Here is a 57,226-nt window from a genome sequence, read left to right on the forward strand (position 1 = left end):
TTGACATCCTCCCCCGCCTAAAGTCGGGGGATTCCTACGGCGCCCACCCCGGCATCGAGCCGGGGTGGGTCGCTTCGGCGGGTTCCTGCTGCTGGCGACCTTACTGCATCGCTCACTTCACAGGCGAACCGGGCGTGTCCCGCCCTTAAAACATTGATCGCGCCGACCAGATCAGCGTTTTCCTCGAAGCCACATTCGACGCACGCAAACCGCTCTTGCGTCTGCCGGTTGTCCGCCGATACATGGCCGCAGCACGGACAGGTGCGGCTCGTGTTCTGCGGCGGGACGGCGACAAGCCAGCCGCCGTTCCACGCCAGCTTGTAATCGAGCTGACGCCGGAACTCGAACCAGCCCTGATCGAGGATGGACTTGTTCAGACCAGACTTGGCCCGAACTTTTCTTCCCGGCGCATCGGCCGTACCTGCCGCCGACCTGGACATGTTGCCTACCTGCAAGTCCTCGATACACACCATCGCGTGGTTTTGGCTGATCGCGGTCGTGGTCTTGTGCAGGAAGTCGCGGCGGGCATTGCCGATGCGGGAATGGATGCGCTGGACGCGGGCTTTTGCCTTCTTCCAGTTGTTGCTGAACTTGGTTTTGCGGCTCATCGCCTGCTGCGCTTTGCGCAAGCGGGCTTCCTGCCGTTTGAAACTGTTGAGGGGTTCGAGGTAACTCCCGTCGCTCAGCGTGGCGAAGCGAGCGATGCCCATGTCGATGCCGACCGCGCCACCGTTGGGTATCGGCTGCGCGACCTCGCGCTCGGTCTGGATGCTGATGAACCACTTGCCACCGCCGGCGGACACCGTGATCTGCTTGATCTCGCCCAACACATCGCGGCTATTGCGGTAACGCAGCCAGCCGAGTTTCGGGAGGAAGATGCGGCTATTGGCCTGATCGAGCTTGATCTGCTTCGGATCGGGATAGCGGAAGCTGTCGCCTTGCCCCTTCTTCTTGAAGCGTGGGAAGTCGGCCCGCTTGGCGAAGAAGTTGGTGTAGGCCCGCTCCAGATCCTTGATCGCCTGTTGCAGCGGATGCGTCGGCGCATCCTTGAGCCACGGCGTCTCCGGGCCGTTGCGCCATTCGGTGAGCCGCTTGCACAGCCCGGCATAGCCGAGCTTCTTCTCCCTTTGCTCGTAGCGTTCCTTCTGCAACGCCAGTGCCTTGTTGAACACGAACCGGCACGACCCGGCGAAGCGGCGCATGTCGCGCTGCTGATCGCCAGTCGGCATCAGTTCGTATTTGAAGGCTTGGAGGCGTTGCATGCGGATAGTATAGTTTGGTCTATGAACAACGACAACGATATTCGGCACGGAAGGCATTGCGTCTTCCTGATGCATGTACATTTGGTCTTTGTGACCAAATACCGCCGCGAGGTATTCACCAAGGAAATCCTCGACGACCTCTTTGGCATCTTCGCCGGCGTCTGCCGGGACTTCGAGGCGGAACTGGTGGAGTTCGACGGGGAGGACGATCATGTTCACCTGCTGGTGAACTATCCGCCGAAAGTCGCCGTGTCGGCGCTGGTGAACAGCCTGAAAGGCGTCTCCAGCCGCATGATCCGCAAGAAGAACTACCCGAGCATCCGCAAGAAACTGTGGGGCGGTGCGCTGTGGTCGCCGTCCTACTTCGCTGGAAGCTGTGGCGGTGCGCCTATCGAGATCATCCGCCAGTACATTGAGCAGCAGCAGACGCCACACTGACCGCCGCAAAGGACGCCTACGGCGTCCGCGCTATCCTTCCCCGGCCTGAAGGCCGAGGCTTGCCGCGCACTCGGTCAAGCGATCTGATAGCGGCCCGGCTTGTGGTTGAGTGTCAACACCAGGTTACAGATGATGGCCGCCACCACGGAGAGCGCCAGGATCCAGGGCTGCACCACGAAGAAGGAGGCGATGACGATGGTGCAATCCAGCCCCATTTGCAGCTTGCCGGCACGGATGCCGAACCGATCCTGGATAAACAGCGCCAGGATGTTGAAGCCGCCCAGGCTCGATTTGTGGCGAAACATGATGAGCAGCCCCATGCCGATCAGGGTACCGCCGATGAGCGCCGCGTAGACCGGCTCAATCTTGCCGATTTGCAGCACGGCGTTGAGGTGATCCGTCATGAAGGAGACCGCCGCCACCGAGACGAAGGTGTTGAGGGTGAAGCGCGGCCCCATCCTGAGCCAGGCCAGGGCATAGAAGGGCAGGTTCATGCCGAAGAACAGCAGGCCGAAGCTCAGCCCGGTCACCTGCTGCAGCAGCAGCGCCAGCCCGGCGGTGCCGCCGGTGAGCAGGCCCACCTGATGAAACAGAAAGATGCCGAGGGAGACGAAGCCGGCTGCGGTCAGCAGGGCGATGATGTCTTCATAGAGGGGGTGCGCAGTGCGAACGGTGTGCGCCGAGACGGGGGTGTTGTCCATAACCGGTATCCAATAGCGAAGTAAAAGAGTGTCTGTTGCCCACCTGGCGGGCGCGAGCCCTGTCCACAGGGCTTCGTTATGGGGTTCAGTCTATTTTTTGCGACCATGATCACAATAGTTGCTGCCCATGCCCCGTTTTGGGGCCTGTCATTCTCCATTGACAGCCGCTGCACCAAGATGCAGCATGCCGCGCCTGAACCGCCCCCGCCGAGACGAAAAGGGCGGCTCGCCATGGCACAGACGCGCCGGCTCTGCTAAAAAGCGCGCAGCCCCCTTTTCGCATCACCATCAGGAACCCCATGATCTGCACAGGACCTCAGCCATGAAGTATCTGGTCACCGGCGCCGCCGGTTTTATCGGTTTTCACGTAGCCAGACGGCTGTGCGAGGCGGGTCATCAGGTGGTGGGGCTGGACAACCTCAACGACTACTACGAGGTGAGCCTCAAAGAGGCTCGTCTGGCGATGCTGACCCCCTTCCCCCATTTTCGCTTCGTAGAGGGCGAGCTGGCGGACCGGGCCGGCATGGCCGCCCTGTTTGCCGAGGGGCAGTTCGAGCGGGTGATCCACCTGGGGGCCCAGGCGGGGGTGCGCCATTCGCTGGAAAACCCGTTTGCCTACAGCGAGAGCAACCTCACCGGCATGCTGACGGTGCTGGAGGGGTGCCGCCAGCACGGCATCCGGCATCTGATCTATGCCTCCTCCAGCTCGGTCTACGGCATGGGCGAGCAGCTGCCGTTCAGTGCCGATCAGCAGGTGGACCACCCGGTCTCCCTCTATGCCGCCACCAAGAAGAGCGGCGAGCTGATGGCCCACGCCTACTCGGCGCTCTACGGCCTGCCCACCACAGGGCTGCGCTTCTTCACCGTCTACGGCCCCTGGGGCCGGCCCGACATGGCCATCGCCAAGTTCACCCGCGCCATCCTGGCGGGCGAGCCCATCGACGTCTACAACCAAGGCGATCTCAGCCGCGACTTCACCTTCATCGACGACATCGTCGAGGGGATCCTCGCCGTCGCCGAGCTGCCGCCCCGCCCCAATCCTCACTGGCACGCCGGCGAGCAGAGCCCTGCCGAGAGCGCCGCGCCTTACCGCATCCTCAACATCGGTCATGGCCAGCCGGTGCGACTGCTCGACTTCATCGAGGCGCTGGAACAGGCGCTGGACAAGCCGGCCATCAAGCGGATGCTGCCGATGCAGGCGGGCGACATGCACGCCACCTGGGCCGACAGCGAGCCCCTCTACACCCTCACCGGCCTGCGCCCCGCCACCTCCATCAAGGAAGGGGTCGCCGCGTTCGTGCGCTGGTATCTCGACTACTACCAACCCGCCCGCTGAGCGGGAGTGGCTATCCCAACCGGGCCCGGCCGGCTGAGAATTGCCTGATGAGTTAATGGGATGGCGCCGCTTCACATCCCCCCTTAGGATGGGGATGTGAAGCGGATGGCGGTTTGCCGGACACCGGCTGGGGTATACTGGCCGCACTTGGTGCCACACGGGCACGCATCCGCCCCCCACCATGATGAGAAGGAGTCACCTCATGATCCGTATTCTGCTGTTGCTGGGCGCCGCCCTGTCTGCCTACGGACTGCAACAGAGCCATACCCTGATGCCGCTGCTGAGCCTGCTCAGCCTGCTCTCGCTCTGGGTGGCGAGCGAAATTCGCCTGATGTATCGCCAGCTGCCCGCCACCGAGCCGGACGAGCAGCCCTATCACCTCGACGTCTGAGGGGCCAGGGACAACTGATTTAGCCACCTCTTTATCGCCACCGACCACCTGGATGCACCGCCAGCCCCTGATAGGACTGCATCGGTCATTGGTTCCATACCGTTTTGATATCTGGATACCTGAATCCATAACAACAGGATCCACTGGATTAATGGCAGAACGGGCCATGTTCCCCTATATCTTCTGTACCCCAACAGGAGAGAATCCATGTCGAGCCTCAGCGAAAACAGGCTGTTTTTGCTGCTTTTTTTATCGCTGTTGCTGGCCGGTAACGTGCAGGCAGCGGCGCAAAGCAGGGATTTCAGACAGGCGCCCAAGGCGCTCAGCGCACTGAAGCAAGGTCAACAGGCACAGAGTCAGGGCAACCTGACCCAGGCCATCCACTTCTACTGCGCCGCCGCCACCACGGGTAACCCGGAAGGGTATTTTCGCATCGGCCGCCTGCTCGCCACCGGCCCAGGCTCGGTTCGCAACCCCCGCATGGCCAACGCCTACCTGGCCATGGCGATCCGCCTTGGCAACCAGCAGGCCATCCGTTACTACAACAGCCGGGTCGGCAACGCCGTGATGGGGGATCAATGCGGCAGCGGCGTCGGCGGATCCGGCGGCTACTTCGCCGTCATTCCCACCACCCCTTTCAATCTGGAGGCCTATCTGGCACGCCAGTCACCCGCCAAGCAGAAGCTGGCCAACATGCTGCGCACCGCCGCCAAGCGCCACCGCATCGACGAACGGCTGGTACTGGCCATCGCCATCGCCGAATCCAACCTCGACAGCCGCGCCGTCTCCCCCAAGAATGCTCAGGGACTGATGCAGCTCATTCCCGAGACCCAGCAGCGCTTCGGGGTGACCCGCCCCTTCGACCCGGAGCAGAACATCAAGGGTGGGGTAGCCTACCTCAAGTGGCTGCACACCCACTTCGACGGCAACTGGACCCTGATGTCGGCGGCCTACAACGCCGGCGAGAAGTCGGTGGATCAGTATGGCGGCATCCCCCCCTATCAGGAGACCCAGCAATATGTGCGGCGGGTTCTCTACTTCGCCGGCCACAAGCAACCCTGAACCATTTTCCCGACCGCAGCGCTATTGATACGAATCACATCTGATTTGCGCAACCGTTTTCCTTTCGGTAGGATGCGGCGCTTTCTCGCAAGTCCTACAGGTATCCCATGAACATCATCACACGCTGCTCGCGCCTGCTCGTTCTGCTCGCGCTCTTCTCCTCCGCCGCCATGGAGCGCTTCCAGCCGCGCCTCGTCATCAACCAGGGCACGGCGGGCGGCCACGATCCGGCACTGCACCGGGGTGACATCGTCATCGGCACCAAGAGCTTCAACATGGGGGCCTATCGCAGTGATCTGACCCCCGCCGAGCAGGGGGTCGATCCGAGCAAATGGCACAACTTCGAGGTCACCATGCGCCTGCGCGACAACGGCAAGCTGGTAGAACACACCGCCTTTGCCGGCGATCCCGAGCTGGTCGGTCGCGCCCTCGGCATGGCAGACCGTTATCGGCACGGTCGGGTGATCCCCGGCATCATAGGCACCGCCGACGAGTGGAACCGCCAGGTCGCCCGCATCAACTGGCTGCACCAGACCTACCAGACCGCCGCGGAAGAGATGGAGACCTCGTCCGCCGCCCTGGTGGCCGAGGCCTACAAGGTACCCTTCGTGGGGATCCGGGTGCTCTCCAACACCGATCTGCACGGCGAGGAGTTCGATCCGCAAACCGCCATCCACTGCCAGCAGTTCGTCATCGACTACGCAAAGACGCTCATCAGCAGCTTCAACAAAGCCTGATAGCACCAAAGAGGCCGCCACTGTGGCGGCCTCTTTACCCTACGACACCCATGCTGCGGCATTACCCGCTTTTTTCTCTGCAGACCGACCTCAGCCAGCAGGCAACACCTTGCACCCATAGTGGCGGTAATAGCCCACCAGATTGCTGACCAGAAACAGCCCTTCCTGCAGTATCCAGCGCCCCCAAGGCCAACAACGGCTGACCCGGCTGCAAGGTCAAACGGGGCAGGTGGCCGGCAAGCGGCTCACCGATGGCGGGATCCAGCCCCATGGCGGCGAGGGTGGCTGCCAGAGGTGGGGCAGAGGGCTGGCTGGTCATGCAAACTCCGGGGCAAACTGGGCCTTCATCATGCCAAGTTTGGCGGCCCGTTGCAGCAGGGCGTGATGGCCCCGGCCAAGGGGATGGCCGACCGAGTGCCACCTTTGCCCCCCCTCGCCCATTGGTTTACAATCGACGGGTTTTTTGGAACCCGGTTGGCGACCCGCCGACCTGGCCCCACCACGACCTCAGTCTGTTAGTGCCAAGACATTAACCTGCTGAAAAGGAAGAGAATTAGCCAATGGCTCAATTTATTTACACCATGAACAGGGTCGGCAAGGTAGTGCCGCCCAAGCGTCATATTCTCAAGAACATCTCCCTCTCCTTCTTCCCGGGCGCCAAGATCGGCGTGCTGGGTCTGAACGGCGCCGGTAAATCGACCCTGCTGCGCATCATGGCAGGCATCGATACCGAGATCGAAGGGGAAGCGCGTCCGCAACCCGGCATCAAGATCGGCTACCTGCCGCAGGAGCCCAAGCTGGATCCGGAGCAGACCGTGCGCGAAGCGGTCGAAGAGGCGGTCGGCGAGGTAAAACGCGCCATGGCCCGGCTAGACGAGGTCTATGCGGCCTACGCCGACCCGGATGCGGATTTTGACAAGCTGGCCCGCGAACAGGGCGAGCTAGAAGCCATCATCCAGGCCCAGGGTGGCCACAACATGGAAAACCAGCTGGAGCGCGCGGCCGACGCCTTGCGCCTGCCGGCCTGGGATGCCAAGATCAAGCACCTCTCCGGTGGTGAGCGCCGCCGCGTGGCCCTGTGCCGTCTGCTGCTGGAAAAGCCGGACATGTTGCTCTTGGACGAACCGACCAACCACCTGGATGCGGAATCCGTGGCCTGGCTGGAGCGCTTCCTGCATGACTACGAGGGCACCGTCGTGGCCATCACCCACGACCGTTACTTCCTCGATAACGTGGCCGGCTGGATCCTGGAGCTGGACCGCGGCGAAGGCATCCCTTGGGAAGGCAACTACTCCTCCTGGCTGGAGCAGAAGGATGCCCGTCTGGCACAGGAAGCCAGCACGGAAGCGGCTCGTCGCAAGTCCATCGAGAAAGAGCTGGAGTGGGTTCGTCAGAACCCGAAAGGCCGTCAGGCCAAGTCAAAGGCTCGTATGGCTCGCTTCGAAGAGCTCAACACCAACGACTACCAGAAGCGCAACGAGACCAACGAGCTGTTCATTCCGCCCGGACCGCGCCTCGGCGACAAGGTGGTGGAAGTGGCCAACCTACGCAAATCCTACGGTGACCGGGTGCTGATCGACGATCTGTCGTTTGCCATTCCGAAGGGGGCCATCGTCGGTATCATAGGTCCGAACGGTGCCGGTAAATCGACCTTGTTCCGCATGATGTCGGGTCAGGAGCAGCCGGATTCCGGCGCCATCACCCTGGGTGAGACCGTGGTGCTGGCCTCTGTCGATCAGTTCCGCGACAGCATGGATGACAAGAAGACGGTATTCGAAGAGGTCGCCGACGGCCAGGACATCCTGCGCATCGGCAACTACGAGTTCCCGAGCCGCGCCTACATCGGCCGTTTCAACTTCAAGGGTTCCGACCAGCAGAAGCGGGTCGGCGAGCTCTCCGGCGGTGAACGCGGCCGTCTGCACCTGGCCAAGCTGCTGCAGACCGGCGGCAACGTGCTGCTGCTGGATGAACCGACCAACGACCTGGACATCGAAACCCTGCGCGCCCTCGAGAACGCCCTGCTGGAGTTCCCGGGTTGTGCCATGGTCATCTCCCACGACCGCTGGTTCCTCGACCGCATCGCCACCCACATCCTGGACTATCAGGACGAGGGCAAGATCGAATTCTTCGAAGGCAACTTCACCGAATACGAAGAGTGGAAGAAGAAGACCTACGGCGCCGAGGCGGTTCAGCCGCACAGAGCCAAGTACAAGCGCATCGCCAAGTAAACCGGCAAATGCGACAAGGGGAGCCCAGGCTCCCCTTTCTTGTGCCCGATGGCTTACAATCCAAGACGGATACCTTATGCATGGATGTAGCAAGATGACGACCCAGCCCACCACAGAGAAGAAACTGACCATCCAGATCCGGGTCGAGCCGGGCTGCCTCGGGCCGGACGGCAAGGTGCACATCGAGACCTTCTGTGCCGCCGCCGCCAGGATCTTTGCCGCCGTGGAGCCGGAGCTGGTGAACTGGACCCTGCTGCCCCGCTATGACAAGCAGCTGCCGGAGCAGGAGTTCTTCATCGACGGCCGCAAGCTGAGCGAGGAGCAGGCCAGCCTCTTCCTGCGCCGCATGGGGCGGGAACTGGGAGAAGTGCAGGACAAGCTCGACTCCGTGCTGGCCCAGCTGGTGGAGCGTTACTTCAAGACTCTCTGACCCGCCCCCTGCCCCTCAAAAGGTTCTCCAGCGAGAACCTTTTTTATTTTCGGTCTGGAAAACGTTTGAATTTTTGCTCTATTCATTGATCCGCCTCGCAGATCCGGGGTTTGTAAACGGCGCCGCCTGTGTAAAAATGTGCGCGCTGTCACGGTATCAGGACGAGTCTGGTTGTTTAACCACCAGAAACCGGGCGTTACTCCCCCCATGGAGGATGCCCCTCTCCTGCTGCTTATTTCACGTCACCTATTGGAATCCAACATGAATCAACCACACCAGGCCCCCGCACAGGCCGCCGGGCAAGGATTGCTTGAGCGTCTGTTTGCCCTGAAGGGCCATGGCACCAACGCCCGCACCGAAGTGATCGCCGGCATCACCACCTTCCTGACCATGGTCTACATCGTCTTCGTCAACCCGCAGATCCTCTCTGCGGCGGGCATGGACACCCAGGCCGTGTTCGTCACCACCTGCCTCATCGCCGGCATCGGCAGCATCCTGATGGGCCTGTTGGCCAACCTGCCCATCGCGCTGGCACCGGCCATGGGTCTCAATGCCTTCTTCGCCTTCGTGGTGGTGGCTGGCATGGGCTACTCCTGGCAAGTGGGCATGGGCACCATCTTCTGGGGCGCCATGGGCCTGCTGATCCTCACCCTGCTGCGGGTGCGCTACTGGCTCATCGCCAACATTCCGCTCACCCTGCGGGTCGGCATCACCGCCGGCATCGGCCTCTTGATCGCCCTGCTCGGCCTGCACAACGCCGGTATCGTGGTGGCCAGCCCCGCGACCATGGTGACGGTGGGCAACCTCACTTCCCTGCCCTGCCTGCTGGGGCTGCTCGGCTTCTTCCTGATCTGCATCTTCTCGGCCCGCGGCGTCCACTCCGCCGTGCTGATCGCCATTGTGGTGACCACCACCCTGGGCTGGCTGTTTGGCGATGTCACTTTCAAGGGCTTCGTCTCCATGCCCCCCAGCATTGAGCCGGTGTTCGGCCAGCTGGATCTGATGGGGTCGCTCGATATCAGCCTGGCCGGGATCATCTTCTCCTTTATGCTGGTCAATCTCTTTGATTCGTCAGGAACTCTGATCGGCGTCACCAACCGCGCCAAGCTGGCCGATGACAAGGGGCACTTCCCGCGCATGAAGCAGGCCCTGCTGGTGGATAGCGCCAGCTCCGTCGGCGGCGCCTTCATGGGCACCTCCTCGGTCACCGCCTTCATCGAGAGCAGCTCAGGCGTCGCCGTCGGCGGCCGTACCGGTCTGACCGCCATCGTGGTCGGCCTGCTGTTCCTGTTGGCCATCTTCTTCTCTCCGGTCGCCGCCATGGTACCGGCGTATGCCGCCGCCGGCGCCCTCATCTACGTGGGCGTGCTGATGTGCTCCGAGCTGACCCGGGTGAAGTGGGAAGACCTGACCGAAGCGGTGCCGGCCTTCATGACCGCCGTCATGATGCCGTTCAGCTTCTCCATCACCGAGGGGATCGCCGTGGGCTTCATCTCCTACTGCGTGATGAAGGCGGGCACCGGCCGCTGGCGCGAGATCAACCCCTGCGTGCTGGTGGTGGCCCTGCTGTTCGTGCTCAAGTTTGTCTGGGTCGACAGCCACTAAGCCACGACGCACAAATACTGCGCAAACAAAAATGCCCGTCAGCGACGGGCATTTTTTATGGCTGATGAAGGGGGGCTCAGCGAATGCCGCGCGCCTCGCGGATCCACTCCCAGGCCTGCTGGATCTCCTGGGTCTTCTCCTTGGCCATCTCCATCATTTCGGGCGGCAAGCCCTTGGCGGCCAGCTTGTCCGGGTGATGCTTGCTCATCTCCTTGCGGTAGGCGCGCTTGATCTCCTGATCGCTGTCGCTCTCGCTCACCCCCAGCAGCTGATAGGCATCCTTGAGCCTGTCACGGGAGGGGGCCTCCTGCCGATACTGCTGGCCACCCTGCCCGCCATTCTGATACTGACCACCGTGCGCCCGATTGAAGAAGTTCATCTGCGCCTCGGCCATCGCCAGGATACGAGCCAGCTCGATGCGGCTGAAGCCCAGCTCGTCAGCGATGGTGTGCAGGATGGCACGCTCGCTGGCCTCGACCTTGCCATCGGCGAAGGCGGCCTGCAGCTGTACCTCGAGGAAGAAGCGCAGGATATCGCGCTGGCCCTGGCTGGCCTGACGAAACTCGGTCAGGGTCTCCCGCAGCGGGAAGTCCGCCTCCTTGCCCTGGCGGAACGACTCCTGAGCGCGAGCCCGCTGCTCCCCTGCCAGCCGCATCCGGTCCATCAGGTTGGAGGCGACCCGGATCTCCTGCTCGGTCACCTGGCCGCTCGCCTTGGCGATGTGGCCCATGACGGCGAAGGTGGCGTGGAAGAAGACCGCCTGTTGCTGCTGGGTGGGGGCGCGGCGAAAATTCAAGCCCATGCCTCGATCGAAGCGGTGGCCGATCCAGAGGCCAAGCAGGGCACCGAAGATGTTGCCGAGCAGAAAACCGAAGAAGGCGCCAAGCACCTTACCCCAAATACGCATGGTTCAAGACCTCGTGAAATTAATGAGTGCGTCCTTGCAACTGATCGTCCAGCTCGTGCAGCCGCTGGACCGTCCCTATGTCGCGCCACTCGCCGGCCAGCAGGCTGCCGCCCACCCTGCCTTGCGCCATCCACTCCCGCAGCAGGGGCGCCAGCTTGCGTGTCCCCGCCACCAATCCGGCAAAGGCGGTGGGCTCATAGAGTCCGACGCCGCTGAAGGTCAGCGCCGGGGTATCGACCACCTTGCCCGCCTGCAGCGCAAAATCCCCCGCCGGATGCTGCGGTGGGTTGGGCACCAGCCAGAGGTGGGCCAGCTGGTCGCCAAGGGGCTGGCTCACCAGAGTGCGATAGTCCAGGTCGAGCCAGGTATCGCCGTTGATCACCAGAAAAGGATCTCTGCCCAGCAGCGGCAACGCCTGTACGATGCCGCCGGCGGTCTCCAGCGCGCTCTGCTCGGCCGACCAGTGGATGGAGACCCCGAACGCACGGCCATCACCGAGCGCTTCCACCAGCTTGTGGCCAAGCCAGGCGTGGTTGATGACCAAGTCGGTCACGCCGGCTGCCTTGAGTTTTTCGATATGGTGCACGATGAGCGGCTTGCCCCCCACCGCCAGCAGCGGCTTGGGCAGGCTGTCGGTGAGCGGGCGCATCCGCTCGCCGCGCCCGGCGGCCAGGATCATCGCCTTCATGACGTCACTCCGCTGCGGGCCAGCCCGGGCAGCACCACCTGCTCCAGCCACTGGCCGAAGCGGGCCAGCACCGGATAGGCGGCGCCATGGCTGCGGCAGACATCCACCACGTAGCCCAGGGTGCGGGGAATATCCTTGAGGTAGCCGGACTTGCCGTCGCGGTGGTAGAGCCGGGTGAAGATGCCCGCCGCCTTGAGGTGGCGCTGCATGCCGGTGAGGTCAGCGGCGCGACGAAACGCGGCGTAATCGAGCCCATCCAGCAGATTGGCCTGCTGCAGGGTGTCAAAACCGAGTCGCATGCCCTGCTCGATCACCGCGTCCGGCCAGCGCACGTAGCAGTCTTTCAGCAGCGAGACCAGGTCATAGCTGAGCGGCCCGATGACCATGTCCTGGAAGTCGATGACCGCCAGCTCGCTCTCATTCGGCGTCTCGCCGCCACACACCATCAGGTTGCGGCTGTGAAAATCCCGGTGCATCACCCCCTGCGGCTGGGTCAGGTTGTTCTCGGTGAGGCAGGCGAAGGTCTCGGCCAGCAGTTGCTGCTCTTCATCGCTCAGGGTCAGTTGCAGATGGTGACCCAGCAGCCACTCGGGGAAGATGCTGTTCTCCCGCGCCATGAAGGCAGCATCAAAAGGTTCAAGGTCCAGCTCAACCGCGCCGAGACGGGGCAGCAGCGCGATGGCCTTGCCGTACCATGCCAGCACGTTGTCTGCGTTCAGGCAGCCGATAAGCTGGGTGTCCCCCAGATCGGTCACCGCCAGCAGCCCCTGCTCGTAGTCCACCGCCCGCACCTCGGGGGCCAGCAGACCGCCGGCGTGCAGGGCCGAGGCATTGCGGACAAACTCATGATTCTTTTCGGTTTTAGGGTTGGAATCCACCCAGATCAGGCCACCGCCACGGTGGTAGCGGCGAAAACTGGCGTCACCGGAAATGAGGGTCAACTGCAGGCCGGCATCACCGGAAATCCGGCGCGCCCAGTGCAGCAAGAGGGAATCGCGATCGTGCATAAGTCGGGGACCAAATTGGAAAGCAGCACTTGGCTGTTAGCCCTGGCCGCAATAATGCTTTATCATTGCCGGCTAACATAAAGCAATGACATGCAATGTCAACTCGATGAATCCTGTCGTAAAATGCATGTCTTGAATCAGCCGTAGCTACCACGGATTGCGCGAGTCTTTCACATGACAAAACGGACACTGGGATACTCCTATCCCATCGCCCTGACCATCAGCCTTGTTCCTGCCCTGACCCCTGCCATCGTGCAGGCAGCGCCGCTGACGCCGCCTCCCGCCACCGGGATCCTGGACGGGCTCTGCTATGACTATGTCCCCAAGATTGAAAAACTGGCGCCCGGCACTGACGCCAATGCACAGCCCGTGGAGGTGGATGCCGATCGCCTCGAAGCCAAGCAGGGCGGCACCGCCGTCTATCAGGGCGACGTCAAGGTGCGCCAGGGCGTGCGCAAGTTCGATTCCGACTACGCCGAGCTCGATCAGAAGAGCCGGGACGTCATCGCCATCGGCAACATCTATTACAACGACGGCCAGATCACGGTCACCAGCGACAAGACCCTGAAATCCAACCTGGATACCAAGAACTCCGAGCTGGAAGAGGGCAAGTATCAGGTGCATGGCTCGCCTGTGCGCGGCTCCGCCGACCGGGTCACCATGACCAACAACAACCAGAACATCACCCTGGAAGGGGCCCAGTACACCACCTGCCCACCGGGTCAGGAAGTGTGGACCCTGAAGGCGGGCAGCATCGACATCGATCAGACCGAGGTGTTCGGGGAAGCCTGGAGCGCCAGCCTCTGGCTCTACGACTATCCGGTGTTCTACTTCCCGTACATCAACTTCCCCATCAAGGATGAGCGCAAGACGGGTCTGCTCTACCCGGGTTACACCCAGAGCTCCAAGAACGGCATGGACATCACCCAGCCGTTCTACTGGAACATAGCCCCCAACTACGATGCCACCATCACCTCCCGTTTCATGGACAGACGGGGCCTGATGGAGCAGGTGCAGTTCCGCTACATGCCGGATCCGGCCCATGTCGGCAGCCTCTATTTCGAGAACCTGGCCAACGACAAGCAGTACGACGAGACCCCGAGCCTAAACGATTACCTCTCCGATGGTCATCGCTACCTGTTGAATGCCCGTCATACCTCCATGTTCATGGACAACGCCATGCGGGTCTCGGTGGACTACACCAAGGTGCGGGATCAGGATTACAACTACTTCAACGACTTCTCTCCCAAGGTGGGTACCCAGGTCGACAACCAGTTGCAACAATCCCTGATGGCCGGTTACTTCCAGCCCAACTGGAACATCAACACCGAGGTGCGTACCTACCAGATCCTGCTGGCCAGCGCCCAGCAGCCCCACGAACTGATGCCGCGCATCAACCACAACTACTACCAGCAAGGCAGCTGGTACGATCTGGCCTGGAACACCGAGATCACCAAGTTCGGCTACAACAATGCCCAGGCCATCGAGCAGAACAAGGGCGGCGCCTACACCGGCACCCGGGTCTACACGGCCCCGACCCTGACCATGCCGCTCATTGACGAGGCGGGCTACTACCTCGACAGCCAGTACAAGCTGATGTACACCCGTTACGATCAGGAAGTACCGGACAACATGAGCCAGACCTTTGTCAGCCGCTTTACCCCTGAAGGCAGCAACGGAGTCACACTGGACGAAGGGATCATCACCCGCACCCTGCCCTCCTTCCGTCTCAAGGGTGGCATGACCTTCGAACGCAACCAGAACTGGTTCGGCGGCGATGCCAACCAGACCCTGGAGCCGGAGTTCCAGTACCTCTATGTGCCCTACAAAAACCAGGACAACATAGGTGTCTATGACTCCACCACCATGCGTCAGGACTACTACAGCCTGTTCAGCGACCGCCGCTACGCCGGTCTGGATCGCATCAGCGACTCCAACCGCCTGTCGGTCGGTGTCACCAGCCGGGTATATGATGAGGCCGGCGATGAACGAATTCGGCTGGCCGTTGCCCAAGCTTTCGATTTTGTTGCTCCCAGGGTCAAGCTCTATCCTCGAGACTCCCTGACCACCAACACCCGCTCGCCGCTCTCCTTCGAGGGGGATGCCAAGATCAACGAGCAGTGGTTTGCCCATGCCGGCGCGCAATATGATATGGACCAGAGCCGCTTCAGCTCCGCCAACAGCGCCGTCGAGTATCGCCATGAGAAGCTGATCAGTCAGCTGAACCACCGTTTCGTGCGCGATGCCAACCTTGTGCCAAACACCAATAACGAGGTCACCGATCTCAACCAGATCGGCCTGCTGTTGACCACCCCGCTCAACGATCAGTGGCACCTGTACGGGGGTTACTATCAGGAGCTGAATCAGAGCGTGAAGTCTGATCGCAAGGTGGGTCTGAAGTACGACTCCTGCTGCTGGAGCATCAACTTCAACCTGGAGTGGGTCAATACGCCCAACAACGTGAACAATACGTCCACAGCCGAGCGCAGTTTCGGTATTCAGTTTGAAATGAAAGGATTGGGTAGCGTGGGTACCGGCTCCAAGGGCACCTCCCTGGATACCGAAGCACTGCCTTACATTCGTCCGTTTAACCTGCGAGACCAATAAGCGGTCTGGCAAACGCCTTGAGAGATGGATATGAAGAAGACGTTGATTTCCCTGCTGACTGCAGGCCTGTTCGGAGCCATGAGCCAGGGAGCCTTCGCCGCCCCCGAGCTGATGGACAAGGTGCTTGCCGTGGTCAACAAGGACGTAGTGCTGGCCAGCCAGCAGGAGGCCCTGGTTCAGAAGGTCAAGATCTCCGCTCAGGAAAACGGCCAGTCCCTGCCCGATGACGCCACCCTGCGCAAACAGGCACTGGATCGCCTGATCCAGGAGAGCCTGCAGTTGCAACTGGCCGAGCGCCAGGGCCTCAAGATCAGCGATACCCAGCTGGAGCAAGCGATCCAGAGCATCGCCGCCGACAACAAGATGACCCTGGATCAGCTGCGTGCCCAGCTCGATCGCGAGGGGCTGACCTATGCCCAGTATCGGGAAGAGGTGCGCCGCGAGATCCTGATGAACGAGGTGCGCCGCAACCAGGTGCGCCGCCGCATCAACATCTCCGAGCAGGAGGTGAAGCAGGTGGTGGATATCCTGGCCAAGCAGGGTCAGCAACAACAGTACCATGTCGGCCACATCCAGGTTGCCCTGCCGGACAACCCGAGCGCCGAGCAGCTCAACGCCGCCAAGAGCAAGATTGAACGCATCCTGGCCGCCCTCAAGCAGGGCGCCGACTTCCGCAAGATGGCCATTGCCGAGAGCAGCGGACCCAAGGCGCTGGAAGGGGGTGACTGGGGCTGGATGAGCCCGCAAGAGATGCCGACTCTGATGGCCGAGGCCGTGCAAGGCGCCAAGAAGGGCGACATCGTCGGCCCGCTGCGCTCCGGTGCCGGTCTGCACATCATCAAGGTGTTCGACAGCAAGGGCCAGCAGCAGGTGGTGCAGACCGAAGTGCGCGCCCGCCACATCCTGATCAAGCCCTCCATCATCCTGAGCGAAGAGAAAGCCAAGGGGATGCTGGACGGCATCCTGCACGACATCAAGAGTGGCAAGGCGAGCTTCGCCAGCCTGGCGGAGAAGTACTCCGAGGATCCGGGTTCCGCGGTGCAGGGTGGCGAACTGGGCTGGTCCGATCCCAACGTCTACGTGCCTGAGTTCCGCGACATGGTCAACCGCCTGCAACCGGGCCAGATCAGCGAACCCTTCCGCACTACCCACGGCTGGCACATCGTCCAGCTGGAAGAGCGCCGCAGCCAGGATGCCACCACCAAGGCCCAGGAGCAGCGCGCCTATCAGCTGATCTACAACCGCCGCTTCACCGAAGAGTCCCAGGCCTGGCTGGACGAGCTGCGTGACGAGGCCTGCATCCAGATCGAAGGCGCCGGCAGCTGATGACCTGTCGTCGCCTCGCCATTACCCCGGGTGAACCGGCCGGGATCGGCCCGGATCTGGTGCTGCAGATTGCCCAGCAGGGTTGGCCACACCAGCTGGTGGTGATCGCCGATCCGGCGCTGCTGCGCGAACGGGCCGCCCTGCTGGGGCTGCCCGTCGAGCTTGAGCCCTATGATGCCGGTCAGCCGGCACAACCGCAGCGGGCGGGCACCCTCACCGTCTGTCCGGTTCCCCTCGGCGCCGCCGTGATACCGGGCAAGCTGGACGAGGGCAATGGCGCCTACGTGCTGGCCACCCTGCAACGCGCCTGCGACGGCAACATGAGCGGCGAATTTGCCGCCGTGGTGACCGGGCCGGTGCACAAGGGGATCATCAACCAGGCTGGCGTCTCATTCAGCGGTCACACCGAGTTCTTCGCCCAGCAATCCAACACCGCCGACGTGGTGATGCTGCTGGCGACTGAAGGGCTGCGGGTCGCGCTGGCGACCACCCACATTCCGCTGGCCTATGTGGCGATGGCCATCACCGAGGATCGCCTCGGCAAGGTGATCCGCATCCTGGATGCGGATCTCAAAGCCAAGTTCGGCATCGCCAAGCCCCGCATTTACGTCTGCGGCCTCAATCCCCACGCCGGGGAAGGCGGCCATCTCGGCCGTGAAGAGATTGACGTGATCGAACCCGCCCTGGCCGGCCTGCGCCAGGAGGGGATCGATCTGGTCGGCCCGCTGCCGGCCGATACCCTGTTCCAGGAGAAATACCTCAAGGATGCGGATGCGGTACTCGCCATGTACCACGACCAGGGGCTGCCCGTGCTCAAATACAAGGGCTTCGGCAGTTCGGTCAATATCACCTTTGGACTCCCTTTCATCCGCACTTCGGTGGATCACGGCACCGCACTGGATCTGGCAGGCAAGGGCCTGGCCGACTCCGGCAGCCTGATCACCGCGATCAACCACGCCATCAAGATGGTAGAGAAAAAAAGATATGAGCAGTAAGGTGCACATGGGCCACACGGCCCGTAAGCGTTTCGGTCAGAACTTCTTGCACGATCGCTACGTGATCGATCAGATCGTGGCCGCCATCAATCCACAACCGGGTCAGAACCTAGTGGAGATAGGCCCGGGTCTGGCCGCGCTGACCGAGCCGGTCGCCGCCCAGATGGACAAGATGACCGTGGTCGAGCTGGACCGGGATCTGGCGGCCCGCCTGCGCGAGCACCCGACTCTGAAGGACAAGCTCACCGTCATCGAAGCGGATGCCATGCGGTTTGACTTCAGCACCCTGATGGGGGAAGGCAAGGGGCCGCTGCGCATCTTCGGCAACCTGCCCTACAACATCTCCACCCCGCTTATCTTCCACCTGTGCGAGTTCGCCGATCGGGTAGAAGACATGCACTTCATGCTGCAAAAGGAAGTGGTACTGCGTCTGGCCGCCGGCCCGGGCAGCAAGGCCTATGGCCGGCTGAGCGTGATGACCCAGTACTACTGCCAGGTAGTACCTGTGCTGGAAGTGGGCCCTGGCGCCTTCAAGCCGGCGCCCAAGGTGGATTCTGCCGTGGTCCGTCTGATCCCGCACAAGAACCCCACCATAGTCGCGAAAGACATTCGTTGCCTGAACCGGGTCTGCACCGAGGGCTTCGGCCAGCGTCGCAAGACCATTCGCAACAGCTTCTCCAACTTCATCACGGACGCCCAGCTGACCGAACTTGGCATCGATGGCAACCTGCGCCCGGAGAACCTCTCCCTCGAGCAGTTCGTCATGATCGCCAACTGGCTGGCGGATCAGCCAAAGGCCTGATCCCGTGGCAACCCCGCACATCCTGGTCCGCCCATACCCCTCGTATGTGGCGGACAGCAAAGACCCTTACCAGTTCCACTATCTCATCGAGATCGAGAACCTGGGGCCCGGCCCGGCGCAACTGCTGCGCCGGCGCTGGCTCATCACAGATGCCAATGGCAAGATGCTGGAGGTCGAAGGCCCCGGCGTGGTCGGCGAGCAGCCGGTCATCGCCCCCGGCGAGACCTTCCGCTATCAGAGCGGCGTGCCGCTGGCCACCCCGCTTGGCGTGATGGAAGGGAGTTATACCCTGCAAGACGAGTCGGGGCAGCAATTCGAGGTGCCCATCGCACCCTTTACGTTGGCCGTCCCCCACATTATCAACTGAGGTTTCATGGCGAACTGTTTTGTTGGCGATATCCAGGGCTGTTACGACGACTTGCGCCGTCTGCTGGATCTGGCCGAGTTCGATCCCGCTAACGACGTACTCTGGCTGTGCGGCGATCTGGTCGCCCGCGGCCCGGACTCCCTCAACACCCTGCGCTTCGTCAAAGGGCTGGGCAAGCGTGCCGTCACCGTGCTCGGCAACCACGATCTGCACCTGCTGGCGGTCGCCGACGGGGTAGCCCCGCTCAAGAAGAAAGACAGGCTGCAGGAGCTGATGGACGCCCCGGATCGGGACGAGCTGCTGGAGTGGCTGCGCCACCGCCCGCTGCTGGCGGAGCACCCCGACCTGCCCATCATGATGGTGCATGCCGGCATCTCCCCGGCGTGGGACGCCCGCACCGCCCGCAACTGTGCCCGCGAGGTGGAGAGCCTGCTGCGCGGTGATCAGTACCAGTGGCTGCTGCACAACATGTATGGCGATCAGCCTGATGGCTGGCAGGACGATCTGGTCGGGATCGAGCGCTACCGCTACATCATCAACACCTTCACCCGGATGCGCTTCTGCTATTTCGACGGCCGGCTCGACTTCAAATGCAAGAAGGGCCCCACCGAGTCGACCCCGGGCCTGCGCCCCTGGTTCGAGCAGCGCGAGCACCATGTGGACGACCCCATCCTGGTGTTCGGCCACTGGGCGGCCCTGATGGGCAACACCGGCAAGCAGGATATCAAGGCACTCGACACCGGCTGCGTCTGGGGCAACAGCCTCACCCTGTGGCGCTACGAAGATGATGCCCTGATCGCGACTCCCTGCCCTACCTACGCCAAGTAATGGTGAGGCGAGCGTCTGGACAATCAGAGCCTCACCCTGTGGCGCTATGAAGATGATGCCCTGATCGCGACCCCCTGCCCCACCTACGCCAAGTAATGGTGAGGGAGGCGTCTGGACAATCAGAGCCTCACCCTGTGGCGTTACGAAGATGACGCCCTGATCGCGCCCCCCTGCCCTACCTACGCCAAGTGACGATAAGCGGCTGAACCTGAGCAACCCTGTGGTGCCATGAAGATGATGCCCTGATCGCCACTCACAGTCCCTCCAGCGCCAAGTAGGCTGCAGACAATAAAACAAAACGGGCCCGGTATTGCCGGGCCCGTTTTTTATGGTGCACAGCTCATCCTAGAGCTTGCGTCCCAACCGCTTCTCGATCTGTTGTCGCTCCCACTCGGGGCCGAACAGCTTGAAGGGCTGGAACAGGTTGATGGCATGGGAGATCAGCCCCAGCCCCCAGCCCAGTGCCGGCCACCAGGCCCAGATATAGCCCGGGTTGCTCAGGTAGTTGATGACAAACAGCCCGCATATTACCAGCAGGTAGCTGGCGATGTGGTAATAGAAGCCCTTGAGCCCCTCCACATAGCGCATGGCGGCCTGCTCCTCTACCGATACCCGGATCTGATCCCGTTCCATCGTATCACTCCCTCTCATCTCATGCTCCTGTTGGCTTGTACCGTCAAGTTGCACCACCTCGAGCTCAAAGACGGCGGCCAACTGCTCCTGTGACCAGCCCCGCTGCAATCTCAACTTTCTGACGATCATCTCGAACTCCTTGTGGTTGATTGACGGGGCCAGCATAGGGGCCGGAGGGTGGCATGCGACACGACAGCAGCCTGACACCAACCTGACTTTCCTTGTGATTCAGTGCATTAGATAAAATAGAGAGGGCAGAAACCCCATCCTTCCTCCCCACAACGCCCCCCTCTCGATGACCTGACAGCAGGGCGACAGAGGCGCTTCTAGCAAGATAGCGCCCTGCTCTTCGGGGAGTCGAGCTTATAGCGCCTGCATCAGCTCGGCGGCAATTTCAAAGGAGCGCAGCCGCGCCTGATGATCGACGATGGGACCGTTGAACATCAGCTCGTCGGCCCGGGTTTCCGCCAGCAGCGCCTTGAGTCCGTGGCGTACCTGATCCGGATCCCCCACCAGAGAACGAGCAAGCGTCTGCTCCATCGCCACCAGCTCGCGCTCGGACCACTCCTCGCTCAGTTCGACGACGGGCGCCGGCAACTTGCCCGCGTTGCCGCGATGCAGGCGCAGGAACTGCTGCTGCAGGGTAGTGAACTGGAAGCGCGCCTCCCGCTCGCTGTCGGCGGCGATCATGTTGATGCAGACCACCGCATGGGGCTTGGGCCAGCGGGCGGAGGGGCGATACTGGGCGCGGTAAATTTCCAGCGCCTGCAGCAGCATGGCGGGGGCGAAGTGGGAGGCAAAGCCGAACGGCAGCCCCATGGCCGCCGCCAGCTGGGCGCTGTAGAGGCTGGAGCCCAGCAGCCAGATGGGCAGATGCAGTCCCTGGCCCGGCACCGCCTGCACCGCCCCCACCTCGTCGCCAAAGTAGTCCATCAGCTCGCGCACATCGGCCGGGAAGTCATCCACCTCGCCGCTGCGCTGGCGTCTGAGCGCCCGCATGGTGCGCTGATCGGTGCCCGGCGCGCGGCCAAGGCCGAGATCGATGCGATCCGGATAGAGTGACGCCAGGGTGCCGAACTGCTCGGCAATGACCAGCGGCGAGTGGTTCGGCAGCATGATGCCGCCCGCGCCGATACGCAGGGTATTGGTGCCGCCGGCCAGGTGGCCGATCAGCACAGAGGTGGCGGCACTGGCGATGCCCGGCATGTTGTGGTGCTCGGCCAGCCAGTAGCGGTTATAACCCCAGCGCTCTGCATGACGGGCCAGATCCAGCGAGCGGCGAAACGATTCGGCCGGCTGGGAGCCTTCGGCCACGGGCACCAGATCGAGCACGGAATAGGGGATGGCAGACATGGGTCACTCCATTGATTCACAGACCAGTAACAAGGGGGGCAATGTAGCACGGGATACCTGAATGAATCACCTGATCGGCCGGCAAAATCGACGGAGACGGGTTCCGGGAGCGCCATCAGGGGTAGTTTCTCTCTGTCACATCCCGATCTCTCTGAATGGGTTATTGTGTTTATTGTCATCCTGCAGGCACACTGCAGGTTGATCGTCTCTGCAATCGCCCGTGTGACAAGGATGTGTCCATGACAACTGCCAGGCCAGGTCGTAAACCCTTCTATGTGCATATCGCCACCCTCTTCATCCTGCTGTTTACCCTGCTCGGCAGCGCCCTCATCGCCTTGCAGTTCCAGCAAGGGGCCCGCCAAGGGCTGGAGCACGAGCGACAGAACTTTCTGCAGTATCGCCAGCAGCTGGCCCTCGCCCTGCAATTGAACGAACGGCCGGCCCGCATGTCGCTCAGCCTGCTGCGCAGTGGCCAGCTGGCCGCCATGACCACCCAGGCCGATCGCCTGGGCTACCTGCCGCAACTGGCGGAGGTGCTGGCCAACAGCCCCAGCTATGAGGCCGTCTATGCCGGCTACGAAGATGGCGACTTTTTTCTGGTGCGCAAGCTGACCGAGCGGGCCAGGACCCAGCTGGGTGGCGTACCGGCCGCCAGTACCCTGCTGGTGCAGAGCCTCAGCCAGGGCAAGGGGGAGTTTCTCTATTTCGATCAGCGGTTGACCCTGCTCGAACGTCGTCCCATGCCGAACTACCGCTACGATCCCCGCAGCCGCGACTGGTACAAGCAGGCGCGCTGGCGGGCGGGGATCGCCACCACCAGCCCCTACCTCTTCTTCACCACCAAGGAGCCCGGCATGACCCTGGCGGTGGAGAGTGACGACCGGCGCGCCGTGATCGGACTCGACACCAGCGTCGAGGGACTGTCGGCCCTGATCGGCAAGCTGCAGCTGCCCGCCCAGAGCCAGGTGATCCTGTTCGACGAGTACGCCACCCTGCTGGCCGCCGACCCCAGGCACCTGCCCAGCTTCGAGCAGCTGAGCCAGTTGCCCATGCTGGCGACCCTGCCCCATCCAGCCCTGGCGAGCCTGCAGCAACGGATCACCAGCCGACCAGATCTGCTGAGCGACCCCGCCGAACTCAACCTGACCGCCGCCGATGGCAGCGACTGGCTGATCAACCTCTCCCCTCTCGGGGCCGACTCCCCCATCCATATCGCCCTGCTGGTATCGGCCGACCTGCTCTATCAGCAAGCTCGGGACGCTGCCCTGGTCAACCTGGGCTGGGCACTGGTAGGTCTGCTGCTGTTGCTGCCGGTGATCTGGCTGGTCTCGCGACGTACCGCCACCCCGCTGCTGGCGCTCACCCAGGAGGCGGAGCGGATCCAGCACTTCGATTTTGGCGAGAGCCGGGTCCCCGAGTCTGCCATCCGCGAGATTGACGACCTGGCCCGTACCATGTCCGGCATGCGGCTGACCCTCGGCAATTTCATGAACATGGGGCGGGCACTGGCGGCCGAACACCGCTTCGACTCCCTGCTCAGCCGCATCCTGCACGAAACCATCGCCGCGGTGCAGGCCGAAGGGGGTTGCCTCTACCTGGCTCAGGAGCAGGGGATGGTGGCTGTACAGGCGCTATGGCGCAAAGCGCCGCTGCCGGCCGGGCAGATCCGCTGGCAACAGGCCCTGTTTGGCGAGCTGGTGCGGGGCGAGCGGCTCAGCCTCGCCATCGACCAGCAGGGCTGGCAGCAGCATCTGGCCGACTGGGGCCCCTTCCCCGGCCCCTGCCAGCTGGTGGCCGAGCCCCTGCGCAACCACCGCCAGGAGCTGATCGGCTGCCTGCTGCTGATCCTGCCAGACTGCCCTGCCCGCGAGCTGGCCTCGCGCATCAGTCTGATCGAGGCGCTGGCGGGCACCTCGGCCTCGGCCATCGAGAATCAGCGCCTGCTGGAGGAGCAGAAACAGCTGCTGGAATCCTTCATCGAGCTGATGGCCGGCGCGATCGACGCCAAGAGTCCTTATACCGGCGGCCACTGCCAGCGGGTGCCGGAGCTGACCCGGATGCTGACCAAAGCCGCCTGCGCCCAGCAGCAGGGACCGTTCGCCGAGTTTCGACTCAACGAGGAGGAGTGGGAGGCCATCCATATCGCCAGCTGGCTGCACGACTGCGGCAAGGTGACCACCCCCGAGTTCGTGGTGGACAAGGCCACCAAGCTGGAGACCCTTTACGATAGGATCCACGAGATCCGTACCCGCTTCGAGGTGCTCAAGCGCGACGGCTACATCGAGGCGCTGGCAGCCCGCCTGCCGGCGGCGGAGCGAGAGGCGGCCAGGGCGGCGGTGGCGCCGCTTTGGAGCACCCTGGACGAGGAGTTCGCCTTCGTTGCCGAGTGCAACCTGGGCGGCGAATGGATGGCGCCGGAGAAGCTGACCAGGCTGGATGCCATCGCCAGCCGCACCTGGCTGCGCACCCTGGACGATCGGCTCGGCATCAGCCGGGAGGAGCTCAAGCTGCGCCAGGGGGAGCCGGCCGCACCGCTGCCCTGCATCGAACCCCTGCTGGCGGACAAGGCCGCCCACCTCATCCCCCGCCCCGTCCACGACCAGCTGGACGAGCGCAACCCCTGGGGCTTCAAAGTGCGGGTGCCCACCCATCTCTACAACCGCGGCGAGCGCTACAACCTCGCCATCGGTCGCGGTACCCTCACCGAGGAGGAGCGCTACAAGATCAACGAGCACATCATCCAGACCATCCGCATGCTGGAGCGCCTCCCCTTCCCCCGCCATCTGCGCAGCGTGCCCGAGATTGCCGGCGGCCACCACGAGCGGATGGACGGCAAGGGCTACCCGCGCCAGCTGCTGGGCAGCCAGATGAGCATCCCCGCCCGCATCATGGCCATCGCCGACATCTTCGAGGCGCTGACCGCCAGCGATCGCCCCTACAAATCGGGCAAGACGGTCTCCCAGTCGCTGGCCATCATGCAGAGCATGGTGCGCGAGCAGCACATCGATCCCGCCCTGTTTGCCCTGTTTGTCAGCAGCGGCATCTGGCGCGACTACGCCGGGAGATTCCTCGCCCCCGAGCAGCTGGATCAGGTGGATGAAAGCGCCCTGCTGGCCGGGCTGGCCTAGGGCCGGGTCATATTTTCTTACATTTGCGGGCTGGCCTGAACGCCCCCGGCTGGTTATAACGGTGCCCCTATAGCGAAGGGGGAGCAATAGACTCCCCCTCACTCTTTGTCACACCACACTGTTCAGGTTATCTATGTCAAAACATCTCATCATGCTGGGCGCGCTGACGCTCTCTGGCTGCTCCCTGCTGGCGCCTCCCGCCCCCACCGTCACCCCGGTACACCTGGCCGATGCCAGCCAGCGCGGCTTCTACATCGAGTGCAGCAGCATGGCAGCCTGCTTCCAGCAGGCCAACCAGACCTGCCCGCAAGGCTACAAGGAGACGGACCGCCGTCAGCAGACCCTCTACAGCACCCAGTACACGGCGGGCAGCTATGACGACGAGAAAAAGGTCTACAAGGCAGGCAAACCCTATCGCATGGCCAACACTGTGCACTCCCTGACCATCCAGTGTCCGGTCGATATGGGCATCACGCCACGCTGATCCGCGCTTTGCAGCCGGCACGAGGCAGATGGCCCCGGCCGGCCGCTACCCACCCTTTTCTTGTTTCATCGAGCACCACTCTCTTATGTCACCCCGAATTTTCCTGCTGGGCAGCCTCTTGCTGTCCGGCTGCGCCCTGCTGCCGGCGCCCGCCACCGTCACCGAACTCGCCTCCGCCAATCCCGCACTGCAACGCTTCCAGATCGAGTGCGCCGCACTGGAAGAGTGCCAGCAGCAGGCGGCGCTGAGCTGCCCGCACGGCTATCAGGAAACCGATCGCCACCAGCGCACCTTCACCACCCATCAGATAAGCATGGGGATCGCCGACCCGGTGACGGGATTTCGCCCGAGTTTCCCCCAGAGCAGCACCTTCACCACCCATACCCTGCTGGTACAGTGCCTCCGCACACCGGCACTGCCCCACCCGTTGGGACAATAACGATAAAGGGCCCGCAGGCCCTTTTGTTCGTGTCACCGGCGCTCAGCGCATCGCCTCGGCGTGCTGGCGGGCCAGCTCGTCGCTCATCAGTTCCCGCATCCTGAATTTTTGCAGCTTGCCGGTTACCGTCATGGGGTACTCCTCCACGAAACGGATGTATCTGGGCACCTTGAAGTAGGCGATGCGATCCGACAGGAACTGCTTCAGCTCCTCCTCGCTGGCCTCCTGGCGGGGCCTGAGCTTGACCCAGGCACACACCTCCTCGCCATAGCGCTCGCTGTCGACCCCGAACACGGCTGCATCCTGCACCGCCGGATGATCATAGAGCCGCTCCTCGATCTCGCGCGGGTAGATGTTCTCGCCACCGCGAATGATCAGCTCCTTGCTGCGTCCGACGATCCGCACATAGCCCTCTTCATCCATGATGCCGATGTCCCCCGAGTGCAGCCACCCTTCCTCATCTATGGTATCCGCCGTCTTGACCGGATCCTGCCAGTACCCCTGCATCACTCCGTTGCTGCGACAGCAGATCTCGCCCCGCTCGCCGATGGCCACTATCTCTCCGCTGGGGTCGACCAGCTTGATCTCGGTGTGACCGATGGCGCGGCCGACCGTGGTGACCCGCTTCTCCAGCGGCGCATCGATGGCGGTCATGTGATTGATGGGGCTGCACTCGGTCTGGCCGTAGGCGATGGTCACCTCGGTCATGTGCATCAGGGTCTGCACCTTGCGCATCAAGGGCTCGGGGCAGATGGCACCGGCCATGATGCCGGTGCGCAGGGAGGAGAGATCGAACTGGTCAAACTCCGCCAGCTCCAGCTCGGCGATGAACATGGTCGGCACCCCGTGCAGGGCGGTGCAGCGCTCTTCGCTCACCATCCGCAGGGTGGCCGCCGGATCGAAGGCTTCGGCCGGAAACAGGGCACAGGCCCCCACACTGATGCAGACCAGATTGCCGAGCACCATGCCAAAACAGTGGTAGAGCGGCACCGGGATGCAGAGCCGATCCAGCTCGCTGAACGCCATGCCTTGCGCCACCTGGCGGCCGTTGTTGAGGATGTTGCTGTGACTGAGGGTAGCCCCCTTGGGGTTGCCCGTGGTGCCCGAAGTGAACTGGATGTTGATGGCGTCATCGGGTTTGAGAGTGGCGGCCACCCGGGCCAGCCAGGCCGGATCCTGCCGGTCGCCCAGTGCCAGCACCTCGGGGAAGTTGAGCATGCCGGCGCTTTGCTGCTCCCCGAGCCGGATCACCATCTCCAGGCTCGGCAGCCGGGATGATGTCAGGCGGCCTGGCGGACAGCTCGCCAGCTCGGGGGCCAGCTCCCCCAGCATGGCAAGGTAGTCGCAGCCCTTGAACGCGCTGGCGCAGATCAGGGCCCGACAGCCCACGTTGTTGATGGCAAAGGCGAGCTCGTAGCTGCGGTAGGCGGGGTTGATGCAGACCATGATGGCCCCGATGCGGGCCGTGGCGAATTGCACCAGACACCACTCGATGTTGTTGGGCGACCAGATGCCGACCCGATCCCCTGGCCGGATCCCGAGCGCCAGCAGGCCCAGCGCCAGCCGGTCTATCTGGGTCAGGTATTCCCGGTAGTTCCAGCGGATCTGCTGGTGGCGCACCACCACGGCGGGCCGCTCGGGGAAACGTTCCGCCACCTCTTGCAGGTAGGCGCCTATGGTCTGGTGAAGCAGCGGCTGATCGCAAGGACCGGCCCGGTAGCTGAGCAGTGAGGTCATGGGGTGACTCCTGGCCACATAGGTTGGAATTGCCTACTGCTCGGCTGGCGTGTTTTTTCAGCTTGTTACATTAATGTAAAATTAGGCCTCGTAAAAGACTCACTTTGGTCTAATAGCGACCATAAAAAAACGGCCAACCGAAGTTGACCGTTTACAGACGCGGGGCAGATCAGAACAGCAGGTGCGCCACCCCGGCGATGACCGGCAGGGTGATCAGGGTGCGCAGCAGGAAGATCACGAACAGCTCCCACAGCTTGACCGGGATCTTGCTGCCCAGCAGCAGGGCACCCACTTCCGACATGTAGATGAGCTGGGTGACCGACATGGCGGCGATCACGAAGCGGGTCATCTCGCTCTCGATGGTGGAGGCCAGCACCGCCGGGATGAACATGTCGGCGAAGCCCACCATGATGGTCTTGGAAGCGGCTTCCGCCTCCGGCAGTTGCAGCAGCTCCAGCAAGGGGACGAAGGGGGCTCCCAGCCAGTTGAAGATGGGGGTGTGCTCGGCCAGCATCAGGGCACAGGTACCCACCGCCATCACCACCGGCAGCACGCCAAACACCATGTCCAGGGCATTCTTCACCCCTTCCCGTGCCACGGCGCCGAGATCCGTCATGCTGTCGGCCTTGGTCAGAGCCCGCTCATAGCCATAGCTCAGCACGCTGTGCTGATGGGGGATCGCCTCCTGCTTGCGGCACAGGGGAGTACCGTCGCTGTAGACATCCTTCTTCCAGGAGAGCGGCGGCAGGCGCGGCACCACGATGGCGGCCACCACTCCTGCCAGGCAGACGGTCAGGTAGAAGGGCACGAACATGTGCTCCAGCTTCACCTGGGAGATCACCACCAGGCAGAAGGTGATGGAGACGGCAGAGAAGGTGGTGCCGATGACGGCGGCTTCCCGCTGGGTATAGAACTTGCCTTCGTACTGTTTGCTGGTGAGCAGGATGCCGACGCTGCCATCGCCAAGCCAGGAGGCGAAGCAGTCCACCGCGGAGCGGCCCGGCAGGCGGAACACCGGGCGCATGATGCGGGTCATCATGGTGCCGACGAACTCCAGCAGACCGAAATCGAGCAGCAGTGGCAGCAGCAGGCCGGCGAAGATGAAGACGGAAAACAGCACCGGCAGCAGATCGTGCAGCACCAGGCCACCGGTTGCCCCGGAACGCAGCACCTCGGGACCGGCCTCGAAGAAGGTCAGCAGCACGAAGATGCCGCCCAGTACCCGTACGCAGGCCCAGAAGGGGGAGACGTTGAACAGGCTGTTGAGGAAGGGACGCTTCACCAGGATCGCCGGCTTGAACAACCAGGCGATCAGGGTCATCAACATGGTGGTGGTGATGATGGCGCTGACCATGGCCACCAGATAGTCGGCAAACACCCTCTGTACCAGCTTTGCCAGTACGGCTACCGGGATGGTGACGTTGCCGTCATAGAGAACGGGGGTCATGAACAGCAGGATCCCGATGAGTGACGGGACCAGGAACATCAGCACGTTGCGACGGGTATTGAGCGCAGGTGCTTGCAGAGTCTTTTCCAGCATGGTTTACAGCCTTAATGTTACTTTTCCTTAGCCAGGCGAACCTGCATACCCATGCTCTCACCCGACAAAACGGGCGCAAGAATACTCCAAAAAAATGCACAAACAAGCTTTTAATGGATTATTTCAAGCATAAATATTTTTACAGGTAAACCTTCCATAAGAATGTACCCAAACAGATGCGCATATCAATTCATTACAAATGGTTAGCACATTGTTTCGTTAAGGTTACATTCAGGAGCGCAGTATAATCAGTTGCGGTTGGCAGGCAATAAGTGACATGAGAAATATATCTATATGGTGATCCAGTCGATCCCCATAAAAAAACCGGAGCCTGGCAAGGCTCCGGTTTTTCAGCGGCGGGTGGCGGCACTGCGCTCACCCGCAGGATGGGGGTCAGTCACGCACGTAGATGACTTCCACGCCATCATCGTCTTCGTCGTCCCAGTCATCGTCGTCCAGCGACTCGTCAAACGCCTTGGAGGCAGCCAGCGCATCCGCTTCGGCCTTGGCCAGCTGGTTCTTGTGGTAGTCGTCCCACTTGAACTCCACCTTCTCGATGGCTTCCTTGGCATCTTCCGCCAGCTGACGGGGCATGGTATCCAGCAGATCCAGGATGTCGTAGCAGACCTTCTTGGTCCCTTCCTTGCTGATGGCGGTGATGGCGTAAACCGGCCCTTCGTGGTTCAGGGCTGCCTTCACGCGCTCCATCACTTCACCTGCCTCTTCTTCCAGGATCAGGTCCATCTTGTTGAACACCAGCCAGCGCGGCTTGCTCGCGAGCTCGGGGCTGTACTTCTCCAGCTCGCGGACGATGGTCACGGCATTTTCGGCCGGATCGGAGCCATCCACCGGGCAGATATCCACCAGATGGATCAGCACGCGGCAGCGCTCGAGGTGTTTGAGGAAGCGAATACCGAGGCCGGCGCCTTCGGCAGCACCCTCGATCAGACCCGGAATGTCGGCAATGACGAAGGAGCGGGAGTTCTCGCCACGCACCACGCCCAGGTTTGGCACCAGGGTGGTGAAGGGGTAGTCGGCCACTTTCGGACGGGCCGCAGAGACGGCACGGATAAAGGTGGACTTGCCGGCGTTGGGCAGGCCCAGCATGCCGACGTCGGCCAGCAGCAGCAGCTCCAGCTTCAGGGTGCGCACTTCACCCGGGGTACCGTTGCTCTTCTGGCGCGGCGCACGGTTGACCGAGCTCTTGAAGCGGGTGTTGCCAAGACCGTGGAAACCGCCCTTGGCGACCAGCAGCTTCTGCTCGTGGTGGGTCAGATCCCCCAGCAGTTCGCCGGTGTCTTCATCGGTCGCACGGGTACCGACCGGCACGCGCAGGATCTTGTCCTTGCCGCGACGACCGGTACAGTTGGCGCTCTGGCCATTCTCGCCACGCTCGGCGGCGTGGAAACGCTCGAAACGGTAGTCGATCAGGGTGTTCAGGTTTTCATCGGCAACCAGATACACGTCGCCACCGTCACCGCCGTCACCGCCGTCCGGGCCACCGTTCGGAATGTACTTCTCCCGGCGAAAGCTCACACAACCGTTACCACCGTCACCGGCATCGACTCGAATCTGGACTTCATCAACAAACTTCATAGGTAACCGTCACCTTAATTCGAAAAACCGATACGCCATTATAGTGGTACAGACCCCTGCGGGCGATACGCATCTTGCCAGTCGCCCCTTCAGAGCCAGGGTCGGCTGCGTGCCGTTTTTTCGTCAACTACATCAGAAAAACAAAAGCCCCGCCTGTTGGCGGGGCTTCGGATCCTTGCGGTCCGTAATTACTCAGCAACGATGCTTACGTACTTACGGTTCAGCGGACCTTTGACTTCGAACTGCACCTTGCCGTTCGCGGTAGCGAACAGGGTGTGGTCCTTGCCCAGACCAACGTTCTCACCAGCGTGGAACTTGGTGCCGCGCTGACGAACGATGATGCTGCCAGCCAGAACTGTTTCGCCGCCGAAACGCTTCACGCCCAAGCGTTTAGCTTCTGAATCGCGGCCGTTGCGGGATGAACCGCCAGCTTTTTTGTGTGCCATCTATCGTACTCCTCTAATTAAGCGCTGATGCCAGTGATTTTGACTTCAGTGAACCACTGACGGTGGCCCGCTTGCTTACGGTGGTGCTTACGACGACGGAACTTGACGATAGTCACTTTCTCGCCACGGCCGTGAGCCACAACTTCAGCTACAACCTTGCCACCTTCAACGAAAGGAGCACCTACTTTAAAAGTGTCGCCTGCAGCAACCATCAGTACTTCGTTGAAGTCGATGGTAGCGCCAGTCTCAACGTTCAGCTTTTCCAGACGAACGATTTGACCTTCGGCCACACGGTGTTGTTTTCCGCCGCTTTGGAATACCGCGTACATTTGATTAACTCCGTAAAGGCGTGTCTTTTGCTCAAGGCCAGACACGCGCAAAAACCTATAACAATGGGCGGGCATTCTACGCAAATCGATTTGCTCAGGCAAGGCCAATTTAGCAAAAAGTTTATTTTGTGCGCATATCTGCCGCCGTGAATAAACGCTTAACTGTAACCCATTGTGAAATCGTGTAGAATCCCCGCCATTGCTAAAATCGCAGTCATCACTGCCGTCACGTTACGAGACTTATGGACCAACAGACTATCCGTGCGCTCTGTGCCGCCGACATGACGGCGGTCAATGAACTGATCCTGGCGCGACTCCAGTCCGATGTCAGCCTGATCAACCAGCTGGGTTTCTATATTGTCAGTGCAGGCGGGAAACGGATGCGCCCCATGCTGACCGTCATGGCCGCCCGCGCACTGGGGTATGAGGGTGAGGATCACCTGAAACTGGCTGCCATCATCGAATTCATTCACACCTCCACCCTGCTGCACGACGACGTGGTCGACGAATCCGACCTGCGCCGCGGCCGGGAGACCGCTAACGCCATGTTCGGCAACGCCGCCAGCGTGCTGGTGGGTGACTACCTCTACAGCCGCTCCTTCCAGATGATGAGCGAGCTCTCCAACCTGCGGGTGATGGAGATCCTCTCCGAGGCCACCAACACCATCGCCGAAGGGGAAGTGCTGCAGCTGATGAACTGCAACGACCCGGATACCACCGAAGAGAGCTACATGACGGTCATCTATTGCAAGACCGCCAAGCTGTTCGAAGCCGCCACCCGTCTCGCCGCCGTGCTGACCCATCAGCCCGCGCCCATCGAGCAGGCGATGACCGACTACGGCAAGTATCTGGGCACCGCCTTCCAGATCATCGACGACGTGATGGACTACTGCTCCCAGAGCGACGAGATGGGCAAGAACGTGGGCGACGATCTGGCCGAAGGCAAGCCGACCCTGCCGCTGTTGCGTGCCATGGAAGTGGGTAGCCCGGAAGAGCGCCAGCTGGTGCGCGACGCCATCGAGCACCGCAACGGCATGGAGCACCTCGACCGGATCCTGGCCATCCTCGACCGTACCGGCGCGCTGGAGTACTCCCGCATGCGGGCCCGGGAAGAGGCCGACAAGGCCATCGCGGCCCTCGCCATCCTGCCGGACTCCCAACACAAGCAGGCGCTGGAAACCCTGGCCCACATGGCGGTGCAACGCAGCGCCTGATGCCAGCCGGTAGACAATAAAAAAGAGGCCAGAGGGCCTCTTTTTTATTGTCCAATTAGCCGTGCCACTGTCGTTTCAACCAGGAGCTAGCGGGCCAGCGCCCACAAGATAACGGCCCCGGCCACCACCAGACAGCCGCCTATGCGGCGCAACTGCTCGGCCGGTTGATCGCTCAGCAGTCGCAACATCTGCTGCCAGGCGCGCGGCATCAACAGCGGCCCCAGCCCTTCGAACAGCAGCAGCAATCCCAGCCCCATCAGGATGGATGTCAGCATACAACCTCCTTTCTCGTCTGAATGTGCCCCAACCACAGCACTTCGCACGCCGCCCCCCGCTGCCAGCCGATGACCGGCAAACAAAAGGGCCTGAATCATCAGGCCCTTGGGTCAAATCACGACGTGCTTACTGCTTGTTGCCGTGCGGCGACTTGAGGTAGCGGAAGAACTCGCTGTCCGGCTTGAGGACCATCAGGTCATTGCCACCGGCGAAGCTCTTGCGATAAGCCTCCATGCTGCGCACGAAGCTGAAAAACTCGGGGTCTTTCTTGTAGCTGTCGGCATAGATCTTGGCGGCCTCGGCATCCCCTTCACCACGCAGCTGACGAGCATTACTCTCGGCATCGGCGATCATGACGGTCACCTTGCGGTCGATGTCGGCACGCAGGATCTCGGCCTGCTCGCGGCCCTGGGAGCGATGCTCACGGGCTACCGCGGTCCGCTCGGCACGCATACGCTGATAGATGGAGCTGGAGACTTCCACCGGCAGGTTGATCTGCTTGATACGCACATCCACCACCTTGATGCCGAGCTCGGAGGAGCGCGCCATCTTCATCAGGGCATCTTCCATCACGGTACTGCGCTCACCAGAGACGATGTCCTTGATGGTGCGATTACCAATTTCGGAACGCAGACCGTTGTTGATCTTGCGCTTGAGCAGGTCTTCGGCCTGGATCTTGTTGCCACCGCCGGTCGCCAGGTAGTACTTGGAGAAGTCCTCGATCTTCCACTTCACGTAGGAGTCGATGATGAGGTCCTTCTTCTCGGAGGTGACGAAGCGATCGGCCTGCCCTTCCAGGGTCTGGATGCGGGCATCCATCTTGCGAACCTGGTCGATGAGCGGCACCTTGAAGTGCAGGCCCGGCTCGTACAGACGCGGCTCGCCGGATTCAACCCGCTTCACCTTGCCGAACTGCACCACGATTCCCTTCTGTCCTTCATCGACGATGAAGACCGAAGAGAAGCAGACCATGGCGGCCACAGCGATGACACCAATAGCTAGCTTTTTCATCTATCAGTTTCTCCCTGAGCTGAAACGGTCGCCGCTGCGCAGCGGGGTCGGCGTGGAGTTGGCCCCTTCGTTGGACGGCGGGGTCTGTTCAACCACAGGCGCACCTGCCGGACGAGCCGGTTGCACCGCGTTGGCCTTGCCGGAGAGCTTGTCGAGCGGCAGGTAGATCATGCTGTTGTTGCCAGCCGGCATGTCGACCACCACCTTGTTGGCCTGCTGATAGAGCTCTTCCATGGTTTCCAGGTAGATACGATCACGGGTCAGCTCGGGCGCAGCCTGATACTGGGGCAGCAGCTCGTTGAAGCGAGCGACTTCACCCTTGGCCTTCAGCACGATCTGGGACTTGTAGGCTTCAGCCTCCTGCTCCAGGCGCTTGACCTGGCCGCGGGCCTTCGGTTCCACTTCACGGGCATAGGCTTCGGCTTCACGAATGAAACGCTGTTCATCTTCCTGGGCGGAGATAGCGTCATCGAACGCATCCTTCACCTCTTCCGGCGGACGCGCCGGCAGGAAGTTGACGTCGACGATCTGCAGACCCATGTGATAGGGCTCGATGATGCTGTCGATCACCTGCCAGGTCTCCTGACGCACCTTCTCACGACCCGTGGTCAGCACATCGTCCATCCGGGTGTGACCCACCACGTAGCGCAGGGCGCTGTCGGTCGCCTGACTCAAGCTCTCGTCGGCGTTGGTCACGCTGAACAGGTACTGCTCGGGATCGACCACGCGGTACTGCACGTCCATCTCGACCCGCACCACGTTCTCGTCCTGAGTCAGCATGAAGCCGGAGGCCGGCAGGGAGCGGACCGACTCCACGTCCACCGGGATCACCCGGTCGATGAAGGTCGGTTTCCAGCGCAGGCCCGGATCCACGTTGTGGGAGTACTCGCCAAAGCGCAGCACCACGCCACGCTCGGCTTCGCGAATGGTATAGAAGCCGCTGACGACCCACACCACTACTGCCACCACCAGCGCGATGGAGAGGCCGAACTTGCCGACGTCACCACCACCCGATTTGCCGCCCCCCAGCAGACCACCAAAACGGCGGCTAACCTTGCGCAGCATTTCGTCCAGATCAGGGGGTCCCTGATTCTTGCCGTTGTTCCCCCAGGGGTCACGGTCTTTGCCGTTATTACCAGGCTCATTCCAAGCCATCAGCGTCTCCATTAATACATGCGGATGGATATCATCTCTATCGGGCCATCAACCGTTGATGAAGCCAGCAAACATTCATCTCATCGACGAATCAATGCCTGATAAAGCGTTGTAAACTCTCACCTTCTTGTTTCACGAGGCGGTTCCAGTCAGCCAGTTGCAGGCGGACTTCCAACACAAAATCCCCCTCCTCGCTGAAACCTTCCTGCTCGATGCCCTTGAGGCGATAGAGCGCACTGCGCAATCTGGCGGCCGAAGGAGGCAACTGCAGGGTGTGGTGCACCATGGAGCCGGCCAGCAGCTCGGTCAGTGCCACAAACAGATCGTCACACCCCTCGCCGGTCTGGGCAGACAGCCAGACCCGCACCGGGCGCCCCTCTTCGTCCCGCTCCAGCCCGACCGGGTGTTCACCCAGCTTGTCGATCTTGTTGCAGATCATCAGCTGGGGCCGGTCGTCGGCTTCGATCTCGGCCAGCACCTGCTGCACCGATTCGATATTCTCCTGCATCTGCTCGTCGGCACAGTCCACCACGTGCAGCAACAGATCCGCTTCGCGGGTCTCCTGCAGCGTCGCCTTGAAGGCCGCGACCAGATCATGAGGCAAGTGTCGAATAAATCCAACTGTATCCGCCAGAATCACATCACCCACATCCCGGATCACCAATTTGCGCAGGGTCGGATCCAGGGTTGCGAACAATTGGTCGGCAGCATACACGCTGGCAGCTGTAAGTTGGTTGAACAAAGTGGACTTTCCGGCGTTGGTGTAACCCACCAGAGAAACGGTCGGCACCTCGTTGCGGTTGCGGGCACGACGTCCCTGTTCCCGCTGCTTGGCCACCTTGTCGAGCCGGCGCAAAATCGCCTTGATGCGTTCACGCAACAGGCGGCGGTCGGTTTCCAGCTGGGTTTCACCCGGGCCGCGCAGGCCGATCCCCCCCTTCTGACGTTCAAGGTGGGTCCAGCCTCGCACCAGGCGAGTAGAGAGATGGCGCAACTGGGCCAGTTCGACCTGCAACTTGCCTTCGTGAGTACGGGCACGCTGAGCGAAGATATCGAGGATCAGGCCGGTCCTGTCCACTACCCGGCACTGGAACAGACGCTCCAGGTTGCGCTCCTGGGCAGGGGTCAGGGCATGGTTGAAGATGACGACGTCGGCGTCCAGCATCTGGACCTGGGACGCGATCTCTTCAGCCTTGCCGCTGCCGACAAAAAATTTGGCGCTGGGCGCACTGCGGCTGGTGGTGATCACCCCCAGCGCATTGACCCCGGCCGAGCTCACCAGCATCTTGAGCTCTTCCAGATCCTCCCGCTCACCCTCATCACTGAAGTTGACATGTACCAGAACGGCCTGTTCGCCGGCTTCATAACGGTCAAACAAGCGCTTGCTCCTTGACAGGAATCATGATGAATCTGGGTTGACGAGTCGCCTCGTCCCGGGATATCACGCCTCGGCTTCACCCTGCTCTTCGCCAGCCGCGCCCTGGGCGTGCTGGTGGTGGTTGACGGCACGGGCCGGCACCACGGTGGAGATGGCGTGCTTGTAAACCATCTGGCTCACGGTGTTCTTCAGCAAAATGACAAACTGGTCAAACGATTCGATCTGACCCTGCAGCTTGATGCCGTTCACCAAATAGATAGAAACAGGAATCCGCTCACGGCGCAGCGCATTCAAAAACGGGTCTTGGAGAGATTGCCCCTTAGCCATCTTCTTTTCCTTATAGTTTGTTGTGTTTAAACACCGGATATCAATATAACAACCTGATTATACAGGAGTGTCAAGCCACTCCGGCACGGGCGACGACCCTTGCCAGATTGCCAGACTCACCAGATTCCAACCAGGTCACATCAGACCAACCGCGCAACCAGGTCATTTGACGCTTGGCCAACTGGCGGGTGGCAACAATTCCGCGATAGCGCATCTCATCATACTCCACTTCCCCTGCCAGGTAGTCCCACATTTGGCGGTATCCCACACAGCGGATGGAGGGAAGATCCGGGGTGAGATCGCCCCGTTGGTAGAGGCCCCTGACCTCCTGTTCAAAGCCGCCCTGCAGCATCTTGTCAAAGCGCAGCTCGATGCGCTGGTGCAGCACGGCGCGATCGCTCGGTGCGATGGCAAACTGCAGCACACGATAGGGCAACCCCTCCCCCTGCACCTGGGTCAGCTCGGTGAGGGTCTTGCCGCTGATGCGGTAGACCTCGAGCGCCCGGCTGAGCCGTTGCGGGTCATTGGGATGGATGCGGGCCCCGGCCACCTGGTCGATGCGCACCAGCTCATCGTGCAGCGCCTGCCAGCCAAGGCGAGCGGCCTCCTCCTCGATGCCAGCCCGAATGGCGGGGTCGGCAGAGGGCAACGGAGAGAGCCCTTCCAGCAGCGCCTTGAAATAGAGCATGGTGCCACCCACCAGCAGCGGAATGCGGCCGCGATCGGCAATCTCTTTCATCTCCCGCAGCGCATCACGGCAAAAGTCGGCCGCCGAATAGCTCATGGCGGGATCCAGGATGTCGATCAGCCGGTGCGGCGCCTGCGCCAGTTCGGCCGGCGTAGGCTTGGCGGTGCCGATATCCATGCCGCGATAGATGAGCGCGGAATCCACGCTGATGATGTCGCAGGGCAGCGCCTGGCACAGTTCGATGGCGAGATCCGTCTTGCCGGAGGCCGTCGGCCCCATCAGAAAAATTGCAGTCGGCAAGTCAGCCACGTGAAAAACTCCCCTTGCATGGTCGCCACCCTGGCGGCGCACCTGCAAAAAACTGGTTTATGGATTCAAGAGGGCATTTCCCTCAATGGCCATCGGCGAACTCGGCCAGCACGCTCGCCAGCGACAGCGGGCGCACCATGCGAACGTCTGCCAGTTGGTCACTGAAATCGGCAACAAGTTCCGTCAGCAAGCGGTTGGCCGTGGCAAAATCATATACTTTTTCGCGACTTATCCCCTGCTCCACCAGCCATTGGCATAGTACTTCAGCCTGCTGGCCAGCATCACTGTCAGATCCACTCTCGATCAGTTGCAGCAATTCGGGTAATAAGCGCACCAGATCGGTCTGGCGCAGCAGCGCTGGCACCCGAGTCAGGATCATGGTGTCGCGCCCACCGCTTTTCAACTCCAGCCCCATCCGTTTGAGCAAACGCTCCTGCGTTTCCACCAGCGCGACCAGGTTTTTCGGCAGCTTGAAGGAGACCGGCAGCAGCAGCGGCTGGGCCGCCAGCCCCTGGCCCCAGGTTTCCAGCAGCCAGTGGCGCAGCAGCAGGCGCTCGGCCCGCACCAGCGACAGCAGGGCCAGCCGGTTGTCCCGCTCCAGCAGCAGATAGGCCTGCTCCACCAGGGTCAAGGCCCGCCATGCCCCCGCCTTGGCAGCCACGGCGGCGGCAGGCGCGGTTTCAGCCTCAGCCAGCGGCGTGCCCGGCACCGTCGGCAGGGTGGTGAGCAGCGCTCCCATGCCACGCATCGCCTCTCGGCTCGGGGGCTCGGGCGGCAGGTAGTGGCCGGGTCGCCCGGCGCCACTTCCTTCCCGCACTTCCCGGGCCGGGGCCCGGTAGTTGTGCTCGGCGCCATACCACTCGGCTCTGGGCGCTTGGCCCGGATACTCGATGGGGGCACTGACCGGCAGCTCGACCAGGGTCTCGGCCAGGGGTTGGTCGCTCCCGTCGCTTGCCGCCCCTGGCTGGCGCAGGGCGGTAAACAGCGCCTGGAAGATGAAGTCGTGAATGAGGCGCGCCTGATGAAAACGCACCTCGTGCTTGGCCGGATGAACGTTGACATCCACCTGACGCGGATCCAGCTCGATGTAGAGCACATAGGCCGCGAAGCGGTCGGCCGGCAGCAGCTCGTCATAGGCCTGGCGGATGGCGTGGTTGATCAGCTTGTCGCGCATCATGCGGCCGTTGACATAGGTGTATTGCAGATCGTTCTGCGGTCTGGCGCCGGCGGGCGTGGCCAGCCAGCCCCACAACCGCACGTCGCTGTGCTCGCTCTCCACCGCCAGCGCGTGGTGCATGAAGGGAGAGCCGCACACCGCGGCGAGCCGGCGCTCCTGCTCCGCCACCATGTTGGCGGCTTTGTACTGGCGCACCACCTTGCCGTTGTGACGCAGGATCAGGGTGACGTCGAAGCGGGAGAGCGCGATGCGGCGCACCAGCTCGTCGATGTGGGCAAACTCGGTCTTTTCGCTGCGCATGAACTTGCGCCGCGCCGGGGTGTTGAAGAAGAGGTCCACCACCTCCACCGTCGTGCCCATCGGGTGGGCCGCCGGCTTGACGGTGACGCTCATCTCGCGCCCTTCGGCCTGGGCCTGCCAGGCTTCGGACTGCTCCGCCGTACGGGAGGTAAAGGTAAGCCGTGAGACCGAGCTGATGGAGGCGAGCGCCTCGCCGCGAAAGCCCAGGCTGTTGATCCCTTCCAGATCGTCGAGAGTCGCCACCTTGGAGGTGGCGTGGCGCGACAGCGCCAGCACCAGCTCATCCTTGGCAACGCCACCGCCATTGTCGCGAATGCGAATAAGCTTGGCACCGCCCTTGTCGATGTCGATCTCGACCCGGTCGGCGCCGGCATCCAGGCTGTTTTCCACCAGCTCCTTGACCACGGAGGAGGGCCGCTCCACCACCTCACCGGCAGCAATCTGGTTGGCCAGAATCGGCGGCAATATACGGATTGGCATCGCTTACTCCTGCTGGTTGAACGGGATGGCTGTGGCAACCGCCCCGGCTGGGCGCCACGCCGCCGTATCACAGCCCGCGCTCGTCTGGCTGGCCAGAACAGGGGACAAGGTACGGATCGGCATCGCTGGCTCCTGATGGTTGAAGGTGCGGGGAATCGGTGGGGTTAGATGACGGCTCACCGGGCCCGTCCCTGCCATCGGCAGGGACGGGCCCGGCACCTCATCCAGCACTATTTTTGCGGGATATAGAGCACCTGCCCTATCTGGATGTCCCGCGACTTGAGCTTGTTGATCTCCACCAGTCGCGCCTGGCTGACCCCGTATTTCTCGGCGAGCCGGGAGAGGCTCTGCCCGCGAGTGACCACATGCCGGATCATGTTGGCCTTGTCGTTGCTCTGCACGCTGGTCACCGGCACGCTCGGCTCCTTGGCCGCTACCACGTAGGGCTTGATCACCCCGGCACCGGACGAAGAGCCGCCGACGCTGCTGACCGGCGCCCCGCCGTCGCTGCTGCGGTTCGGCTCGGTGGCCGGCATCCGGTTGGTCACCACCTGCTGCACCGGCTGCGCCGCCGGTTTGCTGACGGCGACCGGCTTGCTGGCAGGGGCGGGTCGGGTGACCGCGGCCTGCTTGTTGCTGGCCTGCCCCTTGCCGGTGAGCATGGCGCCCTTGGTCGGGTGAGCCCGGTAGTAGTTGCGGATCCCCTCGAAGATGGCGCGAGCCAGTTGATCCTGATAGCTGGAGGTCGCCAGCAGCTTCTCTTCGGCGTGGTTGGAGATAAAGCCCGTCTCCACCAGCACGGAGGGGATATCGGGCGCCTTCAACACCGCCAGACTGGCGTGCTCCGGCGCCTTCTTGTGCAACCGAGCTACCCGACCCAGCGAGCGCAGGATCTGGCGGCTGACGTCATAGCCCTCGGCACGGGACTTGTCCATCGAGAGGTCGAGGAAGGTCTGCGCCAGGTAGGGGTTGGGATCGGATTCGGCCAATACCTTGCCTACGCCCCCCAGCAGCTCGCCCTGTTTCTCCTGCTTCTCCAGCCAGCTACCCATCTCGCGGTTGGCGCGGTTGGTCGACAGCACCCAGACGGAGGCGCCGCGCGGGGTCGAGTTGTGGAAGCTGTCGGCGTGCACCGACACCAGCAGATCGGCCTTGGCCTTGCGGGCAATCTCGGAGCGCTTGTTCAGATCGACGAAGTAGTCGCCGCGCCGGGTCAACACGGCGCGCATGCCGGGTTCGCGGTCGATAAGGGCGGCCAGTTTCTGGGAAACCGCCAGGGTCACCCGCTTCTCGTAGGTGCGGCGCGGACCGATGGAGCCCGGGTCTTCCCCGCCGTGGCCCGGGTCGATGGCGATAACCACCCCCTTGCCCTTGCCACCTACCGGTGCCGCCTGAGCGGTGGCGGAGGACTTCTCTTCATAAGGCAGGTCGATCACCAGCCGGTGGCCGTAGGGGCCGGCCGGCGCCAATGGAAAGACTACCGGCTTGATGGCAGAGCTGAGATCCAGCACCAGCCGCAGCCCGCCTTTTTCCAGCGGCGAGCTTTCACGGATCTTGCGCACCAGCTCGCTCTTGTTCTCGATGCGAGCCAGGTTGGTGACGTTGCTCGCCCCTTTCAGGTCGATCACCAGCCGGTCAGGACCGGTCAGGGTGAAGTAGTTGTAATTGGGGGCGCTGCTCATGTCGAGCACCACCCGGGTGTTGTCCGGCGATGGCCACACCCGCACGCTCTTGAGCTGATTCGCCCAGGAGGGTAAGGCCAGCAGGGAGAGGGCAATAACAAGGATCAAGCGCACGTAGATGACAACCGTTCCAGAATGGCTTCGCCAATAGCAGTACGGGCATCAATCTGCACCTCGCGCTGCTCGTTTGCATAACTCAGGGTGATCTCGAGATCCGGCGCGGGCAGCCAGCCGTCGCCCTTTTCCGGCCACTCCACCAGACAGAGGGTGTTGGCGCCGAAGTAGTCGCGGATCCCCATGAACTCCAGCTCTTCCGGGTCGGCCAGCCGATAGAGATCGAAGTGATAGAGCTGCCAGTCGGCCAGCTCGTAGGGCTCCACCAGGGTGTAGGTCGGGCTCTTGACCTTGCCCTCATGACCCAGCCCCTGCACCCAGCCCCGAGTCAGGGTGGTCTTGCCGGCCCCCAGGGCCCCGTGCAGGAAGACAGTGGTCGCCTGCTGGCAGGCGTGGGCCAGACGGCCACCCAGTGCCACGGTTGCTGCCTCGTCCGGCAGTGTCATCATCAACTGTTTTGCCATGTTCTTCTTTAGCTTGTTATGGTGTCGGGATTAACCAGTCGACGGATAAAGGGCAGCAGGTCTGATGCCAGCATGCCCCGCTCTCCGTCTGCAGCGGCCAGATCGGCCGCTTCCCCGTGGATCACGGCGCCCAGTCGGGCTGCCTCGGCGGCAGACCAGCCCTGGGCCAAAAGGGCGGCGATTATACCAGATAACAGGTCGCCCATGCCGCCACTGGCCATGCCAGGATTGCCCTCGTTGCAGAGCGCCATCCCCTTGCCGTCGTGGATCAGCGTCCCCGCCCCTTTGAGCAGCACCACACCGCCGAAGCGCTGCTGCAGACGCTGTACCGCGGCAAAGCGATCCGCGGCGATCTCGGCAATGGTGCAGCCCAGCAGGCGGGCCGCCTCGCCCGGATGGGGCGTGAGCACCCAATTATCCTGATGACGGGGACATTGCGCCAGCCAATTCAATCCATCGGCATCCAATACCAGTGGCACCTGCTCGTTAACAAATGACTCAAAATGGCGCCGACCCCACTCATCCTGACCCAACCCCGGTCCCACCACCCGCACCGAGGCCCAGCTTTCCTCGCCACCGCCCTGACTGCCCATCAATTCGGCCTGATAGAGGCTGGCGGGCAGGTGATCAGGATGTTGGCACACCCGCACCAGACCGGCACCGGCCCGCAGGCAGGCGCGCGCGGCCAGCACGATGGCTCCCTGCATCCCCGCATTGCCCCCCACCAGCAACACCTTGCCGTGGGAGCCCTTGTGGGACGAGCGCTGGCGCGGCGTCAGCCTGGCGCAAAGAGAAGGATAATCGACGCGCTCGGCGGCCGCCTGCCACCCGGGCGGCGCGGTGACGCCGAGGGTGTCGCAGTCGAGCCGGCCGACGCAATCCACCCCGTCGGCGGTGAGCATGCCCTGCTTGATGCCGATGAAGGTGAGGGTACGGCTGGCGCGCACCACGGCCCCCATGGCGCAGCCGGTATCGGCATTGAGGCCGGAGGGGAGATCCACCGCCAACACGGGCACCTGCAAGCCATTGATTGTTGCGACGATCTTTGTCATGAGCGGTGACAACCGGATATGGACACCGGTGCCAAGCAGTGCATCGACCACCAGATCCGGGGCCGGCAGCCGGTCAAGCTCCCGCTCCTCGGGCGACACCACTGTGCCCCCCATCGCCAGCCACTCGTCGGCGGCCCGCCTGGCATCCCCCGTCAACTCGGCGGGATCCCGCACGGCAATCACCTAGGGCTCAAGACCCAGCTGTCTTGCCAGGCGGGCCAGCACGTAGCCGTCGCCACCGTTGTTGCCGGGGCCGGTAAAGATCCACCAGCACCGGCTGTGCGGCCAGTGGTGGGTGGCGTAGGTGCGCAGCGCCGCCCCGGCGCGCTCCATCAAGGCATAGAGGCTCAACCCCTCGCGCTCGGCCCACTCCCGCTCCAGGGCACGGATCTGTTCAGTCCGCCACAGTGATTGTGGTAAGCTTTGCCCCTCTTTCCCGCTGATAGCATCCCCGATGACCTGTTCCATGACGGCTCCTGACTCTCATCCATTGATCCGGTCCGGCGGGCACCGGGTTCATGATGCAGTATGACGGCGGCAAACGCCCCCATCGGTTAACCTTGGCAGCAAGCCCCCAGAGATGCGATACAGCATGACAGTACACTCCCATCCCGGTGCACGCTCAGGCCGCCCGCCAGCAGGACCGGCAGCGCCATGACCACGGCCGAACTTCATCAACTGGCCCAAGATATCAAGCTCTGGGCGAGCGAGCTAGGATTCGACCAGGCCGGCATCACCGACACGGATCTCACCCTCGAGGAGCCCAGGCTGCAAGCCTGGCTGGACGCGGGCTATCACGGCAGCATGGACTACATGGCGCGCCACGGCATGATGCGGGCTCGCCCCCACGAGCTGCTGCCGGGTACCTTGCGGGTGTTGTCGGTGCGGATGAACTATCTCCCGTTCGAGGCGGGCTTCGCCGCCACCCTGCGCGACCCCACCCTCGGCTACATCAGCCGCTATGCCCTGGGTCGCGACTACCACAAGCTGCTGCGCAGCCGGCTCAAGCAGCTGGGGGAGCGCATCGAGCAGCGCTGCGAGGCGCTGGGCTGGCGCCCCTTCGTCGACTCGGCCCCCATTCTGGAGCGGCCGCTGGCGGCCAAGGCCGGCCTCGGCTGGGTGGGCAAACACTCGCTGCTGCTCAACGAGTCGGCGGGATCCTTCTTCTTTCTGGGGGAGCTGCTGCTCAGTCTGCCACTGCCGCTGGATGCGCCGGTAGAGAAAGAGCAGTGCGGCAAGTGCGTGGCCTGCATCAACATCTGCCCCACCGGCGCCATTGTCGCCCCCTACGTGGTGGATGGCCGCCGCTGCATCTCCTATCTCACCATCGAGAACGACGGCCCCATCCCCGCAGAGTTCCGGCCGCTGATGGGCAACCGCATCTATGGCTGTGACGACTGCCAGCTCATCTGCCCCTGGAACCGCTATGCCAACGCCAGCCCAGAGCCCGACTTCAGCCCGCGCCCCAATCTGCATCGCCCGCCGCTGTTGACCTTGTGGGGCTGGAGCGAGAGCGAGTTCCTCAAGCACACCGAAGGCAGCCCCATTCGCCGCATCGGCTATCAGCGCTGGCGCCGCAACCTGGCGGTGGCCCTTGGCAACGGCCCGGCCAGCCAGGAGGTAATGGTGGCCCTGCAGCAGGCGCTGACTGAAGCCGAGCCCATGGTGGCCGAACATATCGAGTGGGCGCTGGCAACCCTGGCCCGGCGCCAGCAGGATGACAACAAAAAGACCCGCTTGCTGATCCGCTGCATCGAAAAAGGTCTGCCGGATCACGCATAGACGATCTGCCCCTTGCCGGATCCAGGTCATTTTTTCATGCTCTGCCGACGGTCGATGGTCGGCACAACAAAAGGAACAAGCTGATGCAGATGTTGGGAGTGGATATCGGTGGTTCGGGGATCAAGGGATGCCTGGTCGACACCGCAACGGGCGAGCTGATTGGCGAACGCCACCGGCTGGTGACGCCGCAGCCGGCCACCCCGGCCGCCGTGGCGCATACCCTCAAGGCGCTGGTGGAACACTTCGACTGGAAGGGCCCGGTGGGCTGCGGCTTTCCCGCCACCATCCACAACGGCATCGCCAAGAGTGCGGCCAACATCGACAAGAGCTGGATTGAGACCGACGTCGCCCACCTGTTCGGCGACGTGATCGGCCAGCCCTGCCACGTGCTGAATGACGCCGATGCGGCCGGTCTGGCAGAAATGCGCTACGGCAACGGCCGGGAACGCCGGGGGGTGATCATCCTCATCACGGTCGGCACCGGCATCGGCACCGCCGTGTTCGTCAACGGCCAGCTGCTGCCCAACACCGAGCTGGGTCACCTGATGCTGGAAGGGATGGTGGCCGAGCACTACTGCTCGGATGCGGTGCGCAAGCGCGAGGATCTCTCCTGGGGCCGCTGGGGCAAGCGCTTCAACAAGTACCTGGCCCGCCTCGAGTTTCTGTTTTCCCCCGACCTCTTCATCCTGGGCGGCGGCAGCGCCGCCAAGCTCGACAAGTTCATCGACAAGATTGAGACCCGGGCCCCGCTGGTGGCGGCCGCCAACCTCAATCAGGCCGGCATCATAGGCGCCGCCCTGCACGCCGCCGAGCTGACCGCCGCCCGCCAGTCGGCATGAGCCCGTCGTGAACAACAAACAGCAGAGGCCCGGCATTGCCGGGCCTCTGCTGTTTTCCCCGCACATTTTTCACTATGCGCCGCACATCTCAGCCGACAGCAGCCATCCCCTAGAGGTCGTCGAGCCGATGGGCGCCGTGCACCAGCCGGGTCAGGCGGGTCTGCTCCTGCGTGGCCAGGCCACCGAGCAACCGCACCGTCTCCTCGGTCGGACACTCCCGGGCCAGATGGCTGAGCTCACCGATGAGTTTCTCCTCCTGCCGGCACACCAGCTGCACTATGTCCTGGGTCTGGGCCGTGGCGGGCAGGTCAAGGCGCCGGATCCCGGGCAGCAGATCCTCGCTGAAACCCCGCTCCAGCCAGGTCTCCTTCACCCCTTCGCCAAGTTCGCTCAGGTAGTCCTCCAGCTGGGTACCAGCCGCCGCCTCCCGCTGCTGCAGATAGGCCAGCAGCAGCCGGCTGCGCTCGCCATCCACCTGGGTCATGAGGCGTCCGTAACAGAGTCCAAGCTGGTGATGCACCTGCTCCAGATAGAGCAGCAAGTCTTTGATTTGTTGAAATCGCATCAGGTTGCCCTCCTGTATGTCGTGCCCATTCAGTATAAAAAAACAGGCAATTGCAAGCCAAGCCAAAGCACGGCCCTTGTTGTGCTGCATCAAGAAGCCGGCCAAGAAAGCAGCGATCGACACAAAATGGAATGATTTGTGCCAAACCGGAGGGAGTAAAAGGATGAGCAGCTGAATCCGTCTCACGACTAATAAAGGAAGTAATAATGGTCTATTTGCCATCTGATATTCGGCAATCCTACTACACTGCCAAATACAATATTGATGTGAACCGGATCACCGTCGGCCTTAGTCAACCAGTGGCAATCCTTAGCACTTTTTTAGACGTCTAGATGTATAAACACGCGTTGACATGGCCATCCAGACATCTTAGCATCATCCTCCATGATGACAGAGCAACCTAGTGAAACCTCTGCCCAATTCACCCGCCTGTAGCGCCCTGTGCTTTAAGGCTGTTAGCACGGAAGAATCCATGATTAAGTTGATCAGTCTCAACAAAGTCTACGGTAAAGGCAGTGATGCCGTGCACGCCCTGCGTGATGTCAGCCTGCATGTGCCGCAAGGCAAAATTTTCGGGGTGATCGGTGCCTCCGGTGCCGGCAAGAGCACCCTCATCCGCTGCGTCAACCTGCTGGAGCGCCCGACGGATGGCCAGGTCATCGTCGACGGCCAGGAGCTGGTCGCCCTGAGCGAGCGGGATCTGACCCAGGCTCGCCGCCAGATCGGGATGATTTTCCAGCACTTCAACCTGCTGGCCTCCCGTACCGTCTCCGCCAACATCGCCTTTCCGCTGGAGCTGGCGGGCTGGAGCAAGGACAAGATCCAGAATCGGGTCACCGAGCTGCTGGCGCTGGTCGGGCTGGAAGCCCGCGCCCACGCCTATCCGTCCGAGCTGTCCGGTGGTCAGAAGCAGCGGGTCGCCATCGCCCGGGCGCTGGCCCCGGCCCCCAAGGTGCTGCTGTGCGACGAGGCCACCTCGGCCCTCGACCCACAGACCACCCGCTCGATCCTGACCCTGCTCAAGGAGATCAACGTCAAGCTGGGGCTCACCATACTGCTCATCACCCACGAGATGGACGTGGTGAAGGGGATCTGCGACGAAGTGGCCATCATCAGCGACGGCCGTCTGATCGAACAGGGCGAAGTGGCCTGGTTCTTCAGCAATGCCAAGACCCAGCTGGCACGGGATTTCATCCACTCCACCATTCACCTGGAAGTACCCCAGGAGTATCAGGATCGGATGAGTAGCGACCGGATACCTGCCAGCTATCCGCTGGTGAAGCTCGGCTTTACCGGCAGCACGGTCGACACGCCGCTCATCTCGGAGGCGAGCCGCCGCTTCAACATCGACATCAGCATTCTGAGCGCCGACATCGAGTACGCCGGCGGCGTCAAGTTCGGCTTCCTGCTGGCGGAACTGTTCGGGGATGAGGCCCAGTGCGAGGCCACCCAGCAGTTCTTCATCGACAACCATATTCAGCTGGAGGTAATGGGTTATGTCCGAAGCAATGATTAATCTGCTGTTCACGGCCCTGGGCGACACCCTCATCATGGTGTTTGCCTCCGCCCTGTTTGGCTGCCTGCTCGGTCTGCCGCTCGGCGTAGCGCTGCACGTGACCAAGGCCGGCCAGATCCTGGCCAACCCGCTGCTCAACCGCACCCTGGGCATGGTGGTCAACGTGGGTCGCTCGGTGCCCTTCATCATCCTGCTGGTGGCGATTATTCCGCTGACCCGGCTGATTGTCGGCACCAGCATCGGCACCATCGCCGCCATCGTGCCGCTGACCGTCGGTTGCATCCCCTTCATCGCCCGCCTGGTGGAAGGGGCCCTGATGGAGGTGCCGGACGGCCTGCTGGAAGCGGCCAAGGCCATGGGCGCCAAGCCATTGCAAATAATCACCAAGGTGCTGCTGCCCGAGGCCCTGCCTGGCATCCTCAACAGCGTCACCATCACCCTCGTCACGCTGGTGAACTACTCCGCCATGGCTGGTGCCATCGGGGGCGGTGGACTGGGCGATGTGGGTATTCGCTACGGCTATCAGCGCTTTGACCCGACCGTCATGCTGGTCACCGTCGTGATCCTGGTAGTGCTGGTTCAACTCATCCAGAGCGCGGGTGAGCGCCTGGTCAACAAATGTGATCATCGTTAATCGTCGATTTCTGACAGGAGGTTTTATGAAATTTGGCATCAAATCCGTTGCGGCTGCCCTGCTGGCTACCCTGGTACTGGCCGGTTGCGGTCAAAAAGAAGAGAACAAGACCCTGAAAGTGGGCGCCATCGCCGGCCCCGAGACCGAACTGGTTGAAGTGGCCGCCAAAGTGGCCAAGGAGAAATACGGCCTGACCGTCGAGGTGGTCAACTTCTCCGACTACGTCACCCCGAACGTGGCCCTGAACGATGGCAGCGTTGACGTCAACGCCTTCCAGCACAAGCCCTATCTGGATGCCCAGATCCGTGATCGCGGCTTCAAGCTGGTGCCGGTCGGCAACACCTTCGTCTACCCGATCGCCGGTTACTCCAAGAAGATCAAGGCCCTCTCCGAGCTGAAAGATGGCGCCCAGATCGCGGTGCCGAACGATCCGACCAACCTGGGCCGCTCCCTGATCCTGCTGGAGAAGCAGGGTCTGCTGAAGCTCAAGGAGGGTGCTGGTCTGGAAGCGACCGTGCTGGACATCGCCAGCAACCCGCGCAACTTCAAGATCGTCGAGCTGGAAGCCGCCCAGCTGCCGCGTTCTCTGGAAGACGTGGACTTGGCCATCATCAACAACACCTTCGCCGGTCAGATTGGCCTGACCCCGACCGAGAACGGCCTGTTTGTCGAGGACAAGGAGTCCCCCTACGTCAACCTGATCGTCGCCCGCGACAACAACAAGGACGACGAAAAGGTCAAACAGTTCGTGCAGGCCTTCCAGACCGACGACGTCTACAAGAAAGGGCTGGAACTGTTCAAAGGCGGCCTGGTGAAAGGTTGGTAATCACTCACTCGGCAAAAAAGGCCACGCAATGCGTGGCCTTTTTTATTGCTGCCGCTATCATATCGGCGAGCACGGCAACACGAACATATTCATCACATGAAAAAATGGTATCTGGCCTACTGCAAGCCAAAAGAAGAGGCCCGCGCCCGCGCCCATCTCGAAGCCCAGGGGATCGAGTCCTACTATCCCATGGTGGAAATTGAAAAACTGCGGCGGGGCAAGCGAGTCCCGGTGCGGGAGCCCATGTTCCCCAACTACCTGTTCATCTACGTGGATCTGGAAGAGGTCACCCCGGTCACCCTGAAGTCCACCCGCGGCATCAGCCGCATCATCCACTTCGGACGGGAGTGGACCGCCATCAACAGCCAGCTGGTCTATCAACTGATGAGCCGGGACGACAGCGACGAGGCGCGCGCCAGCTACGCCAACCTGCCAACCCAGGGCGACAAGGTATTGATAGAATCCGGTCCGCTGGCCGGCTTCGAGGCCATCTATCTGGAGCCGGATGGCGACAAGCGGGCGATCCTGCTGGTGAGCCTGCTCAATCAGGAGACCAGCAGCAGCTTCGAAAACCAGTCCTTCCGCCGGCTGGAGTGACCCGCCAGGCCAGAGCAACCATCAGGCTGAAAAGAAACGGGACAGGCCAAGCGGCCTGCCCCGTTCTTATGTGCATTGGCCGCCTCAGGCATCCAGCTCGAAGCGGCTGATCACCGCCGTCAAGCGGCCGGTATCCTGCGCCAGCCTGGCCACTATCTCCTCCCCCTGCTGGCTGCGCTGGCTCGACTGCCGGCTGAGCCCGGCGATCTCCTCCACCGTGCCCGCCACCTCCTGGGCCACCCGCGACTGCTGCTCGGTCGCGGTGGAGATGGCTCCCAGCTGACCCGACAAGTCCTGCACCAGCTGCAGCATGGCATCCAGGGTAGCGGTCACCGAGTCGACGGCGCCACGCCCCTCCTCCACCAGCCGGGTACCGCTGCCGACCGTGTTGACGGTCTGGCGGGTCTGCTGCTGGATGCTGGCGATGGTCTGGCTGATCTCCTCGGTGGACTGGCTGGTGCGGCTCGCCAGCAGGCGTACCTCGTCGGCCACCACCGCAAACCCGCGCCCCTGCTCGCCGGCCCGCGCCGCCTCGATGGCTGCGTTGAGCGCCAGCAGATTGGTCTGCTCGGCGATGGTGGCGATCACCTCGGTGACGCGTCCCACCTGTTCGCTCTGGCTGCTGAGCTGGCCCATCGCCTCGTTCGCCTGGGCAATCATGGCGGCAATCTGCTGCATGGTAGCCGTCATGCGGGCCAGCTCCTGGCCCCCCTGGCGGGTCTGCTGCTCGGCCTGCTGGGCAGCCCGCGCCGCTTCGGCGATATTGCCCGCCACATCCCGGGTACTGACCGACATCTGCTCGATGGCCGCCGCCACCGTATCGACCCGCTGACTCTGGCTCGCCAGGTCGGTGACGATGGCGCGGGTGGTGGTGCTCACCTCACCGCAGGCCCCGTCCACCTGCCCCACCGCCCCCTGGATCTCCCCCACCAGCTGGCGCAGCTGGCCGGACATCTGGTTGATGGAGCCCGTCAGCCCGCCCAGCTCATCCTGGCTCTGCACCGGCAGGGGGCGGGCCGGCAACCGGCCATTGGCCACCTGATCGGCCCGCAGCACCAGGCTGGCGATGTCACGGGTCAGGCGCCGACTGAACAGCAACGCCACCAGGGTGCCCAGCACAATCACGGTCAGGGTGGCCAGCAGCAGGGTGCGATTGATGGCCTGGCCGGCGCTGGTCATCTTCTGGCCCATGCTCTGCACCTCGGCGCGGGTCTCGGTCACCTGGCCAGCCAGTTGGGTCGCCAGCTGGCCGAGGGCGGGCTCAATCTCGGTCGCCATCAGATAATTGGCCTGATCCCAGTCCGGGGCCTGACGCTTCTCGATCACCTGGCCCACCAGCTCGGCAAAGGGGGTCGACATCTCCTCGAACAGCGACCAGATCCCCTTCTGCGCCTCGGTAAAGTTGGCCTCTTGCTGCTTCAGCTCGGCCACCCGCTGCTGGTGGAACTGGTAATAGTCCTGGTATTTGGTGCGATAGTCCGGATCCCCCGAGATGAGGAAGTCACGCAGGGCGGAGATGGTCGCCACCAGCGCCTTCTGGCTCGCTTCATCCCGCTGCAGGGCGGGCAGGGCCTGCTCCAGCAGCGCGCTGCCGGCCTGTCCGATGCGGCCGAGCTGGTGGTAGACCAGGCTGGAAGAGAGGATCACCAGCAGATTGATAAAACAGAAGCTGAGCAGCAACTTGCTTGAAATTTTCATGAACGTCCCTGTTCCGTTGCGGGCATCCTGCCCGATATTCACTCCCCGAGCAGCGCCGGTAACCGTTCACGCCAGGAGTCGTGCCATCCCAACAACTCCTCGCGCGGCATGGGCCGGGCAGAGAAGAAGCCCTGGCACACGTCGCACCCCAGCCGCGCCGGTAACCGTTCACGCCAGGAGTCGTGCCATCCCAACAACTCCTCGCGCGGCATGGGCCGGGCAGAGAAGAAGCCCTGGCACACGTCGCACCCCAGCCGCGCCAGCAGTCGCCAGGTGAGTTCATCCTCTACCCCTTCGGCGACGGACTTGAGCCCCAGCTTGCGGGCCAGCTCGATGCTTGACTCTATTATGGCCAAGCGGGAGGGGTCCTCAAAGCAGTGATCGACGAAAGAGCGATCCAGCTTGAGTTCGGTGAAGGGCAGCAGAGCCAGCTGCTGCATGGAGGAGTAGCCGGTTCCGAAGTCGTCGATGGAGAGGCCGAAGCCGTGCATGCGCAGGCGCGTCAGCACCTCCAGCGACTTGCCCAGATCCTGCACGAACGCGCTCTCGGTCACCTCCAGGGTGATGAGCTCGGGGTTGATGCTCCAGCGCTGACACTGGTTGATCAGGGTGTTGCACAGATCCCCCTCGATGAGGGAGGTGGTGGAGAGGTTCATCGAGAGATTGAGGGATAACCCGGTCTGCTCCCACAGATGGCCGTCCCGCAGCGACTTGCTGATGATCACCTCGGTCAGCCGATCGATGAGGCCGTTGTGCTCCGCCAGCGGAATGAAGCGAGCCGGCGAGATGAGGCCGTACTCCGGGTGCTGCCAGCGGGCCAGCGCCTCCATGCCGACCCACTGGCCGGAGCCAAAGCTCACCTTGGGTTGGTACCAGGGCAGCAGCTGATCCTGCTCCAGCGCCAGGCTCAACTCGTCCAGGGTCAGGCGGTGACCATCCTCCTCCTGGGCTCGCTCCTGCTGCGGGCGCCAGGCCCCGATCAGCTGGCTGATCTGCTGCTGGCTGGAGGGCTTCTCGATGCGCCCCAGCACCTGCAGGCCATAGGCGGCACTCATCCGCAGCACGGCCTCGACCACGTCATCCTCCAGCGCGCTGGAAAGAATGATGCCGCCGCGAAAGCCGCCAAGCGAGAGGCGGCGCAGCAGCGCCATGCCATCCATGCCCGGCATGCGCAGATCGCAAAACAGGATGTCGACCTGATGCCGCTGGCACATGGCCAGCGCTTCCACTCCATCCTGTGCCTCCAGCAGGGAAGCGTAACCGAGCCCGCGGATCTGGTGCATCAACGCCTTGCGCTGGAAGGCGTGATCTTCCACCACCATGATCACCAACTCATGCTGTGTCTTGTTCATCGAGCCATAATCCAATTTCACCTGTAATAGCGTTCATCAGCGCCAATACTGTCTGGCTCAGTTCGCTGAGCTCGTCCAGCTGCTTGAGGCGGGCCGCCGCTTCGAGCCGGGCCGCCTCCTCCGCCAATGCCTGCTGCCCCACCATGCGGGCAGCCCCCTTGATCCGATGCGCCGTCTCCACCAGAGCATACGTATCCTGCCTGGCCAGTGCCTGCATCATGTCATCTCCATCCTGGCGATTGGAATCCAGGTATTCCCGCGCCATGCTGCGCGCCACCGACTCATCACCAAACAACGAGATCCAGCGCTCCCCCTGCTCGCTGACAGGCTCAGGGGTCTGGATGGACTCCTGCACCTGGCTGCTCACCGGCAACCAGCGCATCAGTACCTGCCGCAGCGTCTCCAGGGTATAGGGTTTGAACAGCATGTCGTTCATGCCCGCCTCCTGCATCTGCAGACCGGCCTCTTCGGAGGTATCGGCCGTCACCCCGATGACGGGGGCCGATACCCCCTGTTCCCGCAGCGCCCGGGTCAGGCTGTAACCATCCATCGCCGGCATGTGGCAGTCGGTCAGCAGCAGGGCGAATCCCTGCCCCTGCCAGGTGCGCAGCGCCTTGTCGCCGTCATCCACCACCTCGGCATCCACCCCTAGGATCGCCAGCTGGCGGGCCAACAGGGCACGGTTGATGGGGTGATCGTCGGCCACCAGCACCCGCCCCTGCAGCTTGGGAACACTGGCCTCCACCGGGCTGATCGCCGCCTCACCCAGCAACTGGTGACAGGTCTCCAGCAGCAGGTCTGGGTAGAGCGGCGATTGCCCCAACCGCCACCAGGCACTCGACCCCATGCGACCGCGCAGGGCCTCCTGCGGGGAGAGCACTATGCCCTTGAGGGTCGATCGCTGCAAATGGTCCAGCCAGTCGCTGCCGAGCGCCTGCTCGAGCCAGCTCTCCTCCGCCAGCAACAAGCCACCAAGGGGCTGCTGCCACTGCTGCGGATCCATGCGATGCAGCCTGGCCCCCAGCCGCTGCATGGCGCTCTGCAGGGCAATATCTTCGCCAAACAGCCACCAATCCTGGCCAGCCAGCGGAGGTACATCCCACTGGCATCCGCTCAACGGAAACTCGAAGGTGAGCCGGGTACCGTGACCCGGTCGGCTCTCCAGCGTCAGTGAGCCCCCCATCTTCTGGGCCAGCTGATGGCAGATGGCCAGACCCAGTCCGGTGCCGCCAAAGCGTCGGGTTATGTCGGATTCCACCTGCTCGAACGGGGTGAACAGACGATCCTGCTTCTCTTCGGCGATGCCGATGCCGGTGTCGCTGACCGCGATGGTGAGTCGCTCCTGCTCAAAGCCGACCAAGATACGGATCTCGCCCCGCTCGGTAAATTTGACCGCATTGTTGAGCAGGTTGGAGAGCACCTGCCCCACCCGCACCGCATCGATGCGGGCCAGATCCGGCACCTCCGGCGCCCAGTCCAGCGTCACTTTGAGCCCCTTGCCATGAGCCAGGGTCGCGTGACCGCGGATCACGTCACAGATGACGGAGGCAAGCCGGCACTCCTGATAATGGAGCTGCAGCTGGCCCGCCTCTATCTTGGAAAAATCGAGCACGTCGTTGACCAGATAGAGCAGGTTGTTGGTGGAGGTGACCACGTTGCGCAGCAGGTAGCGCTGATCCTCGTTCAGCTCGCTCATCTGCAGCAGCTCCAGCATGCCGTGCATGCCGGAGATGGGGGTCCTCAGTTCATGGCTCATGGTGGCGAGGAAGCGGCTGCGCACCTGCATCGCCTGCTCGGCGTAGGCCCGCGCCTCCCTCAGCTCATATTCCTGGCGCTTGAGAGCCGTGATGTCCTGGATCACCCCGTTGAGGATCAGGTGCCCCTCCTCCTGCGGCACGAAGCTGCCGCGCACCTGCAGGTAGCGCGCCCCCTCCGGCCGTTCCACCTTGACCTCCAGATCGAGGGGGGCCAGGGTCTGTGCATGGTTGGCCACCTTGCTGACGAAATCCTGCAGCGCCTCCTCGGTAAAGCCGAATACCTCGCCGCCCGACTCGGCCGACAGCATCTCCTGCCGGCTGGCCCCCAGGATCTCGCTCGCCCCTTGCGAGGCATAGAGGAAACGTCCCTTGCCGGGTCCAATCCAGAGGTACTGATAGACGATGCCAGGCATGCTGTCGGTGATCTGGGTGAGGCGAGTCTCCGCCTTGCGGGCCCGCGCCTCGGCCTCCTTGATGCGGGTCACGTCGGTCAGCACCGTCAGCACCCCCAGCATGTCGCCCTTTGGCGAGCGATAGGGGCGCTTGGTATAGATGACGTGAAACATGGCACCATCCTGGCGGCGGCTGTTGCCCGCCCCTTCCAGCTGTTCGCCGCTCTGCCACACCTCCAGCTCTTCCTTCAAGACCCGCTCCCGCTCTCTGGCCGGCATGCGGTCCAGATCATCCCCCTCTTCCTGCATCGGGTCGCCAATGAAAGCATCCCGATAGGCCTGGTTGCAGAGGGTGATGCGCTGCTCGCGATCCCGCAGCACCACCATGTTGGGCAGCGAGTTGAGCAGGGTTTGCACAAACGTCAACTGCTCGTTCAATTTGAGCTCGGCCAGCTGACGCTGCACTATCTGGCGGCGCAGGGTCCGGTTCCAGCCCATGAACAGCAGTACGCAGAGCAGGAAAGCTCCCAGCCCGAAGGCGGACCAGAATGCGACCGTGGTCGGATTGATGCCGGTCTGGATGGTCAGGGCCAACCACTTGTGCTCCAGCTTGGTCATCTCCTCCGGCCGGATGGAGAGCAGCACCTTGGTCAGGATCTGCTGCAACATGGGATCCTGCTGATGCACCGCCATGGCGATAGGCACCCTCAGCTCGTTGCCGGAAAACACCACCTGATAGCGATTGTTGAACCCTTTTTGCAACGCCTGCTCCAGGGTAGTCATGCTCATCAGCACATAGTCGACCTGGTGTCCGTCCAGCAGCGGCAGCAGTTTGGTGTCGCTGCTCACCGCCACTGGGTTGGCGCCCACCTCCTTGAGTACCAGCTCCTCCACCGAGCCGCCGACGATCCCCACTCGGCGTCCCTTGAGCTGGTTGAGATTGTCCAGCTCCTCGCTTCCCTGTCTGGCGGCGATCACCCGATGGATGAAGGCATAGTCAGGGCTGAACAGGGCATATTGACGCCGATCGGCGGTCGGAGTCATGGCCGGGATGAAGTCCAGCTTGCGTGCCTGCAACAGTGCCTGGGTCTCGGCCCAGCTGCTGGTGGGAACCAGGGTGAACCGTAGGCCAGAGCGCAGGCTCACCAGCTTGAGCAGGTCGGCGATGAAGCCCTTGAGCTGACCGCTACCGTCAATCTCGCTCACCGCCGGCCAGTCCGGTGCCACCCCAAAACGCAGAGTCGGGTGGCGGGCCAGCCAGTCCAGTTCACTCTGGTTGAACACTATCTGACGGGGACCGTTGGTCAGCTCATAGTCGACTATCCCGCCGGTCTCCAGAATGCGGCGCCGCTCATCCAGCGGAATGTCGTTGAGGGCCAGCTCCAGCAGACCGAGCAGCCCCTGATTGTCGGGGCCCACCGCCATGGCCAGCGAGGTATCCGTCACCCACTCCGGGGTGATCACCTTGAGCCCTGTCTGTGGTTGCAGCCGCTGCTGGCGCATCAGGGAGGGCAGGTCGGAGAGATAGGCATCCGCCAGCCCCTTCTTGACCATGAAAACCGCCTCGTCACTGCTGTCCGCCTCGGTCAACTGGCTCATTCCAAGCTCTGCCAACTCCTCGCAGGAGCTGAAACCGTGCTCGCACACCCAGCGCAACCGGCGAGCCTCAGCCAGGGTCGGCTCCCCCTCATCCCGTGTCAGCAGAACGGCGCGCGGCAGGGTCATCAGATCCGAGGTAAAACGCATCTGCTGCTGGCGCGACTGGCTCGGCGTCACGCCGATCAGCATGTCCACCTCCCCATCAAGCAACGCCTGCTGGGTCGCTGCGTAGTAGGGATAGGTCTTGTAGCGCACGGTCAGCCCCAACCGGTCGGCAATCAGTTTGGCAAAGTCGTCGAGCGGGCCGCTGAAGCCGCCCCGCCCGTTGGTGTAGATGTAGGGTGGCCAGGCCATCGATGGCATGCCTACCACCAGGTCGCTACGCGAGGCGAGCCACAATCGCTCCGCCAGCCCCAGCTGATCCCTGTCCAGAGAGGCTTCTGCCGCAGCCACATGGCCACAACAGATAAACCAGCACAATAAAATAGCGCGAATGCAAAGGCGCAACATGGATGACTCCTGAACAGATCGGAGAGCGATCATAGGGATTTTGGCAAAATGTGCGAATAGAAATTCGTAGTAGAACTCGTCCGGATACGAAAAACGGCAGGCTCACGCCTGCCGTTTTCTAGCAAGAATG

49 protein-coding genes and 2 pseudogenes are annotated in these 57,226 nt (G+C 62.6%); 24 read left to right on the forward strand and 27 right to left on the reverse strand.

Translation table 11 applies throughout. From position 1 onward, the window contains the following. Positions 1-17: 17 nt before the first annotated feature. Positions 18-1,262 (reverse strand): RNA-guided endonuclease InsQ/TnpB family protein, encoded by a 1,245-nt coding sequence (locus CAK78_RS11745; protein ID WP_094697387.1) that lies wholly within the window; start codon positions 1,260-1,262, stop codon positions 18-20. Positions 1,263-1,283: 21 nt separating this feature from the next. Here CAK78_RS11745 and tnpA point away from each other — a divergent pair, with 21 nt between their 5' ends. Beyond that, the gene (gene tnpA / locus CAK78_RS11750) at positions 1,284-1,700 is read left to right on the forward strand and encodes an IS200/IS605 family transposase (protein WP_094697388.1); all 417 of its coding nucleotides are present in this window, start codon (positions 1,284-1,286) and stop codon (positions 1,698-1,700) included. 74 nt (positions 1,701-1,774) lie between these two features. On the opposite strand, the gene CAK78_RS11755 is transcribed toward tnpA, so the two are convergent. Beyond that, the gene (locus tag CAK78_RS11755; RefSeq protein ID WP_094697389.1) at positions 1,775-2,401 is read right to left on the reverse strand and encodes a YitT family protein; all 627 of its coding nucleotides are present in this window, start codon (positions 2,399-2,401) and stop codon (positions 1,775-1,777) included. A gap of 322 nt (positions 2,402-2,723) precedes the next feature. Here CAK78_RS11755 and CAK78_RS11760 point away from each other — a divergent pair, with 322 nt between their 5' ends. The 4 genes from CAK78_RS11760 (at position 2,724) to CAK78_RS11775 (ending at position 5,927) form a co-directional block, all read left to right on the forward strand. Beyond that, a complete protein-coding gene (locus tag CAK78_RS11760; protein ID WP_094697390.1) occupies positions 2,724-3,737 on the forward strand; it encodes an NAD-dependent epimerase in 1,014 nt (337 codons plus the stop codon). Positions 3,738-3,939: 202 nt separating this feature from the next. Next, the gene (locus tag CAK78_RS11765) at positions 3,940-4,128 is read left to right on the forward strand and encodes a hypothetical protein (RefSeq protein WP_094697391.1); all 189 of its coding nucleotides are present in this window, start codon (positions 3,940-3,942) and stop codon (positions 4,126-4,128) included. A gap of 207 nt (positions 4,129-4,335) precedes the next feature. Continuing rightward, positions 4,336-5,190, forward strand: a complete 855-nt coding sequence (locus CAK78_RS11770) for a lytic transglycosylase domain-containing protein (protein WP_094697392.1) — start codon at positions 4,336-4,338, stop codon at positions 5,188-5,190. A gap of 107 nt (positions 5,191-5,297) precedes the next feature. After that, on the forward strand, positions 5,298-5,927 hold the full coding sequence (locus CAK78_RS11775; protein ID WP_094697393.1) for a phosphorylase family protein: 630 nt from the start codon (positions 5,298-5,300) through the stop codon (positions 5,925-5,927). A gap of 175 nt (positions 5,928-6,102) precedes the next feature. Here CAK78_RS11775 and CAK78_RS23380 read toward each other — a convergent pair. Beyond that, positions 6,103-6,246, reverse strand: a pseudogene (locus CAK78_RS23380) (Crp/Fnr family transcriptional regulator); the annotation flags it as partial. A gap of 241 nt (positions 6,247-6,487) precedes the next feature. Here CAK78_RS23380 and ettA point away from each other — a divergent pair. The 3 genes from ettA (at position 6,488) to CAK78_RS11795 (ending at position 10,190) form a co-directional block, all read left to right on the forward strand. Further along, a complete protein-coding gene (gene ettA, locus CAK78_RS11785) occupies positions 6,488-8,155 on the forward strand; it encodes an energy-dependent translational throttle protein EttA (protein ID WP_054544200.1) in 1,668 nt (555 codons plus the stop codon). Between the two features lie 94 nt (positions 8,156-8,249). Further along, positions 8,250-8,585, forward strand: coding sequence for a hypothetical protein (locus CAK78_RS11790; RefSeq protein ID WP_094697394.1), 336 nt, complete (start codon positions 8,250-8,252; stop codon positions 8,583-8,585). Positions 8,586-8,846: 261 nt separating this feature from the next. Next, positions 8,847-10,190 carry an NCS2 family permease gene (locus CAK78_RS11795; protein ID WP_005304142.1) on the forward strand — a complete coding sequence of 448 codons (1,344 nt, stop codon included), beginning with the start codon at positions 8,847-8,849 and terminating at the stop codon, positions 10,188-10,190. A 76-nt stretch (positions 10,191-10,266) separates the two neighbouring features. On the opposite strand, the gene djlA is transcribed toward CAK78_RS11795, so the two are convergent. The 3 genes from djlA to CAK78_RS11810 are packed head-to-tail and all read right to left on the reverse strand — an operon-like array spanning position 10,267 to position 12,792. Next, a complete protein-coding gene (gene djlA / locus CAK78_RS11800; RefSeq protein ID WP_043171013.1) occupies positions 10,267-11,097 on the reverse strand; it encodes a co-chaperone DjlA in 831 nt (276 codons plus the stop codon). A gap of 19 nt (positions 11,098-11,116) precedes the next feature. After that, on the reverse strand, positions 11,117-11,785 hold the full coding sequence (murU, locus tag CAK78_RS11805) for an N-acetylmuramate alpha-1-phosphate uridylyltransferase MurU (RefSeq protein WP_094697395.1): 669 nt from the start codon (positions 11,783-11,785) through the stop codon (positions 11,117-11,119). Beyond that, positions 11,782-12,792 carry an aminoglycoside phosphotransferase family protein gene (locus CAK78_RS11810; protein ID WP_094697396.1) on the reverse strand — a complete coding sequence of 337 codons (1,011 nt, stop codon included), beginning with the start codon at positions 12,790-12,792 and terminating at the stop codon, positions 11,782-11,784. The genes murU and CAK78_RS11810 overlap by 4 nt, the downstream gene beginning before the upstream one ends. A gap of 174 nt (positions 12,793-12,966) precedes the next feature. On the opposite strand from CAK78_RS11810, the gene lptD reads away from it, so the two are divergent. From lptD to CAK78_RS11840, 6 genes are read left to right on the forward strand one after another with little or no spacing between them, the layout of a single operon-like run. Beyond that, positions 12,967-15,399, forward strand: a complete 2,433-nt coding sequence (gene lptD, locus CAK78_RS11815) for an LPS assembly protein LptD (protein WP_094697397.1) — start codon at positions 12,967-12,969, stop codon at positions 15,397-15,399. Between the two features lie 30 nt (positions 15,400-15,429). Further along, on the forward strand, positions 15,430-16,725 hold the full coding sequence (gene surA / locus CAK78_RS11820; RefSeq protein WP_094697398.1) for a peptidylprolyl isomerase SurA: 1,296 nt from the start codon (positions 15,430-15,432) through the stop codon (positions 16,723-16,725). Further along, positions 16,725-17,720, forward strand: coding sequence for a 4-hydroxythreonine-4-phosphate dehydrogenase PdxA (gene pdxA, locus CAK78_RS11825; RefSeq protein ID WP_094697399.1), 996 nt, complete (start codon positions 16,725-16,727; stop codon positions 17,718-17,720). The genes surA and pdxA overlap by 1 nt, the downstream gene beginning before the upstream one ends. Further along, a complete protein-coding gene (gene rsmA, locus CAK78_RS11830; protein WP_005304162.1) occupies positions 17,710-18,522 on the forward strand; it encodes a 16S rRNA (adenine(1518)-N(6)/adenine(1519)-N(6))-dimethyltransferase RsmA in 813 nt (270 codons plus the stop codon). Before pdxA ends, rsmA begins: the two co-directional genes overlap by 11 nt. 4 nt (positions 18,523-18,526) lie before the next feature. Beyond that, complete coding sequence (gene apaG / locus CAK78_RS11835; protein ID WP_005304166.1) at positions 18,527-18,889, forward strand: Co2+/Mg2+ efflux protein ApaG; 363 nt, start codon at positions 18,527-18,529, stop codon at positions 18,887-18,889. Positions 18,890-18,895: 6 nt separating this feature from the next. Then, positions 18,896-19,717, forward strand: a complete 822-nt coding sequence (locus CAK78_RS11840; RefSeq protein WP_094697400.1) for a symmetrical bis(5'-nucleosyl)-tetraphosphatase — start codon at positions 18,896-18,898, stop codon at positions 19,715-19,717. A 345-nt stretch (positions 19,718-20,062) separates the two neighbouring features. Here the strand turns inward: CAK78_RS11840 and CAK78_RS11845 are convergent, their stop codons facing one another. Continuing rightward, complete coding sequence (locus tag CAK78_RS11845) at positions 20,063-20,479, reverse strand: 2TM domain-containing protein (RefSeq protein ID WP_094697401.1); 417 nt, start codon at positions 20,477-20,479, stop codon at positions 20,063-20,065. A gap of 234 nt (positions 20,480-20,713) precedes the next feature. Further along, entirely contained in the window at positions 20,714-21,703 is a 990-nt protein-coding gene (locus tag CAK78_RS11850) for a luciferase-like monooxygenase (protein WP_094697402.1), read from the reverse strand. A 155-nt stretch (positions 21,704-21,858) separates the two neighbouring features. On the opposite strand from CAK78_RS11850, the gene CAK78_RS11855 reads away from it, so the two are divergent. The 3 genes from CAK78_RS11855 to CAK78_RS11865 all read left to right on the forward strand — a co-directional run bounded on the left by CAK78_RS11855 (position 21,859) and on the right by CAK78_RS11865 (position 25,754). Further along, the gene (locus tag CAK78_RS11855; protein ID WP_094697403.1) at positions 21,859-24,831 is read left to right on the forward strand and encodes an HD domain-containing phosphohydrolase; all 2,973 of its coding nucleotides are present in this window, start codon (positions 21,859-21,861) and stop codon (positions 24,829-24,831) included. A gap of 133 nt (positions 24,832-24,964) precedes the next feature. Next, positions 24,965-25,315 (forward strand): hypothetical protein, encoded by a 351-nt coding sequence (locus CAK78_RS11860; RefSeq protein WP_094697404.1) that lies wholly within the window; start codon positions 24,965-24,967, stop codon positions 25,313-25,315. Positions 25,316-25,400: 85 nt separating this feature from the next. Then, positions 25,401-25,754, forward strand: a complete 354-nt coding sequence (locus CAK78_RS11865) for a hypothetical protein (protein WP_094697405.1) — start codon at positions 25,401-25,403, stop codon at positions 25,752-25,754. 42 nt (positions 25,755-25,796) lie between these two features. Here the strand turns inward: CAK78_RS11865 and CAK78_RS11870 are convergent, their stop codons facing one another. The 5 genes from CAK78_RS11870 to rplU all read right to left on the reverse strand — a co-directional run bounded on the left by CAK78_RS11870 (position 25,797) and on the right by rplU (position 31,402). Further along, positions 25,797-27,491 carry an AMP-binding protein gene (locus CAK78_RS11870; protein WP_094697406.1) on the reverse strand — a complete coding sequence of 565 codons (1,695 nt, stop codon included), beginning with the start codon at positions 27,489-27,491 and terminating at the stop codon, positions 25,797-25,799. Between the two features lie 169 nt (positions 27,492-27,660). Next, on the reverse strand, positions 27,661-29,031 hold the full coding sequence (locus tag CAK78_RS11875; protein ID WP_005304191.1) for a YjiH family protein: 1,371 nt from the start codon (positions 29,029-29,031) through the stop codon (positions 27,661-27,663). Positions 29,032-29,424: 393 nt separating this feature from the next. Continuing rightward, on the reverse strand, positions 29,425-30,627 hold the full coding sequence (gene cgtA / locus CAK78_RS11880) for an Obg family GTPase CgtA (RefSeq protein ID WP_094697407.1): 1,203 nt from the start codon (positions 30,625-30,627) through the stop codon (positions 29,425-29,427). A 188-nt stretch (positions 30,628-30,815) separates the two neighbouring features. Beyond that, positions 30,816-31,073 (reverse strand): 50S ribosomal protein L27, encoded by a 258-nt coding sequence (gene rpmA / locus CAK78_RS11885; RefSeq protein ID WP_005304202.1) that lies wholly within the window; start codon positions 31,071-31,073, stop codon positions 30,816-30,818. A gap of 17 nt (positions 31,074-31,090) precedes the next feature. Then, positions 31,091-31,402: a 50S ribosomal protein L21 gene (gene rplU, locus CAK78_RS11890; RefSeq protein WP_005304210.1), complete on the reverse strand. Its 312-nt coding sequence runs from the start codon at positions 31,400-31,402 to the stop codon at positions 31,091-31,093. A gap of 242 nt (positions 31,403-31,644) precedes the next feature. On the opposite strand from rplU, the gene ispB reads away from it, so the two are divergent. Further along, positions 31,645-32,616 (forward strand): octaprenyl diphosphate synthase, encoded by a 972-nt coding sequence (gene ispB, locus CAK78_RS11895; RefSeq protein WP_005304213.1) that lies wholly within the window; start codon positions 31,645-31,647, stop codon positions 32,614-32,616. 86 nt (positions 32,617-32,702) lie between these two features. Here the strand turns inward: ispB and CAK78_RS11900 are convergent, their stop codons facing one another. From CAK78_RS11900 to CAK78_RS11945, 10 genes and pseudogenes are all read right to left on the reverse strand, one after another. Continuing rightward, a complete protein-coding gene (locus tag CAK78_RS11900) occupies positions 32,703-32,891 on the reverse strand; it encodes a DUF2065 domain-containing protein (protein ID WP_005304217.1) in 189 nt (62 codons plus the stop codon). A 127-nt stretch (positions 32,892-33,018) separates the two neighbouring features. Next, the gene (hflC, locus tag CAK78_RS11905) at positions 33,019-33,903 is read right to left on the reverse strand and encodes a protease modulator HflC (RefSeq protein ID WP_017763855.1); all 885 of its coding nucleotides are present in this window, start codon (positions 33,901-33,903) and stop codon (positions 33,019-33,021) included. A 3-nt stretch (positions 33,904-33,906) separates the two neighbouring features. Next, a complete protein-coding gene (gene hflK, locus CAK78_RS11910) occupies positions 33,907-35,058 on the reverse strand; it encodes an FtsH protease activity modulator HflK (protein WP_005304223.1) in 1,152 nt (383 codons plus the stop codon). Positions 35,059-35,149: 91 nt separating this feature from the next. Continuing rightward, complete coding sequence (gene hflX / locus CAK78_RS11915; protein WP_005304225.1) at positions 35,150-36,436, reverse strand: ribosome rescue GTPase HflX; 1,287 nt, start codon at positions 36,434-36,436, stop codon at positions 35,150-35,152. Between the two features lie 63 nt (positions 36,437-36,499). After that, complete coding sequence (gene hfq, locus CAK78_RS11920) at positions 36,500-36,763, reverse strand: RNA chaperone Hfq (protein WP_005304228.1); 264 nt, start codon at positions 36,761-36,763, stop codon at positions 36,500-36,502. A gap of 70 nt (positions 36,764-36,833) precedes the next feature. Beyond that, positions 36,834-37,751, reverse strand: a complete 918-nt coding sequence (gene miaA / locus CAK78_RS11925) for a tRNA (adenosine(37)-N6)-dimethylallyltransferase MiaA (protein WP_094697408.1) — start codon at positions 37,749-37,751, stop codon at positions 36,834-36,836. Between the two features lie 91 nt (positions 37,752-37,842). Next, positions 37,843-39,717, reverse strand: a complete 1,875-nt coding sequence (gene mutL, locus CAK78_RS11930) for a DNA mismatch repair endonuclease MutL (RefSeq protein ID WP_094697409.1) — start codon at positions 39,715-39,717, stop codon at positions 37,843-37,845. A 230-nt stretch (positions 39,718-39,947) separates the two neighbouring features. Next, positions 39,948-41,513: an N-acetylmuramoyl-L-alanine amidase gene (locus tag CAK78_RS11935; protein ID WP_094697410.1), complete on the reverse strand. Its 1,566-nt coding sequence runs from the start codon at positions 41,511-41,513 to the stop codon at positions 39,948-39,950. Continuing rightward, entirely contained in the window at positions 41,504-41,977 is a 474-nt protein-coding gene (gene tsaE, locus CAK78_RS11940; protein ID WP_005304245.1) for a tRNA (adenosine(37)-N6)-threonylcarbamoyltransferase complex ATPase subunit type 1 TsaE, read from the reverse strand. The genes CAK78_RS11935 and tsaE overlap by 10 nt, the downstream gene beginning before the upstream one ends. An 8-nt stretch (positions 41,978-41,985) precedes the next feature. After that, positions 41,986-43,497 (reverse strand): annotated as a pseudogene (locus tag CAK78_RS11945) (NAD(P)H-hydrate dehydratase). A 186-nt stretch (positions 43,498-43,683) separates the two neighbouring features. Between CAK78_RS11945 and queG the strand changes: the two are divergent. After that, positions 43,684-44,811, forward strand: a complete 1,128-nt coding sequence (queG, locus tag CAK78_RS11950; protein ID WP_094697411.1) for a tRNA epoxyqueuosine(34) reductase QueG — start codon at positions 43,684-43,686, stop codon at positions 44,809-44,811. 83 nt (positions 44,812-44,894) lie between these two features. After that, positions 44,895-45,650, forward strand: a complete 756-nt coding sequence (ppgK, locus tag CAK78_RS11955) for a polyphosphate--glucose phosphotransferase (RefSeq protein WP_094697412.1) — start codon at positions 44,895-44,897, stop codon at positions 45,648-45,650. Positions 45,651-45,759: 109 nt separating this feature from the next. Here ppgK and CAK78_RS11960 read toward each other — a convergent pair whose 3' ends face one another. Beyond that, complete coding sequence (locus CAK78_RS11960; protein WP_094697413.1) at positions 45,760-46,215, reverse strand: hypothetical protein; 456 nt, start codon at positions 46,213-46,215, stop codon at positions 45,760-45,762. 472 nt (positions 46,216-46,687) lie between these two features. Between CAK78_RS11960 and metN the strand changes: the two genes are divergently transcribed. The 4 genes from metN (at position 46,688) to rfaH (ending at position 49,788) form a co-directional block, all read left to right on the forward strand. Beyond that, positions 46,688-47,731: a methionine ABC transporter ATP-binding protein MetN gene (gene metN, locus CAK78_RS11970; RefSeq protein WP_094697414.1), complete on the forward strand. Its 1,044-nt coding sequence runs from the start codon at positions 46,688-46,690 to the stop codon at positions 47,729-47,731. After that, positions 47,712-48,365 carry a methionine ABC transporter permease gene (locus tag CAK78_RS11975; RefSeq protein WP_011704854.1) on the forward strand — a complete coding sequence of 218 codons (654 nt, stop codon included), beginning with the start codon at positions 47,712-47,714 and terminating at the stop codon, positions 48,363-48,365. Before metN ends, CAK78_RS11975 begins: the two co-directional genes overlap by 20 nt. A 25-nt stretch (positions 48,366-48,390) precedes the next feature. Then, on the forward strand, positions 48,391-49,191 hold the full coding sequence (gene metQ / locus CAK78_RS11980) for a methionine ABC transporter substrate-binding lipoprotein MetQ (RefSeq protein WP_005304269.1): 801 nt from the start codon (positions 48,391-48,393) through the stop codon (positions 49,189-49,191). A gap of 96 nt (positions 49,192-49,287) precedes the next feature. Next, positions 49,288-49,788: a transcription/translation regulatory transformer protein RfaH gene (rfaH, locus tag CAK78_RS11985; RefSeq protein ID WP_176452765.1), complete on the forward strand. Its 501-nt coding sequence runs from the start codon at positions 49,288-49,290 to the stop codon at positions 49,786-49,788. Between the two features lie 84 nt (positions 49,789-49,872). On the opposite strand, the gene CAK78_RS11990 is transcribed toward rfaH, so the two are convergent. Genes CAK78_RS11990 through CAK78_RS12000 form a run of 3 tightly spaced genes read right to left on the reverse strand, consistent with a single transcriptional unit; the run spans position 49,873 to position 57,096 of the window. Beyond that, positions 49,873-51,486: a methyl-accepting chemotaxis protein gene (locus tag CAK78_RS11990; RefSeq protein WP_094697416.1), complete on the reverse strand. Its 1,614-nt coding sequence runs from the start codon at positions 51,484-51,486 to the stop codon at positions 49,873-49,875. Positions 51,487-51,524: 38 nt separating this feature from the next. After that, positions 51,525-52,838 carry an EAL domain-containing response regulator gene (locus CAK78_RS11995; RefSeq protein ID WP_441296592.1) on the reverse strand — a complete coding sequence of 438 codons (1,314 nt, stop codon included), beginning with the start codon at positions 52,836-52,838 and terminating at the stop codon, positions 51,525-51,527. Continuing rightward, positions 52,819-57,096, reverse strand: coding sequence for a transporter substrate-binding domain-containing protein (locus CAK78_RS12000; protein ID WP_094697417.1), 4,278 nt, complete (start codon positions 57,094-57,096; stop codon positions 52,819-52,821). Before CAK78_RS12000 ends, CAK78_RS11995 begins: the two co-directional genes overlap by 20 nt. Positions 57,097-57,226: the final 130 nt, after the last annotated feature.

Origin of the sequence: Aeromonas sp. A35_P, assembly GCF_002259925.1 — a bacterium.
Classification (GTDB): Bacteria; Pseudomonadota; Gammaproteobacteria; order Enterobacterales; family Aeromonadaceae; genus Aeromonas; species Aeromonas dhakensis.

Excerpts from the sequence above, each read along its gene's own strand:
- CAK78_RS11990 (WP_094697416.1), bottom strand. The coding sequence starts at position 51,486 with ATGAAAATTTCAAGCAAGTTGCTGCTCAGCTTCTGTTTTATCAATCTG.
- tsaE (WP_005304245.1), bottom strand. The coding sequence starts at position 41,977 with ATGGCAAAACAGTTGATGATGACACTGCCGGACGAGGCAGCAACCGTG.
- CAK78_RS11760 (WP_094697390.1), top strand. The coding sequence starts at position 2,724 with ATGAAGTATCTGGTCACCGGCGCCGCCGGTTTTATCGGTTTTCACGTA.
- rpmA (WP_005304202.1), bottom strand. The coding sequence starts at position 31,073 with ATGGCACACAAAAAAGCTGGCGGTTCATCCCGCAACGGCCGCGATTCA.
- CAK78_RS11770 (WP_094697392.1), top strand. The coding sequence starts at position 4,336 with ATGTCGAGCCTCAGCGAAAACAGGCTGTTTTTGCTGCTTTTTTTATCG.
- CAK78_RS11850 (WP_094697402.1), bottom strand. The coding sequence starts at position 21,703 with ATGTCTGCCATCCCCTATTCCGTGCTCGATCTGGTGCCCGTGGCCGAA.
- CAK78_RS11840 (WP_094697400.1), top strand. The coding sequence starts at position 18,896 with ATGGCGAACTGTTTTGTTGGCGATATCCAGGGCTGTTACGACGACTTG.
- CAK78_RS11765 (WP_094697391.1), top strand. The coding sequence starts at position 3,940 with ATGATCCGTATTCTGCTGTTGCTGGGCGCCGCCCTGTCTGCCTACGGA.
- CAK78_RS11960 (WP_094697413.1), bottom strand. The coding sequence starts at position 46,215 with ATGCGATTTCAACAAATCAAAGACTTGCTGCTCTATCTGGAGCAGGTG.
- murU (WP_094697395.1), bottom strand. The coding sequence starts at position 11,785 with ATGAAGGCGATGATCCTGGCCGCCGGGCGCGGCGAGCGGATGCGCCCG.
- metQ (WP_005304269.1), top strand. The coding sequence starts at position 48,391 with ATGAAATTTGGCATCAAATCCGTTGCGGCTGCCCTGCTGGCTACCCTG.
- CAK78_RS11995 (WP_441296592.1), bottom strand. The coding sequence starts at position 52,838 with ATGAACAAGACACAGCATGAGTTGGTGATCATGGTGGTGGAAGATCAC.
- CAK78_RS12000 (WP_094697417.1), bottom strand. The coding sequence starts at position 57,096 with ATGTTGCGCCTTTGCATTCGCGCTATTTTATTGTGCTGGTTTATCTGT.
- tnpA (WP_094697388.1), top strand. The coding sequence starts at position 1,284 with ATGAACAACGACAACGATATTCGGCACGGAAGGCATTGCGTCTTCCTG.
- surA (WP_094697398.1), top strand. The coding sequence starts at position 15,430 with ATGAAGAAGACGTTGATTTCCCTGCTGACTGCAGGCCTGTTCGGAGCC.
- rfaH (WP_176452765.1), top strand. The coding sequence starts at position 49,288 with ATGAAAAAATGGTATCTGGCCTACTGCAAGCCAAAAGAAGAGGCCCGC.
- CAK78_RS11875 (WP_005304191.1), bottom strand. The coding sequence starts at position 29,031 with ATGCTGGAAAAGACTCTGCAAGCACCTGCGCTCAATACCCGTCGCAAC.
- lptD (WP_094697397.1), top strand. The coding sequence starts at position 12,967 with ATGACAAAACGGACACTGGGATACTCCTATCCCATCGCCCTGACCATC.
- CAK78_RS11975 (WP_011704854.1), top strand. The coding sequence starts at position 47,712 with ATGTCCGAAGCAATGATTAATCTGCTGTTCACGGCCCTGGGCGACACC.
- djlA (WP_043171013.1), bottom strand. The coding sequence starts at position 11,097 with ATGCGTATTTGGGGTAAGGTGCTTGGCGCCTTCTTCGGTTTTCTGCTC.
- hfq (WP_005304228.1), bottom strand. The coding sequence starts at position 36,763 with ATGGCTAAGGGGCAATCTCTCCAAGACCCGTTTTTGAATGCGCTGCGC.
- CAK78_RS11845 (WP_094697401.1), bottom strand. The coding sequence starts at position 20,479 with ATGATCGTCAGAAAGTTGAGATTGCAGCGGGGCTGGTCACAGGAGCAG.
- hflK (WP_005304223.1), bottom strand. The coding sequence starts at position 35,058 with ATGGCTTGGAATGAGCCTGGTAATAACGGCAAAGACCGTGACCCCTGG.
- ispB (WP_005304213.1), top strand. The coding sequence starts at position 31,645 with ATGGACCAACAGACTATCCGTGCGCTCTGTGCCGCCGACATGACGGCG.
- CAK78_RS11775 (WP_094697393.1), top strand. The coding sequence starts at position 5,298 with ATGAACATCATCACACGCTGCTCGCGCCTGCTCGTTCTGCTCGCGCTC.
- ettA (WP_054544200.1), top strand. The coding sequence starts at position 6,488 with ATGGCTCAATTTATTTACACCATGAACAGGGTCGGCAAGGTAGTGCCG.
- metN (WP_094697414.1), top strand. The coding sequence starts at position 46,688 with ATGATTAAGTTGATCAGTCTCAACAAAGTCTACGGTAAAGGCAGTGAT.
- CAK78_RS11870 (WP_094697406.1), bottom strand. The coding sequence starts at position 27,491 with ATGACCTCACTGCTCAGCTACCGGGCCGGTCCTTGCGATCAGCCGCTG.
- ppgK (WP_094697412.1), top strand. The coding sequence starts at position 44,895 with ATGCAGATGTTGGGAGTGGATATCGGTGGTTCGGGGATCAAGGGATGC.
- pdxA (WP_094697399.1), top strand. The coding sequence starts at position 16,725 with ATGACCTGTCGTCGCCTCGCCATTACCCCGGGTGAACCGGCCGGGATC.
- CAK78_RS11855 (WP_094697403.1), top strand. The coding sequence starts at position 21,859 with ATGGGTTATTGTGTTTATTGTCATCCTGCAGGCACACTGCAGGTTGAT.
- CAK78_RS11900 (WP_005304217.1), bottom strand. The coding sequence starts at position 32,891 with ATGCTGACATCCATCCTGATGGGGCTGGGATTGCTGCTGCTGTTCGAA.
- CAK78_RS11795 (WP_005304142.1), top strand. The coding sequence starts at position 8,847 with ATGAATCAACCACACCAGGCCCCCGCACAGGCCGCCGGGCAAGGATTG.
- queG (WP_094697411.1), top strand. The coding sequence starts at position 43,684 with ATGACCACGGCCGAACTTCATCAACTGGCCCAAGATATCAAGCTCTGG.
- mutL (WP_094697409.1), bottom strand. The coding sequence starts at position 39,717 with ATGCCAATCCGTATATTGCCGCCGATTCTGGCCAACCAGATTGCTGCC.
- CAK78_RS11755 (WP_094697389.1), bottom strand. The coding sequence starts at position 2,401 with ATGGACAACACCCCCGTCTCGGCGCACACCGTTCGCACTGCGCACCCC.
- cgtA (WP_094697407.1), bottom strand. The coding sequence starts at position 30,627 with ATGAAGTTTGTTGATGAAGTCCAGATTCGAGTCGATGCCGGTGACGGT.
- hflC (WP_017763855.1), bottom strand. The coding sequence starts at position 33,903 with ATGAAAAAGCTAGCTATTGGTGTCATCGCTGTGGCCGCCATGGTCTGC.
- CAK78_RS11790 (WP_094697394.1), top strand. The coding sequence starts at position 8,250 with ATGACGACCCAGCCCACCACAGAGAAGAAACTGACCATCCAGATCCGG.
- CAK78_RS11745 (WP_094697387.1), bottom strand. The coding sequence starts at position 1,262 with ATGCAACGCCTCCAAGCCTTCAAATACGAACTGATGCCGACTGGCGAT.
- rsmA (WP_005304162.1), top strand. The coding sequence starts at position 17,710 with ATGAGCAGTAAGGTGCACATGGGCCACACGGCCCGTAAGCGTTTCGGT.
- CAK78_RS11860 (WP_094697404.1), top strand. The coding sequence starts at position 24,965 with ATGTCAAAACATCTCATCATGCTGGGCGCGCTGACGCTCTCTGGCTGC.
- CAK78_RS11865 (WP_094697405.1), top strand. The coding sequence starts at position 25,401 with ATGTCACCCCGAATTTTCCTGCTGGGCAGCCTCTTGCTGTCCGGCTGC.
- rplU (WP_005304210.1), bottom strand. The coding sequence starts at position 31,402 with ATGTACGCGGTATTCCAAAGCGGCGGAAAACAACACCGTGTGGCCGAA.
- CAK78_RS11810 (WP_094697396.1), bottom strand. The coding sequence starts at position 12,792 with ATGCACGATCGCGATTCCCTCTTGCTGCACTGGGCGCGCCGGATTTCC.